Below are 56,887 nucleotides of genomic sequence, written 5' to 3'. Positions count from 1 at the left end.
GTGGCGTTCAGGCAGTTTTTCCCCGTCGCGCAGATCTTTACTGATGATTTTCATACGATTTACCTCGGTACCCGATTATGCAAAAAGTGTAATGCATAAACAGAGTACCGACGTTAACGCTCAGGGTTAAATCGCAAAATGTGCGGGAATGTTAACGGCGTCAACTACCGCAGCCGTTAACTGACGTAGCTGAGCCGGCGAGATAACATAAGGCGGCATCAGATAGATAAGCTTGCCGAAAGGACGCACCCACACTCCCCGTTCCACGAAGAAACGCTGCAGCGCCGCCATGTTAACCGGATGGGTGGTCTCAATCACGCCGATGGCACCCAGCACGCGCACATCCGCCACGAATTCAGCCGCTGACGCTGCGCTCAGCTCCTGGCGAAGCTGCGCTTCAATCGTCGCGACCTGCGTTTGCCACTCGCCGCTCTCGAGAATGGCCAGACTTTCGCTCGCCACCGCGCAGGCCAGCGGGTTGCCCATAAACGTTGGGCCGTGCATAAAGCAGCCCGCGTCGCCGTCGCTGATGGTGTCGGCAACGTGGCGCGTTGTCAGCGTGGCGGACAACGTCATGGTGCCGCCGGTCAGCGCTTTACCCAGACACAGAATATCCGGTGCGATCCCCGCATGCTCGCAGGCGAACAGCTTGCCGGTGCGGCCAAAGCCGGTGGCGATCTCATCGGCAATCAGCAGAATGCCCTCGCGATCGCACATCTTACGAATGCGCGTCAGCCATGCCGGGTGGTACATCCGCATCCCGCCTGCACCCTGCACAACCGGCTCAAGAATAACGGCGGCAATCTCATGGCGGTGGGCAGCCATCAGCCGCGCAAAACCGACCATGTCCATTTCATCCCACTCCCCGTCAAAACGGCTTTGCGGTGCCGGGGCAAAGAGGTTCTCTGGTAGATAGCCCTTCCACAGGCTGTGCATGGAGTTATCCGGATCGCACACCGACATCGCGCCGAACGTGTCGCCGTGATAGCCGTTGCGGAAGGTGAGGAACCGCTGGCGGGTCTCACCTCTGGCGTGCCAGTACTGTAGCGCCATTTTCATCGCCACTTCCACAGCAACAGAGCCGGAATCTGCAAGGAAAACGCACTCCAGCGGGGTCGGGGTCATCGCGACCAGACGCCGGCACAGGTCAACCGCAGGCTGATGGGTGATACCGCCAAACATCACGTGCGACATCTGGTCTATCTGCGCTTTCATCGCCGCATTCAGACGCGGGTGGTTATACCCGTGAATAGCCGCCCACCAGGATGACATGCCGTCCACAAGCGACTCACCGCTGCTCAGGGTCAGTTCGCACCCGTGAGCCGAGGCGACCGGGTAAACGGGGAGGGGGCGGGTAGTGGAAGTGTATGGGTGCCAGATATGCTGCTTGTCGAAGGCGAGATCGTCCTGGGTCATAATCGACTTGTAAACCATTTTGAAAAGTTTTAGGTTTACGAGTATAAACCGATCTGAAAATTAACAAAACCCTTTGGAGAAGCCCCATGGCTCACCACGCACGCTGGACGATGTCGCAAGTTACTGAATTATTTAATAAACCTTTCCTTGAGCTGATGTTTGAAGCCCAACAGGTGCATCGTCAGCACTTCGATCCACGCCATGTGCAGGTCAGTACGTTGCTGTCGATCAAGACCGGCGCATGCCCAGAAGATTGCAAATACTGCCCGCAGAGTGCGCGCTATAAAACCGGGCTTGAATCTGAACGTCTGATGGAAGTGGAGCAGGTGCTCGACTCTGCCCGTAAGGCGAAAAATGCAGGCTCAACCCGATTCTGTATGGGCGCGGCATGGAAAAACCCGCACGATCGCGACATGCCGTATCTGGAGCAGATGGTGAAAGGGGTGAAAGAGATGGGGCTGGAAGCCTGCATGACCCTTGGCACGCTGAACGAAGAGCAGGCGCAACGCCTTTCCGCGGCAGGGCTGGATTACTACAACCACAACCTCGACACCTCCCCTGAATTTTACGGCAATATCATCACCACGCGGACCTATCAGGAGCGTCTCGATACGCTGGATAAAGTGCGTGACGCCGGCATCAAAGTCTGTTCAGGCGGGATTGTGGGACTGGGCGAAACGGTGAAAGACCGTGCGGGTCTTCTGCTGCAGCTGGCGAACCTGCCCACGCCGCCGGAAAGCGTGCCGATCAACATGCTGGTGAAAGTTAAAGGTACGCCACTGGCGGATAACGAAGACGTGGATGCATTTGATTTTATCCGCACCATTGCGGTGGCGCGTATCATGATGCCGACCTCCTACGTGCGCCTCTCGGCGGGTCGTGAACAGATGAGCGAACAGACGCAGGCGATGTGCTTTATGGCCGGGGCCAATTCCATCTTCTACGGCTGCAAACTGCTGACCACCCCGAACCCGGAAGAGGACAAAGACGTCCAGTTGTTCCGCAAGCTGGGGCTGAACCCGCATCAGACAGACGTCCTGACGGGGGATAACGAGCAACAGCAGCAGCTGGAGCAGCAGATTTTCAACGCCGATACTGACCAGTTCTACAACGCGGCAACCGTATGACCTGGCAGGCACGTATCCATTCTGCGCTCGAAGAACGGCGGGCGGCAGATGCCTTTCGCGTTCGCAACGTGGTAGAAAACGGCGCAGGCCGTTTTCTCACCCGCGAGGGCCGGCAGTTTTGCAATTTCTCCAGCAATGATTATCTCGGGCTGAGCCAGCACCCGGCAATCGTCCGCGCCTGGCAGCAGGGGGCGGAGCGGTTTGGCGTCGGCAGCGGCGGCTCGGGGCATGTCAGCGGCTACACCACGGCGCATCAGGCGCTGGAGGAGGCCCTTGCCGACTGGCTGGGGTATCCGCGTGCGTTGCTGTTCATTTCAGGTTTTGCCGCCAACCAGGCGGTCATCACCGCGCTAATGGGCAAGGACGACCGCATTGTTGCCGACCGCTTAAGTCACGCCTCGCTGCTGGAAGCGGCAAGTTTAAGCCCTGCGCAGCTCCGCCGCTTTGCCCATAACGATGCGGCTCAGCTTGCTGGCCTGCTCGATAAGCCCTGCACCGGACAGCAGCTGGTGGTCACAGAAGGGGTGTTCAGCATGGACGGCGACAGTGCACCGCTGCGTCCGCTGCATGAGACGGCGCAGCGACAAAACGCCTGGCTGCTGGTTGATGATGCGCATGGTATTGGCGTGATGGGTGAGGAAGGGCGCGGTAGCATCCATCAGCAAAACGTGAAGCCGGAACTGCTGGTGGTGACTTTCGGGAAAGGTTTTGGCGTGAGCGGGGCGGCCATGTTGTGCAGCGAGTCTGTCGCCGACTATCTGCTGCAGTTCGCCCGTCATCTCATTTACAGCACCAGTATGCCGCCCGCACAGGCCGTGGCGCTGTCTGCATCACTGGCGGTGATCCGCAGCGCTGAAGGCGCGGAACGACGGGCGCGTCTGGCGGAACATATCCGGCGTTTTCGCCAGGGATTACGCCATCTCCCGTTCCAGAGCACCGATTCGCAGAGCGCAATCCAGCCGGTGATGGTGGGGGAAAACGGTCTGGCTCTCACGCTGGCGCAGACGCTTCGCGAGCGGGGGATATGGGTGACGGCTATTCGTCCACCAACCGTACCGCCCGGCACTGCCCGACTGCGTCTGACGCTCACGGCGGCGCACGAAGCAGAGGATATCGAAGCACTTCTGGAGGCGCTGCATGACACCCGTGAATAAACAGGCGATCGCGGCGGCATTTGGCCGGGCCGCGCGAAGCTATTCGCAGCACGATGAACTCCAGCGTCAGAGCGCGCAGGGGCTGCTTGCTTTACTCAACGAGACCCGGTTCCCTCTGGTGCTGGACGCCGGGTGTGGGCCGGGTGCCAATAGCCGACACTGGCGTGCGGCCGGCAGCGAGGTGACGGCTATCGACCTGTCGCCCGATATGCTTGAGGAGGCCCGTCAGCAGCAGGCCGCGCACCACTATCTGGTTGCCGATATTGAGTCCATTCCGCTGCCGGATGCGCGGTTTGATCTGGTCTGGAGCCATCTGGCGGTACAGTGGTGCAGTAGTCTCCCGCAGGCATTAAACGAGCTTTATCGCGTGGCGCGCCCGGGTGGATGCGTGGCCTTCACCACGCTGCTGGAAAGCTCTTTACCGGAGCTCAATCAGGCGTGGAAAGCGGTGGATGAACAACCTCACGCTAACCGTTTTTTGCCGCACGAGCAGGTCATCCACGCGCTGGCGGGATGGCGCTATCGCTGTGCTGAGCAGACCATTACGCTGAATTTCGACGATGCCTTCAGCGCCATGCGCTCCCTGAAGGGTATTGGCGCGACCCATCTGCATGCGGGGCGTGAAAAGAAACCTCTTACCCGCGGCCAGTTGCAGCGTCTGGAGCTGGCGTGGCCGCAGCAGCGGGGGCAGTTCCCGCTCTCATATCAACTTTTTCATGGGATTATTGAACGTGACTGAACGTTATTTTGTCACCGGAACAGATACCGAAGTGGGCAAGACGGTTGCCAGCTCAGCGCTGCTGCAGGCGGCGCGCATGCAGGGAAAAACCACCGCCGGATATAAGCCTGTCGCCTCCGGCAGCGAGATGACGGCGCACGGGTTACGCAATACCGACGCGCTGGCGCTCCAGCGTAACAGCACGCTTGAACTTGCCTATTCAGCGGTGAATCCATACACCTTTGCCGAGCCCACCTCGCCGCATATTATCAGCGCCGATGAAGGTCGCCCGATTGATTTTGCCGTGCTTTCTGCCGGGTTACGCGCCCTTGAACGCCAGGCTGACTGGGTGCTGGTGGAGGGCGCCGGTGGCTGGTTTACGCCACTTTCGGCGGACCAGACCTTTGCTGACTGGGTGCAAATCGAGCAGCTGCCGGTAATTCTGGTGGTAGGGGTCAAACTCGGCTGTATCAACCATGCGATGCTGACTGCCCAGGCCGTTCAGCAGGCCGGGCTGCGCCTGGCCGGCTGGATAGCCAACGACGTGGTTGCGCCGGGCAGGCGACATCAGGAGTATCTGGCAACGCTGAAGCGGGTGCTTCCTGCGCCGTTTCTTGGGGAGATCCCGTGGCTGGCTGACACAGCCGGGTGCGCTGAAACCGGGCATTACCTCGATCTCAGCGTCTTGCCTCCAGCGACATCCAGTGGGCGATAAGCTCGTCGTCCAGCTCGTTAACGTGGCCCTGGGCCACGTTACGCCCGCGATACAGCATGCAAAAGCGCTCCGCGACCCGGCGGATAAACGACAGCTGCTGCTCAGCTAACAACACCGTCATTCCCAGTTCCCGGTTTAACCGCACCAGCAGCTGGCTCAGCTTCTGGGCGAAGCTGTGGCCCGCGCCATGCATCGGTTCATCCAGAATCAGCATCCGCGGACGGATGACCAGCGCATTGGCCAGCGCCAGCTGATACTGGTCGTCTGGCGAAAGCGTGTTGGCCCGGGTTTGTCGCAGCGCATAGAGTTCCGGAAAGAGGTCGTAAACGTCACTTTTCGCTTCAGGGTCAGGTTTCCCTGTCGCCCGCATGGCGATATGCAGATTTTCATCAATGGTTAACTGGGAGAAAATCCGCCTGTCCTGCGGGACATAGCCTATTCCCGGGCCAGTGAAGGGTTCTGGCGTCTGGCTAAGCAAATCTCGCGGCGGTGCACCGGCTTCGTGCCAGATGATGGTGCCGCTGTCGACAGGCACTTTCCCGGCGATGCAATTCATCAGGGTCGTTTTGCCCATCCCCGGCAGGCCAACAACACCTGTACACATGCCTTTGGGAAAATCTAAATCCACGTTCCATAGCGTATGTTGGCTTCCGTAAAACTGGTTAACTGCACGCAGACTCAACATCTTTCTCTCCTTAAAAATCTGTGTGGATGAGGCTCATTGTGGGATGTGCAAAACTCCTGCCAGAAACCCTAAATTGATTAAAAAAGAGGCTTTTTTAGGAATTTATCCGGGATAAGCGGTGTGTGATTACCCCCTTTGCACATCCGCGGTGCCGGACGTGATGAGTTGTGGTGCAGGGTTAAAATGGTGGAAATGTGAGCAAGATCGCATCGGTTGGTTATGAATGACACAACTGTTTATCAGCAAAAAATAGCTATAAAAAATTTTTGCTGCCGTTTCGTGGGAAAAGTCGGGAATTTGCTGAGCGGCGGTCTGCACGGGCTGGAAGCAGTTATCCACTATTCCTGTGGATAACCATGTGCATTAGAGTTAGAAAACACGCGATAAGCGAGAGAAGACGCGGGTTACGACCAAATTGGTGCGAAACGCGGCTTAAGAAAATATCGCTTAATATTTAATTGGTTAGATAAAAGCAATTGCCGTAATGAAAGTGTCACCTGTTGCCATAAAACTATCATTACCTGGCTTGACAAATGTTAAAAAAGAAAAAGTTCTGGGGATAACCCGTCCTGACTGGTGTTTTATGTTGTCACGGTCCAAATTTTGACCGCTATCGCGCTAATCACCCTGCCGGTACTCTAAATATCCTGACATGCTACTGGTTTTTCATCCAGTGTTTTTTATTGGCATTCCTGGCAGCAACGAGTAAAATTACTCACCTGCCGCTTATTACGTCATCAGGTTGTCGCCCATGAGTAAACCGTTCAAATTGAATTCTGCATTCCGTCCTTCCGGCGATCAGCCTGAGGCGATCCGACGTCTCGAAGAGGGGCTGGAAGATGGGCTGGCGCACCAGACGCTGCTGGGGGTAACCGGTTCGGGCAAAACGTTTACCATTGCCAACGTTATCGCCGATCTGCAGCGCCCCACGATGGTGCTGGCCCCAAACAAAACCCTGGCCGCTCAGCTTTACGGCGAGATGAAAGAGTTCTTCCCGGATAACGCCGTGGAATATTTTGTCTCCTACTACGATTACTACCAGCCTGAAGCGTATGTCCCGAGCTCTGACACCTTCATCGAGAAAGATGCCTCGGTGAACGAACACATTGAGCAGATGCGTCTGTCGGCGACGAAGGCGCTTCTTGAGCGTCGCGATGTGGTGGTGGTGGCGTCAGTGTCGGCTATCTACGGTCTGGGCGATCCGGATCTCTATCTCAAGATGATGCTGCACCTGACCCAGGGGATGATCATCGATCAGCGCGCTATTTTACGCCGTCTGACAGAGCTGCAGTACACCCGTAACGATCAGGCGTTCCAGCGCGGTACCTTCCGCGTGCGCGGCGAGGTGATTGATATCTTCCCGGCAGAGTCGGACGATATCGCCCTGCGCGTTGAGCTGTTTGACGAAGAGGTTGAACGCCTGTCGCTGTTTGACCCGCTGACCGGCCACGTCGAGTCGGTCGTTCAGCGCTATACCATCTACCCGAAAACGCACTACGTGACGCCACGCGAGCGTATCGTGCAGGCGATGGAAGAGATCAAAGTTGAGCTGGCAGACCGCCGTAAGGTGCTTCTGGCGAATAATAAGCTGCTGGAAGAGCAACGCCTGAGCCAGCGCACCCAGTTTGACCTGGAGATGATGAACGAGCTGGGCTACTGCTCCGGTATCGAAAACTACTCACGTTTCCTCTCCGGGCGTGGTCCGGGCGAGCCACCGCCGACGCTGTTTGACTATCTGCCGGCAGACGGTCTGTTGGTGATCGACGAATCTCACGTGACTATCCCGCAAATTGGCGGGATGTATCGCGGTGACCGGGCGCGTAAAGAGACGCTGGTGGAGTATGGTTTCCGTCTGCCATCTGCGCTGGATAACCGTCCCATGAAGTTTGAAGAATTTGAGGCGCTGGCACCGCAAACCATCTACGTCTCGGCTACGCCGGGCAACTACGAGCTCGAAAAATCGGGCGATGAGGTGGTTGACCAGGTGGTGCGTCCGACCGGGCTGCTGGATCCGATTATCGAGGTGCGTCCGGTCGCCACTCAGGTTGACGATCTGCTGTCAGAAATCCGTATCCGCGCGGCCATCAACGAGCGTGTGCTGGTAACGACGTTGACCAAGCGTATGGCGGAAGATCTCACCGAGTATCTTGAGGAGCACGGTGAGCGGGTGCGTTACCTGCACTCGGATATCGATACCGTCGAGCGTATGGAGATCATCCGCGACCTGCGTCTGGGCGAGTTTGACGTGCTGGTGGGTATCAACCTGCTGCGAGAAGGCCTGGATATGCCGGAAGTCTCGCTGGTGGCGATTCTGGATGCCGACAAAGAGGGCTTCCTGCGCTCTGAACGCTCCCTGATCCAGACCATTGGCCGTGCCGCGCGTAACGTTAACGGTAAAGCGATCCTTTACGGTGACAAAATTACCCCGTCAATGGCGAAAGCAATTGGCGAAACGGAGCGTCGTCGTGAGAAACAGCAGCGTTACAACGAAGAGCACGGTATTACGCCGCAGGGCCTGAACAAGAAAGTGGTGGATATTCTGGCGCTGGGTCAGAACATTGCGAAGACCAAAGCGAAAGGGCGCGGGAAAGCGCGTTCAGTGGTTGAGCCGGATACCGTCGAGCTGACGCCAAAAGCGCTGCAGCAGAAAATCCACGAACTGGAAGGGCAGATGATGCAGCATGCGCAGAACCTCGAATTCGAAGAGGCCGCGCAAATCCGCGACCAGCTGCATCAGCTGCGCGATCTGTTTATCGCCGCCTCCTAGGTAAAAGCAAAATGACAGCCGCAGGCTGTCATTTTTTTAGTGTTTGCACTCTCCTGTGGGAGAGTGGTCGGGTGAAGGCATAATCTCTATCCCAGGTCCTGAATCGCCTTCTCCAGCGCTTCACGCAGCAGGTGACGGTCGTGGCGATATTTGATATCGCTCGCTTCCAGCGGCTCCTGCACCACCACGCGATCGCCAATTCCTGATACATCAACTTTCGGGCCGACCACCACGCCATCGATGATTTTCTTCCCGACGTACTGCTCCATCAGATTCAGTTTATCCGCCAGCGACAGGCTGGCCGCCGCCGGGCTCAGCTCACGGCCTAAATTGCCGATGTAAACCATGGGGGCTGGCGTTCTGCGCAGGGCCTGTGCCAGCTCTTTGACCAGTAAAATGGGCATCAGGCTGGTGTAAAAACTGCCCGGCCCAATCAAAATCAAATCCGCTTCGCCGATGGCCTCAATGGCTTCACGCGTGGCGGGCACGCTTGGGTAGGTCATCAGCTCTTTTGGCGGCACGGTAAGCTGGTCGATGTTCACTTCGCCATAAACCTCGTGCCCTTCCGCATCGATTGCCATTAAATCGACCGGTTGTTCGGACATCGGGATCAGGAACGCGTCAACCTTGAGCAGGTTTCGGATCAAATTGATGGCTTCCAGCGGGCGCACTGACAGGTGATCCAACGCTTTAAGCATCAAATTTCCAAGGTTATGCCCGGAAAGTTCGCCGTTACCGCCAAAACGGTACTCAAACATCGCCGAAGCGACGCTCGGCTCGGTAATTAACTGGTTCAGACAATTACGCATATCGCCCCAGGCGATACCCCCTTCCGCGCGTCGAATACGCCCGGTGGAGCCGCCATTATCCGTGGTTGTCACTATCCCTGTCAGCCTTGAGCCAAGTGAAGACAGAGAAGACATCACTCGCCCCAGACCATGGCCTCCGCCAAGAGCGACAACACGGTCAAGATCCGCAAAAGTGCGATTGCGCATACACATTCCTTATCACGTTCGATCTGCGTAACACTACCCTAACTACCCCTAAAAGACGATGCCTCACCCGGCGCAAAATGACGTATATCAATGTGAATATGCTGTTTTTAGGTATTCTGTAGCGAAAATACACGATTATGTCGTTATGTATATGGTTATATAGCGTTAAGTGATAATGGCGAAGGGAAGATTTCCGCGCTACTATCGCCATAACCACGTTTTCAAATTTGAAAACATACACTCGAGCCCTGGCGCCTGTGTCGAAAGATATGGCGTCCTGGCCGTGGCGAATATGCCACCAGGGTACAGAAAGAAATGACTGTGCCTCCCGTCTCTGGAAAGGTGTACATGGCTTCACAACTTACTGATGCATTCGCGCGTAAGTTTTTTTACTTACGTCTGTCGATTACCGATGTGTGCAACTTCCGTTGCACCTACTGCCTGCCCGATGGCTACAAACCGGGCAGCGTCACCAATAACGGCTTTCTCTCCGTGGACGAAGTGCGCCGCGTCACGCGTGCATTCTCTGAACTCGGCACGGAAAAGGTCCGCCTGACCGGAGGGGAACCCTCTCTGCGTCGTGACTTCCCCGATATCATTGCTGCGGTGCGTGAGAACGATCGTATCCGTCAGATTGCGGTCACCACCAACGGGTACCGCATGGCCCGTGACGTTGCAACCTGGCGCGACGCGGGCTTAACCGCCATCAACGTCAGCGTGGACAGCCTCGATGCCCGCCAGTTTCATGCCATTACCGGCCAGGATAAATTCCGCCAGGTGATGGACGGAATTGACGCGGCGTTCAGTGCCGGGTTCCAGAAGGTCAAAGTCAATACGGTGCTGATGCGTGACGTCAACCATCACCAGCTTGATACCTTCCTGGCGTGGATCAAATCCCGCCCCATCCAGTTGCGTTTTATCGAGCTGATGGAAACCGGCGAGGGCAGTGAGCTGTTCCGTCGGCATCACATCTCCGGGATGGTGTTGCGAGATGAGCTGCTGAAACGCGGCTGGATCCACCAGATCCGTCAGCGCAGCGACGGCCCGGCGCAGGTTTTTTGTCACCCGGATTACGAAGGGGAAATCGGGCTTATCATGCCGTATGAGAAAGACTTCTGTGCCAGCTGTAACCGTCTTCGCGTCTCCTCCGTTGGTAAGCTGCATCTGTGCCTGTTCGGGGATGGCGGTGTCGACCTTCGCGATCTGCTGGCGGAAGACGCCCAACAGGCCGCGCTTGAAGCGCGGATTTCTGAAGCTCTGACGCACAAAAAACAGACCCACTTCCTGCATCAGGGCAACACCGGCATTACTCAGAACCTGTCCTACATTGGCGGGTAATCAGGCTTAAGAAGGAACCAGAAGATGAGTCAGGTTAGCGCGGAATTTATCCCGACACGCATTGCTATTCTTACCGTTTCCGACCGCCGCGGTGAAGAGGATGACACCTCCGGCCACTGGCTGCGCGATGCGGCACATGATGCCGGGCACAGTATTGTTGATAAGGCGATCGTGAAAGAGAACCGTTATGCCATTCGTGCACGGGTCTCTCAGTGGATTGCCAGCGATGAGGTGCAGGTGGTGCTGATCACCGGTGGCACCGGTTTTACCACAGGCGACCAGGCTCCCGAGGCGCTCGTCCCGCTGTTTGACCGGGAAGTGGAAGGCTTTGGTGAAGTGTTCCGCATGCTCTCGTTTGAAGAGATTGGCACCTCCACGCTGCAGTCGCGTGCGGTGGCCGGTGTGGCGAACGGGACGTTGATTTTTGCCATGCCCGGCTCGACAAAAGCGTGTCGCACCGCGTGGGAAAATATTATTGCGCCGCAGCTGGATGCCCGTACTCGTCCGTGTAATTTCCATCCCCATTTAAAGAAATAAGTTATGTCGCAACTGACCCACATTAACGCCGCTGGCGAAGCACATATGGTGGATGTCTCCGCCAAAGCCGAAACGGTGCGTGAAGCGCGTGCTGAAGCCTTCGTGACCATGTTGCCAGAGACCCTGGCGATGATTATTGACGGCAGCCATCACAAAGGCGACGTCTTTGCCACCGCCCGCATCGCCGGGATCCAGGCTGCGAAACGCACCTGGGACTTAATTCCGCTCTGCCACCCGCTGATGCTGAGCAAGGTGGAAGTCAACCTGCAGGCGCAGCCGGAGCACAACCGCGTGCGCATCGAGTCGCTCTGCCGCTTAACCGGGAAAACCGGGGTTGAGATGGAAGCCCTGACGGCGGCCTCTGTCGCCGCGTTAACTATCTATGACATGTGCAAAGCGGTGCAGAAAGATATGGTGATTGGCCCGGTTCGTTTGCTGGCGAAAAGCGGTGGTAAATCCGGTGATTTTAAGGTGGACAGCCATGATTAAGGTGCTCTTTTTTGCTCAGGTCCGCGAGCTGGTGGGCACCGACAGCCTGACGCTTGATGCCCCGTTTGACACCGTTGGCGACCTGCGTGCGCATCTTGCCGCGCAAAGCGACCGCTGGGCGCTGGCGCTGGATGAAGGTAAGCTGCTGGCCGCGGTTAACCAGACGCTGGTGGAGCTGACCCATCCGCTGACGGCCGGGGATGAAGTGGCCTTCTTCCCGCCAGTGACAGGGGGCTAAGATGGCTGAAACCCGAATTCTGGTAGGTCATGATCGTTTCAGCGTTGGTACAGAATATGACTGGCTGGCAGAGCGTGACGAAGACGGTGCGGTTGTCACCTTCACCGGTAAAGTGCGTAACCATAATCTCGGCGACAGCGTAAAGGCGCTGACGCTGGAGCACTATCCGGGCATGACGGAGAAATCCCTCGCGGAGATCGTTGAACAGGCGCGTGGCCGCTGGCCGCTCGGGCGAGTGACGGTTATCCACCGTATTGGTGAAATGTGGCCTGGCGAGGAAATCGTTTTTGTCGGCGTGACCAGTGCCCACCGTAGTAGCGCGTTTGCAGCCGGGGAGTTCATTATGGATTACCTCAAAACCAAAGCGCCATTCTGGAAACGTGAAGCGACGCCGGAAGGCGACAGGTGGGTTGAGTCGCGTGACAGCGACAAAGAAGCCGCCAGTCGTTGGTAGTCGGTTTGCGTGGATGTGTTAGTCTTAACGTGTGTGTCTACTTAATCAGGAGTGAATCATGGACCGATTTCCGCGTTCCGATTCAATAGTACAGCAGACCCGTACCGGGCTGCAGACGTATATGGCTCAGGTTTATGGCTGGATGACGGTCGGTTTACTGCTGACCGCCTTTATCGCATGGTATGCAGCCAACACGCCTGAGCTGATGATGTTTATCTTCTCAAGCAAAATCACCTTCTTTGGGCTGATCATCGCGCAACTGGCGCTGGTCTTTGTTCTCTCCGGCCTGGTGCAGAAGCTGAGCGCCGGAATGGCGACCACGCTGTTTATGCTCTACTCGGCACTGACGGGGCTAACGCTCTCCAGCATCTTCATCGTGTATACCTATTCCTCCATCGCCAGCACGTTTGTGGTCGCTGGCGGGATGTTTGGTGCGATGAGCCTCTACGGCTACACCACGAAGCGTGACCTGAGCGGTTTCGGCAGCATGCTGTTTATGGGGCTGATTGGGATTGTGCTGGCGTCGCTGGTGAACCTGTGGCTGAAGAGTGAAGCGCTGATGTGGGCGGTGACCTATATCGGGGTGGTGATCTTCGTCGGTTTGACGGCCTACGACACTCAGAAGCTGAAAAATATTGGCGAACAGATTGACGTACGCGACAGCTCAAACCTGCGCAAATACGCGATTCTGGGCGCCCTGACGCTGTATCTGGACTTCATCAACCTGTTCCTGATGTTGCTGCGTATTTTAGGCAACCGTCGTTAAGGGTGTTTCCCTTACCCGACCTGCGTTGCGCAGGCCGGGTAAGTTCCCCTGCCAGACCTCACTTCGCTAACGCTTTCTCATTCTTCGCCCGCAGTTTCTTCGCCCGACTCTCCAGCACCAGATAACACACCGTTGCCAGCGCCAGCGGCAGGAAGTAATAGAGCATACGGTAGGCCAGCAGGGCGGCAATAATCGTACCCTGTGAAACATGCTCTCCGGCGAGCAGGGCGATAAATACCGCCTCCAGCACACCAATCCCCGCCGGGATATGCACGATCACGCCGGCAATGCTGCTGACCAGCAGCACGCCCAGCACAAAGAAGTAATTCACATCTTCACCAATGAGCATCCAGATAATCGCCCCCATCGCCATCCAGTTGGCGCTGGACACGGCCATCTGCAGGACCGCGAATTTCCACGAAGGCAGCACCAGTTTTTGCCCCTTGATGGTCATGTGTCGGCGTTTGGCAAAGGCGCAGGCCCAAAGATAGAGCGCAATGATGAGCAGTAATGCAAAGCCTAAAATCCGCAGCGTGGTTTCATCGATGTACCAGTGCGCAGGCAATTGCACCACGCCGATGGTGAAAATCACTCCGCCGAGCAGAATGTAACCCAGCCAGTTGGTGGTGATGCTGAGGGAAAAAATGCGCGTAATGGTCCCGCCCGGCAGGCCGAGGCGCGAGTATAGGCGATAGCGCATGCCGATCCCGCCCACCCAGGTACTCAATGTCAGGTTAAAGGCGTAGCAGATAAACGACACCAGCATGACCTGGCGCTTCGCAAGCTTATGGCCGCAGTAGGCGCGGCCCAGCAGGTCATAGCAGCCGTACATGAGGTAGCTTACAATCACCAGCCCCACCGCGCCCAGCAGCACCAGCCGGTTGTAGTTGCGGATAACTTTCCACACCTCTTCCCAGTCAACTTTCTGGGCGTAAACCACCAGCAGAACCGCGACGGCGATGAAAAACAGCCAGGTGAGGATCTTTTTAGCCAGCCGCCAGCGTGGATGTGATTTTGACATCAGGTTTTCCCTCCATCTTCCGCTTCAACGCGGTCCTGGGTTTCCATTTCGGGCTGGACAGGCGGATCCACCAGCGCAAGTTTTGGCGTGTGCGCCGGCAGCCAGCCCACCATCGCCGGGAAATGACGCAGGAAGTGGAACACCACCACGCTAATGCCCAGATTCCACCAGGTGCGTTTGGGCACCATGGATTCGTCCACGCGCACGCAGTCGTTCACGATCAACGCCTGCAGGTTATCCCTGAGAGTCTGGTTGAACTGGCGATCGTGGATGATCAGGTTAGCTTCAAGATTCAGTGACAAACTCAGCGGGTCGAGATTGCTGGAGCCCACGGTGGCCCAGTGATCGTCCATCAGGGCTACTTTGCCGTGCAGCGGCCGGCGGCGATATTCGTAAATTTGTACGCCACCCTTCACCAGATAGTTGTACAGCAACCGGGCACCGATTTTGACAATCTGCATGTCCGGCTCGCCCTGAACGATGAGCTTCACGCGCACGCCGCGTCGGGCCGCATTGCGCATGGCATGCAGCAGGCGATAGCCCGGGAAAAAGTAAGCGTTGGCGATAATCACTTCGCGCTTCGCATTCGCCAGCATCTTCAGGTAATGCCGCTCAATGTCGTCCCGGTGCTCACCATTATCCCGCCAGACAAACAGCGCCTGCGCTTCACCGGGGTGACGGTTCTCTTCCGGACGATGATGGCGGCGCTGCCACCAGCGGCGGGCAGCCTCTTTACCGGGCAGGTTTTCCAGCTCAAAGAGCAGGATATCCTGCACCACCGGTCCTTCAATGCGAATCGCGTAATCCTGCTTGGCTTCCGGGCCGTAATCGGACATATGTTCAGCGGAGTAGTTAATGCCGCCAACAAACGCTACCGTCTCATCCACCACCACAATTTTGCGGTGCATCCGGCGGAAAAGATTGGTACGCATGCCGAAAAGGCGAGGGCCAGGATCGTAGTAGCGGAACACGACGCCTGCTGAGGTGAGCTCATTGACGAACGCATCACTGAGGTCCGGTGAGCCATAGCCATCCAGCAGCACTTCGATTTTGACGCCACGCAGGGCAGCACGCAGCAGCACGCTGTGCAACTGCTTACCGACGTCGTCTTCGAACCAGATAAACGTTTCAAGGATCACTTTCTGCTTTGCGTGGTCAATCGCGTCAAACACCGCGGGGTAATATTCATCCCCGTTGACCAGCAGCGTGATCCGGTTGCCTTCCTGCCATGAACATTTCATAAGTGGATCTCCGCGCTGAGCGGCGCATGGTCGGAAAGATGTCGCCAGTTAAGTAACGCCAGTGCGGTCGGGCTGCTGGCATGGGCGTTTTTCACGTAGATTCTGTCGAGTCGCAAAAACGGGAACCGTACCGGAAAGGTGCGTGCAGGCCTGCCGTTTGCACGGGTGAAAATCTCCTCAAGTCCGGCATCAACCTTCAACGGATGGTTAGCCCGCTGCCGCCAGTCGTTGAAATCACCGGCCACGACCACGGGTTCACCTTCGGGCAGGGCATTGGTCCATTCGGCCAGCATTTTTAGCTGTGCCTGGCGATGGGCTTCGCGCAGGCCCAGATGAACACAGCCCACGTGCACCGGGAACGCCAGGTCCGGCGGGGCGATACGGCAGTAAAGCAGCCCGCGTTTTTCACTTTCACCCACAGAGACGTCGCGGTTCTCGTAATGTTCGATGGGAAAACGTGACAGCACCGCATTACCGTGATGCCCCTCCGGGTACACCGCGTTGCGCCCGTAGGCGTAATCACTCCACATGGTGTCGGCCAGGAATTCGTAGTGCGGGGTGTCCGGCCAGTTTTCAAAGTGAAGCGGATGCACTTCGTGCGCGCCCATGACTTCCTGAAGGCAGACAATGTCCGCGCTGACGGTGCGTACCGCGTCGCGCAGCTCCGGTAAAATGAAGCGGCGGTTAAATGCTGTGAAGCCTTTATGAATGTTTATCGTCAGCACTTTAAGCGAGAAATGCTGCATTTTTTTGGTCATACGTTCCTTCCAGGGTGACTATCCCGATGAAAATAAAGTGTAGTAGGCGTCACAAAAAGATGCGGTGTTACGGAATTTTCCGTAAAGTGCGGTAGTCTGATTAAGCAGAGAAAAATCCTTCAGGAGAGAAGCCATGAAGTGGCAACAACGCGTTCGTGTCGCAACTGGCCTGAGTTGCTGGCAGATAATGTTGCATTTACTGGTCGTGGCCGTACTGGTGATGGGCTGGATGAGCGGCACGCTGGTGCGGGTCGGCTTAGGGCTATGCGTCCTCTATGGCGTCACCGTACTGTCGATGCTGTTTTTACAGCGCCACCACGAAGCACGCTGGCGTGAGGTGGGTGATGTGCTCGAAGAGCTCACCACCACCTGGTACTTTGGTGCGGCGATGATTGTGCTTTGGTTGCTGTCGCGTGTGCTGCAAAACAACCTGCTGCTGGCCCTGGCCGGTCTGGCAATCCTCGCAGGGCCTGCCGTGGTCTCGTTACTGACCAAAGAGAAAAAGCTACGCGATGTTTCGTCTAAACATCACGTACGCCACTGAACCCGTCGTGGCCGCTATGATCAGTAGCGGCCACAAACTTCCCCAGACAATGTCCAGACTCGCATCCTTCAGATAGATCTGCTTGGTGATATCCGTGAAGTGCCGAATTGGGTTTATCCACGTCAAATCCTGTAACCATACCGGCATGTTCTCGACGGGTGAGACGTAGCCCGAAAGCAAAATCGCCGGCATCATAAAGACGAACACGCCAATAAATGCCTGCTGCTGGGTAGAGCAGAGCGCGGAAATCAGCAGTCCAAACCCGACCAGCGACAGCCCGTAAATCACCATGGTGAAGTAGAACAGCGCCAGCGAACCGGCGAACGGGATCTGGTAGGCCCATATTCCCACGCCCAGCACGATGGTGGCCTGGAAGGTCGCGACAATCAGCGCCGGAACCGCTTTGCCGACGAAAATTTGCCATGTTGCGAGCGGGGAAACCAGCAGCTGATCGAGCGTCCCCTGTTCGCGCTCACGGGCGACGGAGAGCGACGTTACGATCATCACTCCGATGGTGGTGATCATGGCGATCAGCGATGGCACCACGAACCATTTGTAATCCAGATTCGGGTTATACCAGTTGCGCACCACCAGCTCGCTGTTGTTAGGTTTCGGTTTCCCGTCCATCAATTCCTGTTGGTAATCCTTCACCACCTGCTGAAGATAGTTGGCTGCAATCTGGGCGCTGTTGGAGTTGCGCCCGTCGAGGATTAACTGCATTGGTGCCGTCTGGAAGGTATCCAGGTTGCGGGAAAAATCGGCCGGGAAACGCACCAGCAATAACGCTTTTTGCGTATCGATGGTGGGCTGGATCTCCTGTGGGCTTTTCAGCAGCAGGATGTGGGTAAAAGCCTTCGCCCGGGCGAAACGCTGCGTCAATTCGACGGAATGTTTGCCGTTATCTTCGTTGTAGATAGCAATGGTGGCGTTAGTCACCTCCAGCGTGGCGGCAAACGGGAAGAGCAACACCTGAAGCAACACCGGTAATACCAGAATGGCGCGCGTCTGCGGCTCGCGCAGCAGCGACTGCAGCTCTTTGCGTATCAATGTCCATAAACGGTGAAACATGTTCGCTCCTTAATCCAGACGCCGTTTGGTCTTTATCCACGTCAGCCCAATAAACATCGTTGCCGATGCCAGCAAAAACAGCGTGTTGATGATCAGCACCACCGGAATATTCCCCGCCAGGAACAGGCTTTGCAGCGTACTCACGAAGTAGCGCGCCGGAATAATGTAGGTCACGGCACGGATCACGGCGGGCATGCTGTCTATCTGGAAAATAAACCCGGACAGCATAATCGACGGTAAAAAGGCGGCGTTCAGGGCCACCTGCGCGGCGTTGAACTGGTTACGGGTGATGGTAGAGATAAGCAGCCCCATCCCGAGGGTGCTCAGTAAAAACAGACTGGTGATAAAGAACAGCACCACCAGCGATCCGCGGTACGGCACGCCGAGGATAAACACCGAGACCAGCATGCAGAGCAGCATCGCCAGCATGCCGAGGAAGTAGTAGGGGATAAGCTTACAGAGCAGCAGTTCAACCCGTGTGACCTCGGTAGACAGCAGCGCTTCCATGGTGCCGCGTTCCCACTCGCGGGCAATCACCAGCGAGGTCAAAATGGCGCCAATAACCGTCATGATGATGGTCACCGCACCCGGGATAATAAAATGCTGGCTAATGGCCGCAGGGTTAAACCAGTAGCGCGTCTGCACGTCGATCAGCGGTTCGAAGGTTTCCCCGCGATCTTCGGCGCGCTGCATTTGCCACAGCTGCCAGATACCCTCCACATAGCCTTGTACAAAGTTCGCGGTGTTTGGCTCGCTGCCGTCGGTGATCACCTGCACCGGCGCACTGGCATCGGTGCGCGCCATGTTGGCGGCAAAATCCACCGGGATCACCACCAGCCCGCGTATCTTCCCGGCCTGCATCATCTGGATTAACGCCTGCCGGTTGTCGCTGATGGTGGCGTCGATGTAAGGGGAGCCGGTCATGGTGTGGGTGAAATCAAGCGCCTCTTCGCTCTGCTGCTCCAGCAAAATCCCGACCCGCAGTTTGCTGGAGTCGAGGTTGATCCCGTAGCCAAAGATAAAGAGCAGCAGCAGGGGGATCACCACAGCGATCAGCCAGCTGCTGGGGTCACGCACGATCTGGCGCGTCTCTTTGATACACAACGCACGCACCCTGCGCCATGAAATGGCGTTATTGCGCATGGGCATTCTCCTTATCCCAGTCGTGGATGAGGGTAATAAACGCCTGTTCCATGGTCGGGTCCGGGACCTCGTCATCGGCGGCCTGTTCTTTCAGGTCGTCCGGCGTACCGTGGGCAATCAGCTTGCCGCGATACACCAGCCCGATGCGGTCGCAGTATTCCGCCTCATCCATAAAGTGGGTGGTTACCATGACCGTGACCCCTTTCTCCACCATGCTGTTAATATGCAGCCAGAACTCGCGGCGGGTGAGGGGGTCAACGCCGGAGGTCGGCTCATCGAGAAACAGGATATCGGGCTCATGCATTAATGAGCAGGCCAGCGCCAGCCGCTGCTTGAAACCGAGCGGCAGTTCGTCGGTGGCATGGGAAGCAATGCCCGTCAGGCCAAAGGCCTCGCTCATGCGGTGGATTTTCTCGTTCTGCGCGCGGCCCTGCAGGCCGTACACGCCGGAGAAAAAGCGCAGGTTCTGCTCGACCGTCAGGTTGCCATACAGCGAGAATTTCTGCGCCATATAGCCCAGATGCTGACGTGCCTTGCCGGAGCTGACCTTCAGGTCCATGTCGAGCACCAGCGCTTTCCCCGAGGTAGGTACCAGCAGGCCGCACATCATCTTAAAAGTGGTCGATTTCCCGGCGCCGTTTGGCCCGAGCAGGCCAAAAATCTCACCGCGTTTCACCGCGAAATTGACGTTATCGGTGGCGGCAAAATCCCCAAATTTTTTGGTGAGGGATTTGGCCTCAATCACCGTTTCACCCGGCGTGCCTTCAACCGTGTGCAGGATCGCGGCGAGGGGGGATTCTGATGTCCCTGCGCCGCCGAGCAGATCGATAAACGCATCTTCAAAGCGTGGCGCGGTCTCCTCCATCTCAATTTCAGGCATTCCCGGTGCACGGCGTATATCGTCCGCGGTCGCCTCTTTCGTGAGGATCACGCGCACCGAACGGCCCTGAATCATTCCGTCGCTGACCTGAGGTAGCTTCAGCACCCGCTGCAGCAGCTGACGGTTGGAGGCCTGGGCGCTGTGCAACAGGAAGCTGCGTCCAGCCATGCTCTGCGTCAGCGTGGTCGGCTCCCCCTGATAAAGCAGCTCACCTTCGTTCATCAGCAGAACGTCACGGCACTGTTCCGCTTCATCAAGGTACGAGGTGCTCCAGAGGATCAGCATCCCATCGCCGGCTAACTCATGCACCATCTGCCACAGCTCGCGGCGCGAAATCGGGTCGACGCCCACGCCGGGTTCATCGAGCAAGAGAACCTTCGGCTCGCCCACCAGCGTACAGGCCAGCCCCAGCTTCTGTTTCATCCCGCCGGAGAGCTTGCCCGCCAGCCGGTCGGTGAAGGGGCCAAGTGAGGTAAATTCCAGCAAACGGGCAAAGGTCTTCTGACGGGTTTCGCCAGTGACGCTGCGCAGGTCAGCATACAGATTGAGGTTTTCCATCACCGTCAGGTCTTCATACAGACCAAACTTCTGCGGCATATAGCCCAGCATGGCATGGAGCGCGCCATCGTCTTTAATCGGGTCGAGTCCGAGCACGCTGGCGGTTCCTTCATCAGGCTTTAACAAACCCGCCAGCATCCGCATCAGCGTCGTTTTGCCTGCGCCGTCCGGGCCAACCAGCCCGGTCACATAGCCTTTCTGAATGGTACAGTTCAGCGGGGCGACGGCAGGTTTTTCCATCCCCGCGAAGCGTTTGACCAGATTGTTGAGCTGAATAACCGCGTCATTCATGTCGTTCCCCGTCGCTGACTTTTACGGTGACAGGCATGCCCTGACGCAGCGCGTCGTCGGCATCGGTCACGATGATGCGCAGGCGATAAACCAGGTCGGTACGCAGATCCGGCGTTTCAACCGTTTTGGGTGTGAATTCAGCCGTCGGTGACACAAAGCCAACTTTGCCACGATACGGTTTATCCGGCCGACCGTCGGTGTAGAGCAGCAGCTCGCGGCCCGGCTGCATCTGGCCGAGATTAGGCTCATCAATGTAGGCGCGCACCCATACCGGACGCGTCAGCGAAAGCGTCAGGACGGTGCTTCCCGCGCTTAACATGCTGCCCGGCTCCACGGCGCGGGTCATTAGCGTGCCGTCAGACGGGGCAATGAGCGTGGTGTCGTGCAGATCCAGTTCCGCCTGCGCCAGCTGCGCCTGCGCCTGTTCCAGGCTGGCTTTTGCCTGCGCGATGTCCTGCGGGCGATTACCGGTGTGGTACTGGCTTAATTTATCCTGGGCGGATTTCAGCGTCGCCTGGGCCTGGTCGCGGGAGGAGCGGGCGTTTTCCAGGTCGTTGGCAGAAATGGTGCGGCTTTTCCACAGCCCCTGCTGACGGGCATAGAAGTTTTGTGCGTAGTCATAGGCGGCCTGCGCCTGTTTGACCGCGGCGGCGGCCTGAGCAATCTCTTCGTCACGGTAGCCGGCCAGCATCAGGTCATATTGCGCCTGCGCCACGGAAACGCCTGCTTTCGCCTGCATCAGCGCGTTCTCGTACGGGGCCTTGTCGAGCATCCCCAGCATCTGACCGGTTTTGATGGTATCGCCTTCATCAACGGTGAGGGAGGCCAGGCGCCCCCCGACGCGGAAACTCATATTCACGGTGCGAATATCGACGTTACCGTACAGCGTCAGGCCTCTGTCCTGGTGACTTTGATACCACAGCCAGCCGCCGATACCTGCGGCAAGCAGAACAACGACCACCAGAAAGATGGCGACAGGTTTTTTCATGACTTCAGGCTCCTTTGCGTTAAGCCTTGCAGGATCAGATCGAGATGACAGGTGATGACCTGGCTAATCTGCGCGGCTTTATCCTCATCAAATTGTGTCCAGCCGGTGCGTAACAGGATCGTTTCGCGCCCAAGACGGAAGGCGAGAATTTCACCCAGCAGGGCGTGGGTATGCAAAATAGTCTCGGTATCGTCGGCGTCTCGTCCGGTATAGGCCGCGATCAGCCGGGTCAGGTGCGTATGCATCGGAGCAATCACCTGATCGTGCACTCGCTGGTAAGCCGCCGTAGGGGAGAGCTGCTCGCGGGAGATGAACTTACTCAGGCTCAGCGTCTCGTCGTGGGTCAGCAGGCGAATCATATTGTCGCAGGCGCTGATAATCAGCTGCCTGATGGCGGCGCGATCCGGCGACGGCTGGCTCAATAGCCCGCTGGCCTCTTCAACGTGTGGCCGAAAATGGTTACCGATAAAGTCGGCGATCCACTGGGCACAGGCGAGGTACAAATCCTCTTTTGAGCCAAAATAGTAGGTAATGGCCGCAATGTTTTGCCCGGCCTGCGCCGCGATGTCCCGCGTGGTGGCATGCAGACCATATTCGCCAAACTGCGCCAGCGCGGCGGCAATAAGCTGGTTTTTGGCCTGTTCACCTTTCGATGTCGTTGGGGTCGTATTCATGGCGGTTTTAAAAATTAATCAATCGATTGATTAACATTATGCCCGGTTGCCCTTTTTGTCCAGTGACCACACGGCGGGAAATCTTTCGTCAACGCAGCGCCGCGGGATATTTTATGCGCCACGTCACAAAACCTGCTACACTCCGCTGCTTCACGACATTGTGGTTTTTGTCCTTCCCTATTCGTTATATCTCCCTGAAAACTACACCTGTGATGGTCGGGGCGGTTCGGAGTTTTTATGTCTTTTGATTCCCTTGGCCTGAACCCTGAAATTTTGCGCGCTATCGCAGAGCAGGGCTACGTCGAGCCAACCCCAATCCAGCAGCAGGCTATTCCGGCCGTTCTGCAGGGCCGCGACCTGATGGCCAGCGCCCAGACCGGTACCGGTAAGACCGCGGGTTTTACCCTGCCGCTGTTAGAGCTGCTGGTAAAAAATCAGCCGCACGCCAAAGGACGTCGTCCGGTGCGTGCCCTGATCCTCACCCCAACGCGTGAGCTGGCGGCCCAGATTGGTGAGAACGTGCGTGAGTACAGCCGCTATCTCAACATTCGCTCGCTGGTGGTTTTCGGTGGAGTAAGCATTAACCCGCAGATGATGAAGCTGCGTGGTGGCGTGGACGTGCTGGTGGCAACGCCGGGTCGTCTGTTGGATCTTGAGCACCAGAATGCCCTGAAGCTTGATAGCATCGAAATCCTGGTGCTGGACGAAGCTGACCGCATGCTGGATATGGGCTTTATCCACGACATTCGTCGCGTGCTGGCTAAGCTGCCACCGCGTCGTCAGAACCTGCTGTTCTCTGCCACCTTCTCTGATGAGATCAAGGCGCTGGCGGAAAAACTGCTGCATAACCCGCTGGAAGTGGAAGTGGCGCGCCGCAACACCGCCTCTGAGCAAATTACCCAGCACGTACACTTCGTTGATAAAAAGCGTAAGCGGGAACTGCTCTCCCATATGATTGGTCAGGGCAACTGGCAGCAGGTGCTGGTCTTTACCCGTACCAAGCACGGCGCTAACCATCTGGCGGAACAGCTGAATAAAGACGGTATCCGCAGCGCGGCGATCCACGGCAACAAAAGCCAGGGGGCACGTACCCGCGCGCTGGCTGAATTTAAATCCGGTGACATTCGCGTCCTGGTTGCCACCGACATTGCTGCCCGTGGCCTGGATATTGAAGAGCTGCCGCACGTCGTCAACTACGAGCTGCCAAACGTACCGGAAGACTATGTTCACCGTATCGGTCGTACCGGTCGTGCGGCGGCAACCGGTGAAGCGCTTTCGCTGGTGTGTGTGGATGAACACAAACTGCTGCGTGATATCGAACGTCTGCTGAGAAAAGAGATCCCGCGTATCGAAACCCCAGGCTATGACGTGGACCCGTCCATCAAGGCGGAGCCTATTCAGAATGGCCGTCAGGGCGGCGGCGGTGGTCGTGGTCAGGGTGGGGGGGGGCGCAGTCAGCAGCCGCGTCGTTCTGAAGGCGGTGCACCGAAAGCCGCGGGCAAACCTCCGCGTCGTAATACAGAGGCTAAGCCAGGCGGTGAAAGCCCATGGCGTAGCGGCGAGGGGAAACCGGCAGGGGAAGGGCAGCGCCGACGCCGCCCGCGTAAACCTGCTAACCCGCAGTAGTCTGGAAGCCCGGTCGTAAAGCCGGGCTTTTCTTTTGCGGCAGCGGAAAGAAAGTGCCACAATAGTGGCTGTTTATACAGTATTTCAGGTCCTCCGATGGCTTTAACCGCGGCGCTCAAAGCGCAAATTGGCGCCTGGTATAAGGCGCTACAACAGCAGATCCCCGATTTTATCCCCCGAGCGCCTCAGCGGCAGATGATTGCTGATGTGGCAAAAACGCTCTCCGGGGACGACGGACGACATCTGGCGATTGAAGCCCCGACGGGTGTCGGGAAAACCCTTTCGTATTTAATCCCGGGCATTGCCATAGCGCGGGAAGAGCAAAAAACGCTGGTGGTCAGCACCGCTAACGTGGCCCTGCAGGATCAAATCTTCAGCAAAGACCTGCCGTTGCTGCGCAAAATTATCCCTGAACTGCGATTTACAGCCGCCTTTGGCCGCGGGCGTTATGTGTGTCCGCGCAATCTCGCGGCTCTCGCCAGCAGTGAGCCCTCTCAGCAGGATCTGCTGGCCTTCCTGGATGATGAACTGACGCCGAACAACAAAGCGGAACAGGAGCAGTGCGCGAAGCTAAAAACCGAGCTCGACAGCTACAAGTGGGACGGCCTTCGCGATCACACCAGCCATGCCATCAGCGATGATTTGTGGCGCAGGCTCAGCACCGATAAAGCCAGTTGCCTTAACCGCAACTGCCACTACTACCGCGAGTGCCCGTTCTTTGTCGCACGGCGGGAGATTCAGGAAGCGGAGGTGGTTGTCGCTAACCACGCGCTGGTCATGGCCGCGCTGGAGAGTGAGGCCGTCCTGCCGGAGCCCAAAAACCTGCTGCTGGTGCTCGATGAAGGCCACCATTTGCCCGATGTGGCGCGGGATGCGCTGGAAATGAGCGCCGAAATCACCGCGCCATGGTTCCGCCTGCAGCTGGATCTGTTCTGCAAGCTGGTGGCGACCTGCATGGAGCAGTTCCGCCCGAAAACCACGCCGCCGCTGGCGGTGCCCGAGCGGCTGAGCGAACATTGCGAAGCGGTCTACAGCCTTATTGCTTCCCTGAATAACATACTCAATCTTTATCTCCCGGCGACCCAGGAAGCAGAGCACCGCTTTGCGATGGGAGAGCTGCCCGACGAGGTGATGGAGATCTGCCAGCAACTGGCGAAGCACCTTGAAAAGCTGCGCGGGCTGGCGGAGATGTTCTTAAACGATCTCAGTGAGAAAACCGGTACCCACGACGTGGTACGTTTGCACCGCATTCTGCTGCAGATGAACCGTGCGTTGGGCATGTTCGAAGCCCAGAGCAAGCTCTGGCGTCTGGCCTCGATGGCGCAGGCGTCCGGTGCGCCGGTCACCAAATGGGCAACCCGTGACGTGAAAGACGGACAGGCGCACCTGTTTTTCCACTGCGTGGGGATTCGTGTTGCCGATCAGCTGGAAAAGCTTATCTGGCGCAGCGTGCCGCACGTTGTAGTGACTTCCGCGACGTTGCGTTCCCTGAACAGTTTCTCCCGTTTACAGGAAATGAGCGGGCTGAAAGAGAAAGCCGGCGACCGTTTTGTGGCGCTGGATTCGCCGTTTAACCACTGTGAACAGGGCAAGCTGGTCATTCCGCGCATGAAGTATGAGCCGCTTATCGACAACGAAGAACAGCACATTGCCGAAATGGCAGCGTATTTCCGCGAGCAGCTGGAGAGTGAAAAATATCCCGGCATGCTGGTCCTGTTTGCCAGTGGAAGGGCGATGCAGCGTTTTCTGGAGCACGTTACCGACCTGCGATTACTGTTGCTGGTGCAGGGCGATCAGCCTCGCTACCGGCTGGTAGAGCTGCACCGCAAACGCATTGATAACGGGGAACGTAGCGTGCTGATCGGGCTGCAGTCATTCGCGGAGGGGCTGGATCTGAAGGGGGATTACCTGACGCAGGTGCATATCCATAAAATCGCCTTCCCGCCCATCGACAGCCCGGTCGTCATCACCGAAGGTGAATGGCTCAAAAGCCTCAATCGCTATCCGTTCGAGGTCCAAAGCTTACCCGCGGCGTCGTTTAATCTGATTCAGCAGGTGGGGCGTCTGATCCGTAGCCACAGCTGCTGGGGAGAGGTGGTGATTTATGACAAACGTCTGCTCACCAAAAATTACGGCCAGCGGTTACTCAACGCTCTGCCTGTTTTCCCGATTGAACAGCCAGACGTGCCCGACGTTAAAAAACGTCCGGCAAAACCTGCCGCCGGACGGCGTAAAAGCATCCGTACGAAGGGGCGCGGTTCTACTGGTAAGTAAAGGTCACCTGGACCACACTGTTAAACGTTCCGGCGGTGACGGGCAATGCGCTGGCATAATAGCGGGCAGCCAGAGGAAACGATGCCGTGTGGTCCGCTGAGTTAACCGGAACGTTAAAGGCTGCCTGCGGGGCAATGAGTATATTGTCCTGGCGGTCTGCCAGTTCCAGAGCCAACCCTTTCGCACTGCCGATATTGGCGAATTTTGTCGGGTGCGTACTGTCGGCCTGACCATAGAAAAAGGCGGTCGCCAGCGCAAGTGTGGGAGGGCAATGCGAGACCGAGAGCGTAAAGTCTTTCCACGCGCCGGTATCGCCCACATTTTTAAAATCCCCTGATACCGCCTGGCCTAAATCCACCGTCAGGTTGCGGCTGGCGCTGTCAATAATGCAGGTGTTGGCGTAAATATTGCCTGTCATCTGGATCTGAATATCGTCCGCCTGTGCCCGGGCAATCAAGCCGAGAATCAGGATCGCAAGTGTCTTTTTCATGTTGGTCACTTATAAGCCAGAGTGATCGTCGCCACGGTATTGGCCGGCCCCGGTGTCACCACGTTGCTGACCTGTTCGTAACGAACCTCGAACGGTATTCGCAGGGTTTCGTTGGCGATGGCCTGGCTTCGGGTGCTGACATAGGTGTCAAAGGTGGCGAGATGGTCATCAAAGAGCATTCTCACGCCCACGCCGGTTGCCATGCCGTTCTGCTGAGTCAATTTGATCACCCCTTCGAATGCCGTTTCGTAGCCGTTTGCGCTGGTCACCTTTAGCTCAGGCTGGACAGTGCTGTCGCAATTAATCGTGACGTCAAAGTTTTGTGCAGGGCTGGATAGCAACCCGATACTGATAAAATCACTGACGGGAAAATCGCCCAGGTTCACGGTGAGGTTTTTAGGCAGGACAGAGCAGGTAACCGTTTCGAGATTCACATTGCCCGCATAGGAAATCGTATTAGGATCGCTGATGCCTTCATGCTGATAAACCCCGACACCAAATTTAGACTCCGCCTGAGAAAGCGAACCTGATTTGACCGTATTGCTCGTTTTCACCAGTTCCAGCGTGACATTAAAGTTAAAGGACTCAGAAATGTCGTTGGAGACATAGCCCAGCGGCGTGCCGCTTGAATTACAGTAAATTCCCCCGGCACCGGTAATTCGCTGGCCTTTGTCATTCATCAGCGCTACGCCAATTCCTTCCAGCCCTGATTCATACACCCCAGAAAGACCGGGGATCTCCAGACCTGCGCCGTAATAGCACGCAACAATCGGAAGCCCGAAGTCAGAAGGGTTATAGCAGTTGCCCGCTACGTGAACGGTCTGCTCGGTGCCCGGAATGGTGGCACCTACCGGCAACGTGCTCGAGACGGATACGGAGGCCACATTAATCTGTTTTGGCAGATCGGAGGAGGTACAGAGCGCGTTAGCATGTGGCATAAATAACGCGGCGGTTCCCAGAACCAGGAAGAAAAAGCACTGTTTAATCATTTGCATAATGGTTTGCCTGAACGGTGAATCAGTGGCACTGCGCAGCAGCGTTAAGGATGTTGGTTTTCTCTGTCTCATCCGTAAGGGCGTAATCGGCCTCGCAATGCTCGCTCGCATCCTGTCCCCAGGTGACGGCGAGATGCCCTTGCTTTGGCAGGCCGGAGAGATAGGTCTGGCCGTCATTGCCGACAATAAATTCGCTGTCCTTATCCTCCGTTGTTACCGTCGCACCGAAGGGCAGCGGTTTACCGTTGTGCGTCAGCGTCATCAGGACGCGGCTGCCCACGCGGGTATTAAAGCTGGCGCGCACCACGGCCCCGCGTGTCGGGGTCACAACGTACGCCGCGTGCGTCACGTCGGCCTCGTCGGGCAGGGTTTCGGTATCCAGCGCAATGGTATTGTGGCGATAAGGGGTAACAAACGGCACGACGGTATAGCCGCGGAAGTCGGTCTCAACGCCCGTCTGATTGGCGATATGCGTACCGTGTGTTCCCGGTGCTTTCACCAGGGCGATGGTCTCTCCGAGCGGCTGGCTCAGGGTTATGCCGTTGGCGTGCACGATCGCGCCACCCTGCAGCCCGACGTTTACGGTTTGCTGATATTTATCCTGGCTTACCCCGCCGCTCACTTCGCCATAGGTCGCTTTATAATCGGCGTTCATGCTGGTGGAGTTTCCGCTACCGGTGCTGCTCAGCCCCTCCTGAATATTCCAGTTCAGGTTGTCTCCCTTCAGCGCGGTACCGTTAAGGCCGATGTTCTGCGTCGTACCGTCTTTGGTGTTGTTGAGGTTGTAGGTGGCCCAGGTGTTATGCATCCAGCGATCCAGTGGAACGGAGACGTTTAACGAGAACTGGTTGTCGTTCATCACATCGTCACCGTTCGCATCGCTGTCCTGGGTGTTTTTGTTCATGCTGTAGCTCAGGCTGTAGCTGACGCCGTGCCAGCTGTTGTTGTAGCTGACGCTCATGGAGGTCATATCCTGGCTCTGGCTCCAGTAGGTCTCTTTGACCAGGCTCAGGGTGACAGAGCCCCAGCCCGCGGGCAGCGTCTGGTCGACGGTGGCTTCTGTTCGGGCACGTCGCTGTTGCGGCGCAGACCCGTCGTCTGAACGGGTGTAAGACTCCATCGTGTCTTCCAGGGTGTAAAAGCCTTTGCTGTTGTAGCGATAGCCCGCCAGGGAGAAGTGAGTGCCCGAGGCGACAAAATCTTTGCTGTAGCGAACGCGCCAGGATCGGCCTTTGCTGGCCTGCTGCTTTTTCAGCAGCGCTTTGGCGCGGGTGACATCAAGGGAGAAGGCACCCAAATCGCCCAGGTTTTTCCCGACGCCCAGCGCCCGGGACTGATAATGGCGACTCTGCTGCGCACCACCGTAGGCGGTGAAACCCAATGGCATGCCGTAGATGGCGCTGCCCTCGGCAAACGGAGTTTGTTCGACGTCCTTGTCGTAAGACCGGTAACGCCCGGCGGTCACGCTGTAGCGGAGATTCTTTTCACGCTGCAGTACCGGGACCGAGGCGTAAGGCACGACAAAGTGACTTTCGCTGCCGTCGGTCTCTTTCACGGTGACCTGCAGATCGCCGCTGCTGCCGGTGGGATAGAGATCGTTAATTTCAAACGCACCGGGTGCAACCGTGTTCTGATAAATGACGTAACCGTTCTGACGAACCATCACCAGCGCATTACTGTGGGCAGTGCCGCGAATAATCGGCGCATAGCCTTTTTCACTGTCCGGGAGCATGTCGGTATCGGATTTCAGCTCAACCCCGGTATAGGGCACGCTGTCGAAAACGTCCGACGGGGAGGTGCTTTGCCCGACGGTCATATCGCTTTTCATCGCCACGATATCGCGTTGAGCATAGGTGTAGACGGAGGAGAACCTGTGCTCTTCCTCGTTGCCCGTTGTACTGCGATTCCACGTGGAATAATTGCGTATGCGCCAGGCCCCCACATTGAGGCCCGGGCGCAGGTTAACGTACTGGCTGCTGTTATCCTGCTCTCCCTGCACACGGGCATGGCTCTGGCTGGCGGTGGCGCTGTAGTTCAGCAGACCTGCGGTGATCCCTTCGTCGAACGTTTTCGGGTCGATATACCCGCGCGGGACCTGGCCCAGCGCCGTTTGTGGAATACTGAGCAACAGTTGCTGATGACGAACCTGAAACGTTGCAGATGCCGCGGGAATAGCGTTTATATCGGCGCACTGGCCTTTAGCCATCAGCGGGGGATACTGCCGGGTTTTGATCCCAAGGTTTTTTAGCTCATCCAGGCTAAAGCAGGGTTGAAGAGAATGATTGCCCTGAGCGTCTTTTATTAATTTGAACGTGACATCACGGGTATCAATTTTATTATTGTTGATGAAAATATTGACCTGATATTTCCCGGGGGCTTGTCCCGGTCCTTTTTCATAAACAGACAGGTCGGTTTTCCCCTGTTGAGGATTATCAATATCCAGTAATGCCGGGTTGAAATAATCATCAGCCATAACCTGCTGCGCAAAGATCGCCAGTGCCAGGCCACATAAAATGACCAGCATTGAAGAAAGGCGATGGATGAACGGCTTTTTATGGCTGTACATGATGATATTAATAGCCTGAGTGGGTGTTAATGAACGGATGCCGACCAGGTCTGACTGATGCTGCCGTAATCAGTAATAATGGAGTAAGTGACGGTCGACCCGCTGGCATTATCGGGTAAGGCAAAGTGCGTTTCCGTTTTGGGGACTGCCCAGGTGGCTTTATCCACTTTATGGCCGTTAAGCATCACCGTCTGGAAATTCATATAGAAAGGTGTCGGGTTATTCACAACCAGGTCGTGACCTTCACGATGCCACTGAAGCTTGTCCGCCACAGCGTCGGGTTTGCCTGTTATTGCTGACGGGCGATACAACAATTTAATGCGTGTATTAATGGCAATCTGCAGGGTATTTACCCCCTCGACGTGCTTTGACGAGGGGATGGCTTTGATATTAAGCCAGTAAAGAGATTCACGATCCTCGGGCAAATTCCCGCCGGTGCGCACGACACGCAGGACGTTATCCTCTTTCGCATCGAGACGAAACAGCGGTGGGGTGATCAGGAAGGGGGCTTTAGCCGGGTTTTTACCGCCAGAATCAACCCAGGACTGTACCAGATAATCCGTGGCATCTGGGTTTGAAAGACCCAGAGACGACTCCTTTTTGTCGCCCTGATAGACCAGGCGTGTGCCATTAATAACGACACCGGCATGGGAAGTGGCGGCTACCAGTAAAAGAGCACTCAGTAAATAACCGTGGCGCATAAAGGTATCTCAATAAAAGAAGAGATATTAACTCTCAGAACAGAGCTAATATCTCAGGATGGATAATATCAGTTATAAATAACGGTGAAGGTCGACACGGCGTTTGCCAGTCCTGCGGTGATTGCGGCCTGGGTCTGAATATAACGGGCTCCAAACTCCAGGTTATTGACCGCCGTACCGGAGGCTAACGGATATTGCTGAGAGGGCGTATACAAACTCACCGGTTGCTCAGACGCGTCCACCAGCTGAATAGCGACACCTGTTGCAGCATCAACATCCGGCGTTAATGCAAGCGTAGTGTTGTTATCCGGATCCGGCGTGCCACCGAAGTTAATGGCGGCGGAAGTCACGGTCTCCGGGCAATTCTTTAATTGAATATCAAACTTCGTTAATGTGCTGGTAGATCCAGCCCCGGTAAATACCGTTTTAGAGACTTTACCTAACTGAACATTTAATGGATTACTTAACCCGTTCACTACCTGACAAGCAGAATCAATAATTTCACCGGTGAAGTTAATCTGACCTTCACCGTTTGTTGCCGCAAATGCGGATGCAGAACATCCTGCCGTCGCGGCGATAAATAAACCTATAGCAACCTTGTTCATAACAAATCCTGGTATGTTTCTGGTGAGAACGTTGCCTGGACGTTTTCACCGTTGACCTTAAATGATTTTCCGTTGGTTATTTAATCAGAAACGGGTGGGGTAAGAATCTTCAACGGCAATCACAAATAATTGAAATAGTGCTTGAATTTCTTTTTTCATCATAAAAACAGAAGGATGATCCGGTTCAAAAACACTAACGGCCAGACGTTCTTCAGGGCTATATTGTTAACAAGATGAAGCTGTCAGGAGAGATGTCGTGGATTATCGCAAAATTATCAAAGAGGTAGGACGAGGGAAAAATCATGCCCGCGATCTGGACCATGAAACCGCTCGTGCGCTCTATACGCATATGCTCAACGGTGACGTACCCGACCTTGAAATGGGCGGTATCCTGATAGCGCTGCGTATCAAAGGAGAAGGCGAAGCGGAAATGCGCGGCTTCTACGAAGCAATGCAGGCGCAGACCCTGCGCTTAAACGCGCCAGTGGCAAAACCGATGCCGATTGTGATCCCGAGCTATAACGGGGCACGCAAGCAGGCCAACCTGACGCCGCTGCTCGCTATTTTATTGCACAAGCTGGGCTTCCCGGTGGTGGTGCATGGTGTAAGCGAAGATCCAACCCGCGTGCTGACCGAAACGATTTTCGGCATGCTGGGTATCGAACCCACACGGCATGCCGGCCAGGCACAGGCGAAGCTTGATGGCCATCAGCCGGTTTATATCCCTGTCGGAGCCCTTTGCCCCCCGCTGGAGAAGCAGCTGGATATGCGCTGGCGCATGGGCGTGCGTAACAGCGCGCATACGCTGGCGAAACTGGCTACGCCGTTTGGCGAAGACGCGGCTCTGCGTCTTTCCAGCGTCTCTCACCCGGAGTACGTGACGCGCGTGGGGAAATTCTTTGAAGACATAGGCGGCAGGGCCTTGTTGATGCACGGCACGGAAGGCGAGGTGTATGCTAACCCGCAGCGCTGCCCACAGATGATGCTGATTGATTCCGCTGGCACGCGCGCCATTCTCGAGCGAGGGGAAGAGCGTTCCGACGCGATCCTGCCTGACGCAAAAGATCCGCATACCACCGCCCACTGGATTGAGCAGTGCCTGGCCGGAAAGGTTCCGGTACCGCACGCGATCAAGTTGCAGATGGCCTGTTGCCTGCTGGCGACCGGTGAAGTTGAATCCGTAGAGGCAGGGATGGAACGCGTCGGGGAGATGTTTTAAGCCCAAAAAAAAGCCCGTCCAGTGGCGGACGGGCAAGCAAGGGTAACAACAACAGGGTCAATGAGGGTTGGAGCAGCTCACCAGAGGGTATGGCGAGGGTGGAGCATTCAGTCAATTACTTATAGATAACCGCAGTACCGCTCAGTTTGTTATTGGTGTTCGCGGAGGTGATGGTGTATCCGCTTGCACCGGCAGCAGCAGCTTTCTCAGCCAGTTTCGCTTCCAGACCGTCCAGAGTGGTCGCGCCTTCAGCACTTACCACACCGAGTTTGTTCATGCTCTGCGCCTGAGATGGAGACACAGGTTCTGCAGCAAAAGCGCCGAAAGACAGAGCGGACAGGGCAACAGCAGCAACAGCATATTTGATGGTTTTCATAATTAATCTCTCGCAGGTGATTCTGTTAAGGGGACGATGTTCCGTCGATGTGATAAGTATCACGTTTTTTTATGCGAGAGAAAATCGAAGAGAATTGACGTGGTTGCTCAAAAAAATTGAATGACAAATAACTTATTGAATATTAATAAATTCAGAGGACGACTTTACACTTCTTGTAGCTGCGCTTTACAGAAGCGACGAGAAGGGCACATTTTGCTACGCGGTTCGCAAAAAACCGTGAGCGTAAAGGTAACCGCCTGCGCCGTTAACTTCGGTAAAGGAAAGTCAACGTAGCTGGCTGTCTTTCGATCCCCTGCGATTATATCCTGAGTGCGCGCTATTTTTCGAATCTTTCTCCTGCTGGCAGGCGATACATAACCGTACGCCCGGTATGGCTTTGCGCCGCGCTTCCGGGATCACTTCTCCGCACTCTTCACATTCATAGAGACTTTCACCGCGCGGAATTTCACCGCGAGCGCGTGCAACCGCATCTTCAATTGTACTGTTGATTTGTTCGTTAACGGCGTCATCATTCGCCCAACCGGAAGCCATGGTTTACTCCTGGAATCTGTTAAACCCTGTTTTTAATATGGGGTGAAAAAACGTGCAGTCAAGGCAGAGAGGAACTGCATCTGTCAGGCAGATGCAGTTTGTTTATAGAAAGAGACGTTATTTATAAATGGTCGCCGTGCCATACATATGGTTATCCCCGCCCGCGGCGTTAACCACGAAACCTTTAGCCCCTTCCTGGCGGGCTTTTTCGGCGAGTTTATTCTGGAGATCGTCAAGGTTACTTGCGCGGCTTACCGAGACGGTGCCCGCAGGCTTAAGCTGGCTGGTGTCTGTATTGTCGGTCAATGACTGTACCGCCATGGCAGAGAATGACGCGGTAGCCAGTGCACCCGCGAGAACAACAAGGGTCAGGTATTTTTTCATAATCACATCCTCATGAGGAAACAACAGGTGATTCCCTTTAAGTTTAGAAGCCTGGCGAGTGTGATTTAGCGCAAAAATTTGATGATGATCTGCTTATTTTTTGAACGATAAAAACTGACGTTTTACTGACAGATCATAGACATAAAGGTGTTTGATTTATGACGGGTTTTTGAGCGTCGCAGAGAAATATTTACCGTTGAGCCTGCAAAGGGTATCTTACGCCGCTGTTTAAAGGAGAAAGCCATGACTTCCCAAAAGCCGGGATTGCACCCACGAAATCGCCATCGTAACCGCTATGACATGAATGCGTTGTGTCAGAGCTGTCCTTCGCTGCAGGACTACATTGTGCAGACACCTGCCGGTGAACCTTCGGTCAACTTTGCCGATCCGCAGGCGGTTAAAATGCTCAATAAAGCCCTGCTGGCATACTATTACGGTGTGGCGCACTGGGATATTCCGGAAGGCTTTCTCTGCCCACCCGTGCCGGGGCGGGCCGATTATCTCCACCATCTTGCCGATCTTCTCGCAGACGATCGCAACGGTGTCATCCCTGAGCAAGCATCCGTGCTTGATATCGGTACCGGGGCGAACCTGATTTATCCGTTGATTGGCGTTCATGAATATCACTGGCGCTTTACCGGCAGTGAAATCGGTAATGAGGCGTTTTCCAGCGCACAGGCGATTATCAACGCCAACCCTGGGTTAAGCCGGTCTGTCCGCTTGCGTCGGCAGAAAGATGCCGCATCGATCTTCAACGGGATTATCCACAAGAACGAAAGCTACGATGCCACCCTGTGTAACCCACCGTTCCATGACTCCGCGGCCACCGCCCGTGCGGGCAGCGAGCGCAAACGCCGCAATCTCGGTCAGGCGGAAGATGCCGCGCTGAACTTTGGGGGGCAGCAACAGGAACTGTGGTGCGAGGGGGGAGAAGTGGCATTCATCCTGCGAATGATTGAGGAAAGTAAAGTATTTGGCCGTCAGGTTAAATGGTTCACGACGCTGGTATCCCGTGGGGATAACCTGCCCCCCCTCTACCGTGCACTGACCGATGTGGGTGCCGTTAACGTGGTGAAAAAAGAGATGGCGCAAGGCCAGAAGCAGAGCCGCTTTATCGCCTGGTCTTTTATGGACGCTAACAAGCGCAGTAAATAACCCACAGGCAGGCCGGGTAAGGCGACGCCGTTACCCGGTCCCCACGCTATAAGGTGGGCTCCTGTGGCGGTGTGGGGGACGCCGGTGAGGGTAATACCTGATAGGTCTGCACCGGCATCCGCACCGCGGCCAGGTCAAAGTGTTTTTTCACCATACTGTCGAGCGCAAAGCGCACCGTCCACTGCTTCAGTGGCTGCGTGGTGAACGACACGCGCAGGGTAAATGCCGTGTTCGTCAGGCCGACAATACCGGCAAACGACGGCTCTCCAATCACCAGCCCGCGAATATCCTCCATCGCCATCATCTCTTCCACGGCGTCCCGTAGCGCCTGTTTCGCTTTATCTGCATCTTCATGACGGTCAACGTCGTAGTTGGCCACTACCGAGCCAATGCCTCGGACAAAGTTAGCGAAGGTGGTTATCGATGACCATGGAATTATGTGGTACGCCCCGGTGTCCTGGCGCACGCCGACAGAGCGAATGGACATGCGCTCTACCGTGCCGGTTAACGGCCCAATCGTGACCAGATCCCCGGTGTTCATCCCGTTCTCAAATTGGATAAAGACGCCGGTGATTATATCCTTCACCAGGGTTTGCGAACCAAAGGAGATAGCCAACCCCAGCGCGCCGGCACCTGCCAGCAGCGGCGCGATGTTCACGCCGATTTCCGAGAGCACAATCATGATGGTAATGGTGCTGATAATAACCGCCAGCGCATTGCGAAACAGCGTCAGCAGGGTGCGGGCACGGGCGCTGGGCAGGGGGCGACCGTGAATATCGGAGACCAGACGGTTCTCGATAAGGCTCGCCAGCAACGTCCAGCCAACCGCAGAGAAGAAGAGGATCAGCGCGATGCGAATTAAAATATCGACGGTCTTTTCGCCCGCGCCGTTGTGCAGCCAGTTCCAGAAGTCAAACAATCCCCATGCGTTAAGCAACAGCATAATCGCCACGCAGACGGTGAGAATGCGCGCCACTTTCAGTGATACCGAGATCCAGCCGTTGACCCTTTTTTGCAGTTCCGGATAACTGCGCTGCACCTGTGGCGAGAGGGTGAAGGTTTTCGATAGCCAGCGAGACAGCAGGCCAGAGAAAAATGCCGCAATGCCAATGATGGCCAGGCTCTTGAACGTCGCCCCCATCATAAATTTCAGGCTGTTGCCCGGGTCGAACAGCGAGAAGAAGCACAACACGATAAAATAGGCGCTCGCCAGCCAGTGCCACACCAGCGCGAAGGCGCGGATAAAGAGACTGAAAAACGACAGGGAACGATCGGCCAGATGCAGCAAGCTTTGGGTAATGGTCTTTTTGTTATGGAAGATAAGGTACAACGCCCAGACGGTAATGCAGATCATAATCAGCACATTCGCCAGGGCGCCAAACTGCACGTTGACCTGGTTGGAGATGATCGGCACGGCAACCAGCAGACCGTAACCAATCAATCCACTGAGCACGCTGAGGCGCAGCGCCCAGTATCTGGCGCTCTCATCCCGAATCGAGAAGGGACGAAGATCCGGTACGTGCGGGCAAAATATCAAACGCAGCAGCGCCTTAAAGAACTCGATCAGCGCAAAGGCGTTGAGGAAGAGCGCCTGCTGGAAAGCGATGGTTTTATTGCCGGCGTTAAGCCTGTCGGCCAGGACCTGGCCTGTAAACAGCGTCAGCGCCAGCAGCAGTAAATCGATGATAAACGCCGACGCTATCATCAGCGGCAGGTGTAACCAGCTGCTTTTCTGCTGGTTCTTCTTGCGCCCCCATTGCCCCATCTTACGGTAGAGCGGCCATGCGCACAGGCGTACCAGCCAGTAAAACAGAAATACAGCGCCCGCCAGCATCAAAAACTGCGTGGCGGCTGTCGTAAACGTATGGGGATTAAACGGTTTATGGGGCGAACCAATCAGGTTGCGATAGAGCTGGGCAAAGCGCGAGGAGAGCTCGCTTCCATAGTGACGGCTCACGTCGGTGACATTTTCCAGCACCGTTTTTTGTTCTTCCACTTGCGGAGGGGTAATTGTCGGCACCGGCTCCTGCGGCGACGTGGCGGCGACTTTTCGCAACTGTCCGATTAACTCCTGCCGGGAGGTATCGTTTTCAAGCACATCGGCAAGGGCACTGTAGGCGGCTTTTTTCTGTTCAACATTCGGCTCTGGGGGCGGTGTCGTTTGCTGTGTGGCGGTCGTGCCGGTGGTGACGCCGGGGATGGAAACGGCGAACGATGGCGCACAAAACAGGCTAAGCAACAGCAAGATCCACGGCACGGCATCCTCCGGTGAAAATAATGAACAAAAAGATAAGTATAGAGGGCGAGGCGCGCGGGAGGATTTTTGGGAACAATCTGGCGTAAAAAAGCCGGGCATGCCCGGCTCAGAATGGCGTAACTGAAGCGCTATCAGGAGACGTGCTGCAGGAACTCCTGCAGGCGCTGGCTCGGTGGATTGGCGATCAGCGCTTGTGGGTTACCGTCTTCAGCGATACGGCCCTTATCAATAAAGATCAGGCGGGAAGCCACTTTCTCAGCAAAGCCGATTTCGTGGGTCACGATAACCATCGTCATCCCTTCTTCAGCCAGATCTTGCATGACTTTCAGCACTTCGTGACGCAGTTCCGGGTCAAGCGCCGAGGTTGGCTCATCAAACAGCATCATCTTCGGTTTTACCGCCAGTGCGCGGGCGATAGCCACACGCTGCTGCTGTCCGCCGGACAACTCAGATGGGTAGTGATGAGCACGTTCCGCGAGGCCGACTTTAGCCAGCAGATCTTTAGCCAGCGTTTCCGCCGCCGCTTTGCTGGCGCCACGTACGCGCAGTGGACCAAACATTACGTTTTCCAGCGCCGTCAGGTGCGGGAACAGGTAGAACTGCTGGAACACCATGCCAGCTTCCTGACGAATCAGACGGTCGTCGACTTTCGGGTCATTCACCTTCAGGCCATCGACAATCAGATCGCCGCTGGTGATCTCTTCCAGCTTGTTGATGCAGCGCAGCAGGGTCGATTTACCGGAACCGGATGGCCCGATAATGACCACCACTTCACCCTGTTTGATATTCAGATCGATATTGTGCAGCACCTGGGTTGGGCCAAAGTGCTTGGAAACGTTTTTAAATTCAATCACAGGATTTTCATCCTTCTTTCAAGACGACGCAGAACGAAACTCAGAACCAGAGTGATGATCAGGTAGACAACGGCTACCGCACTCCAGATTTCCAGCGCACGGAAGTTGCCCGCAATGATCTCCTGGCCCTGACGGGTCAGCTCAGCAACGCCGATAACGATGAACAGCGACGTATCCTTAATACTGATGATCCACTGGTTCCCCAGCGGTGGCAGCATGCGGCGCAGGGCCAACGGCAGAATGACGTGGCGGATCGTTTCGCGACGAGAAAGGCCTAACGCCAGACCCGCTTCACTGAAACCTTTATGAATCGACAGGACCGCACCACGGGTAATTTCCGCGATATAGGCACCTGAGTTGATCATAATGGTCACGACAGCGGCGCTGAACGGGTCAATGCGCAGGTCGGTGAAAGCCATTGGCAGGGCGAAGTAGATGAACATGACCTGAACGACAATTGGGGTGCCGCGGATCACTTCGATGAAAACCAGTGCGATGTGGTTTGCAATCCAGCCGCCGTAGGTGCGGGCGAAACCGGCGACAAGACCGATAATCAACCCACCAACCAGACCGAGGACCGAAATCCACAGGGTCATTTTAGCGCCTTCAAGCAAGATAGGAATGGCAGGCCAGATGGCGCTCCAGTCAAACTGCATGATAGTTTCCTGTTACTGTTACCGTGTTTCTAAAATAGCAGGGGCGAAAGGTCGCCCCCGAGTGAACGTCATTTTTAAGAATTATTATTTAGGCTCGGTACCGAACCATTTTTTATAGATTTCGTTGTAGGTGCCGTTCTCTTTCAGGGTTTTCAGCGCGCCGTTAACTTTCGTACGCAGGTCGTCGCTGCCTTTCGGGAACGCAATACCGTACTGCTGGGCTTCCAGAGAATCACCGACGGCTTTGAACTTGCCGTTGCCCGCCGTTTTGATGAAGTACAGGATGTTAGGGGTATCGTGCAGCACCGCGTCAGCACGGTTGGTACCCAGCTCCATGTAGGCGTTATCGATGTTCGGGAACTGACGCAGATCTTTGGTTTTGATGTTTGCCTTCGCGTAATCAACAGAACCGGTACCGCCTTTCACCGCGACGACTTTACCGTCGAGGTCTTTCACGCTTTTTACATCGTTATTATCGGCTTTCACCATCACCAGCAGGCCGCTTTTGTAGTAGCCGTCAGAGAAGTCGATCGCTTTTTTACGTTCTTCAGTAATGGTGATACCGGCCAGGGCCAGATCAACGTTTTTCGTTTGCAGTGCCGGGATGATGCCGCTGAAGTCCATTGGCTTCAGGGTGTAATCCAGTTTGAGTTCTTTTGCGATAGCAGCCCACAGATCAACATCAAAGCCAACGTACTTATCACCCTGTTTGAATTCAAACGGAACGAACGCCGTGTCGGTCGCCACAACCAGTTTGTCGGCAGCCTGGGAAGAGACCGCAAAAGCCAGGGTAAGTGCAGCCAGTGAAACTTTTAATACAGACTTCATAGCATTTCCTTTTATATCCACGGGGCGATCCCCTGCGAGAACGAGTGGCACAATGAAAAAATCGTGCCAACTTTACAAGCTGTTGTTTTACAAAGGGGATGATGTTATGCATTGCACAGAAAACGGGGCAATGAACTTTTATTGCACCAAAGTGGAGCACCGTTTTGGTGCGCGTCATTTGGCTCAACAGACGAAGCGTTATTTAGCGTAAATTCTGACGAAAAAACAATCTTCCGTTAACGGTTGTGTGAGGTGATTATTACAATTTTTTCACTTTTGCAGCGTCTCAGGCCAAAAACGTGCACCATAGATGTGCAAAACCCTCACCGGAGGGCGAGGGTTGTATAGGAAATTCTTATGAATTATTCGATGTTGGACTCAATGAACCATAGGAACTGGTCCAGGTCGCGGGAAGCGGCGGTGAAGATATCGGCTGTATCTTCGTCTTTCGCTTCGCCGATAGCTTTACGCACATCATTAGCCACTATCGCGTAGCGGTCTGCCAGCTCTTTCAGGTGATCCTGAACGGTATGGATATCCAGCGGATAACTTTTCAGTGGCGTCTTGCTGTTAATCACCTGCGTGGTACCCAGTGCCACACCGCCTAACTGTACGGCACGTTCGGCCATGGTATCGAGGTGGGTAACCAGTGCTGTGCGGAAGCCATCCAGCATTTCATGAACGGCAATAAAGTTTGCACCGCGCATATTCCAGTGGGCCTGTTTGGTGATCAGCGAAAGATCGATGAACTGGATCACCTGGCGATTCAGCAACTCAATGGTCGCTTTTTTGTCGCTATCCGATACATCGTTACGGGTATAAAGCAGATTAGACGCTTTCGTTTTCACCAGTTTAGCGGTACTCATAATCTCATATCCTCTTGATGTTTGTTTCCCAGGTAATTGCGGGATTAAGTATAGCACCGGATTTTTTCCCTGCGGGGAGGCTCTGCCTATCAGTTTAATAGTGAGAAGGACATTGTGTTTACAATGGTATGAAATTAAAGGGATTGTTTAAAATTGATGCAGATCAATCCTAATTCAGGAAAACGTTATCGACAGCGGGGGAAATATTTCACGAAGAGTGCAAAGTATGTAAAAAAATATTTTAAACGGGAAACTGGCCTTTATTCTGCATGGCTATAAAGCCACGCAGAATATAGGGCGCTAATTGAGGTCAATTTTCTCAACTTTAGGTTCCGGGCGCATCGTTAGCGTTGAGCCCATTGAGGCGGCGATAATCGAACACAGGGCCAGCGTCTGGGTGAAGGTCAGGGTTTCCCCGAGGAAGACCATCCCTGACAGGGCGGCGAGCGCGGGCTCCATGCTCATCAGCGTGCCGAAAATGCGCGTCGGCAGGCGCGTAAGGGCTATCATCTCTAAAGAGTAGGGGAGTGCTGTGGAAAGAATGGCGACCGCCAGCCCGATGGGCATGACTGACCATTGCCAGATGGACTCGGTGGCCTGAGCCATACCCACCGGCACAAAGATGATAGCGGCAATTAATGAACCGATTGCCACCGTCGCCGGGCCATGCTCTTCCCCGGCGCGCTGTCCGGTCACTATATAGATAGCCCAGCAGGCACCCGCCCCCAGGGCCAGCGCCGCGCCCGTGAGATCGATCTCTGAGACGCTCTGACCCAGCGGCAGCAGGAACCACAGGCCAAGAACGGCTAAAATTACCCAGATAAAGTCAACGGGACGACGGGACGAGAAAAGCGCTACCGCCAGCGGGCCAGTAAACTCCAGTGCCACGGCAATCCCCAGCGGAATTGTCTGGATGGAGAGATAGAACATGTAGTTCATCGCTCCCAGGGACAGCCCGTAAAAAAGCAGCGGTAAGCGTTGTTCTTTTTTAAAGCGTAAACGCCAGGGTTTGAAAATCACCACCAGGATCGCGGTTCCGAGGGCAATACGCAGGGCCGTGACCCCAGGCGCACCGACCAGCGGAAAGAGGGATTTGGCCAGCGAGGCACCGCTTTGAATGGACAACATGGCGATGAGTATGACGACAACCGGCAACCAGACCGACGACGAGCGGGATAACCCAGGCATCCTTTCTCCTGTCAACTTATGTCAAATGAAGTAAAGGTTGCAGTGTAAAGGAAATAAGCTGCAACGGTTGAGAGACCGTTGAAAAAAAAACGTGTAAATTCCGTAAAATGGTTAAGCGCTGGTGGATTTATCGCCTGTCAGATTAGGAATAATCTGGATGAATGTAACGGCGCAGGCGCGCAGTATGAGCGTTTTATAGCGAAAATTGTATGTGATTTGAATGAGATAGCTGACGCTGGAAACGTTCTGTTACAGGAAAGGTTCAGTTAGACATCACGAATCACAAAGAGTTTCGCAAATTTTTTTGATATATTTAAAACTTACGGACTTACTTGAAGCACATTTGAGGTGGTTATGAAAAAAATTGCATGTCTTTCAGCACTGGCCGCTGTACTGGCTGTTTCCGCAGGTACCGCTGTAGCTGCTACTTCTACTGTAACCGGTGGTTACGCTCAGAGCGATATGCAGGGCGTGATGAATAAAGCTAACGGTTTCAACCTGAAGTATCGTTACGAGCAGGATAACAACCCACTGGGCGTGATCGGTTCTTTCACCTACACCGAGAAAGATCGTTCTGAAAACGGCGCATACAACAAAGGCCAGTACTACGGCATCACCGCTGGTCCAGCTTACCGTCTGAACGACTGGGCAAGCATCTACGGTGTTGTAGGTGTTGGCTACGGTAAATTCCAGCAGACCGAAAACCAGGGTCTGAACCGCACTGCAAGCAACAGCGACTACGGCTTCTCCTATGGCGCGGGTCTGCAGTTCAACCCAATCCAGGACGTCGCTCTGGACTTCTCTTATGAGCAGAGCCGTATCCGCAACGTTGACGTTGGCACCTGGATCGCGGGCGTAGGTTACCGCTTCTAATCACTTCGGTGAGCCAGTAAAAAATCCGCCCAATGTGGCGGATTTTTTTTACGTTAATCCCTCGCCTTGCAGGAGAGGGTAGCAGATTGCCCGGATTATTTACTCTTAATATCGAAGATATCGGTTCCCAGATGGTTATAGTCAACTTTCTGTAACTTGAAGTTGGTAATGTACACTGGGGGAGCCTTCTTGTTAGAGACAAACGGGTACGCATTTTTTATCTGCTGTGCCGAAATCCCCGTCCACTGCGAGAAGAAGGTCAGGAAATCATTGGCCGAACGCCGCGCTTTAATAATGCGATGCGTTTTATCATCACTCGACACAACCATAAACGGTACCTGGAAGTTCTGCTGGAACTTATCGTCGTGCGCCAGATACTGCACCTCTTTACCGCGCTCTTTAAACGCCAGCCCGTGATCCGAGAAGTAGACCATCGAGAAACTGTCACCCGTATTGTGTAACTGATCGTACAGTTTGCTCAGCAGGTCGTCGGTTTGCGTCATGGTGTAGAGATAGCATGAGGTCTCTTTGGACTGCACAAACTCTGCGTATTTACCGCCGGTCCGATCGCAGGCCTGCGGGTGAGACCCCATCAGGTGCAGAACAATCAGCTGCGGCTGGGTACGCGGAGAGGCAAAGACCTGCGCCGTCATTTTCAGCAACGCTTCATCTTTCGTGTTCTTGTCCGCTTCAAAATCACCGTTCTTCAGGAACTGCACTTCGTCGGCGCGTCTGGCGATACTGGCAATGGCCGTATCGTATTCGCCAATTTGTCCCTGATTGGAGAACCACCAGGTCTGGAAACCTGCGCGGTTCGCCAGGGTAACAAAGTTATCCTGAAACTGGGGTTTGTCATCGACCACCCGGTTCAGCGTCAGGCCGAGAGATTTCTGCGTTGAGCCGCTGGCCGCAACATAATCGGTAAACAGGGTGCCTTTGACCGAACTGGCGAACGGCGTGTTGTCCCAGTGTCCGCCAAAGGCTCCCATGGCGTCGCGACGTGCACTTTCACCAATCACCACCACATAGGTGTGATATTTGGGCTTCACGGCCAGCACGTTCCAGGTGTCTTTCATATTTGAAAGCTCAGCCATACGTGCCTGTTCGTCGAGCACCTCTTTATTGTTAACGACGACGTCTTTCACAAATCGGAACACCGGATAGCCGGTATCCTTCAGCTTGAAAACCCCACCCCAGGCCAGGTTTTGTACTGGTGCGACAAAGAACGCCACCACGCTGAACGCCAGGCACAGGTGCTCAATTTTTCCCCACGTTTTTTTCTCTTCCGCTTTACGGCGAACGGCTATCACGCCAAGGGCAAAGATAAAGAGGCCGACCACGTAGCTGTACCAGGGGAAGATCGTCAGGATCTCTGTCGACTCTTCCATATTGGTCGAGTGCAGCGCCAGCAGGGTATTAAAGTTCGGCGAGCCGTAAGCCTGACCAAACGGGAAATAGAGTGCAGCGACCAGAGAACAGATTCCGACTAACGTTTTTTGCGCGCGCGGAGCCGTTCGCCACAGCACATGCAATATGCAGGTAAAGGCCACGGCATAGAGCAGGCTAAAGGGATAGCCAAGCGCAAAGTTAATCAGTAATGACTGCAAAAAGTAAAATCCCGTCCACGGGCTTAAGGCCCGGCTACGGGTAACAACGGTGTCTATCAGGGTTAAATTCATAGGTCACTATCATGGATAAAAACGCCATGTGCTCACCCTGGCGTCAAGGGTCATAACCTGCCTGACAGTGCGTGGAGAGGGAATGAGGGTCCGCTTCAGCGAGCCGCAAATTGTGCAGGGCTGCAAGAAGATAGTGCGAGCGCTAAATAATAGCAACAGTTGCTAAGCAGATGTTTTGCGAAGGGGATTGCAAATCCGTAAAAAAGATCGGGAATAGGGCGGCTGAAAGCCAGTGTACAGAGGGTTTGTGACGGAAAAATGAAGCGGCGTACCGCAACGCCGCTTAGTGGGAAGGTTTGTCGTCCTGATGCGGGGGTTTGTTGTTAAACATATCGCACAGCATGTTCAACAGCATCAGGCGTACTTTAAAGGGAGAGTGGGTAAACACGTTCATACACCTCTTGAATTCGTTCATGAGACCTCCTGATTTTTGATCCCTTCGATCCGTGAAGGGTGACTGCATTACATACAGATATAGCACAGGCTATATTGTATAGCTATGGCTATTTCGTTAATTTTTTGTGCTTGTAGAGGGATGGTTTACAATGTGCGCTCTCGATACCGGGCGCTGGAAGCGTCACCCCACTGAGGAAGTACAATGAACCGTCGCGCAGGTAAGCCAACAATCAGAAAAACGACGCAACTGGTGAATGTTGAAGAACATGTCGAAGGTTTTCGCCAGGTACGTGAAGCGCACCGTCGTGAGTTGATTGATGACTATGTTGAACTGATTTCCGATTTGATTCGCGAGGTCGGGGAGGCGCGCCAGGTGGATATGGCTGCACGGCTGGGCGTTTCCCAACCGACAGTGGCAAAAATGTTAAAACGTCTGGCCTCCGTGGGCCTGATTGAAATGATCCCCTGGCGCGGCGTCTTTCTGACGCCGGAAGGGGAGAAACTCGCCCAGGAGAGTCGCGAGCGCCACCAGCTCGTCGAAAACTTCTTACTGGTGCTGGGCGTAAGCCCGGAAATTGCCCGCCGGGACGCGGAAGGAATGGAACACCACGTCAGCGAAGAGACGCTGGTTAAGTTTCGCGAATTTACCCTTAAATATGGTCCCTCCGCTGAATGAACATCCCCGGACTGCAGGCCCTGGCACGCGATCGTTTCTTCCATCTCTTATTCATCATTGGCGCAGTACTGAGCATCTTTGTGCCGTTTGCGCCACACACCTGGCCTGCGGTGATTGACTGGCGCACCATCATTACCCTCAGTGGACTGATGATGCTCACCAAAGGGGTAGAGTTGAGCGGCTATTTTGACGTCCTGGGACGTAAAATGGTGCGTCGCTTTGCCACTGAACGCCGCCTGGCGCTGTTTATGGTGTTCTCTGCTGCGGTGCTGTCGACGTTTCTGACCAACGACGTGGCGCTGTTTATCATCGTGCCACTCACGCTCACGTTGCGTAAGCTCTGCGAGATCCCGGTTAGCCGGCTGATCATTTTCGAGGCGCTGGCCGTTAACGCCGGTTCGCTTCTGACCCCTATCGGCAACCCACAAAATATTCTCCTGTGGGGACGTTCCGGGCTGTCGTTTGCCGCTTTTACCTGGCAGATGGCTCCGCTGGCGCTGGTGATGATGGTGTCGCTGCTGGCGGTCTGCTGGTTCGCATTCCCGGTCAAAAAACTGCAGTACCACAGCGGTACCACGGGCCCGCAGTGGCAGCCGCGTCTGGTGTGGAGTTGTCTGGCGCTGTACATCGTTTTCCTGTTCGCGCTGGAACTGAAGTATGAACTGGCGGGCGTACTGCTCGTCGCCGCCGGTTTTTTATTCCTGGCGCGGCGCGTGCTGGTCAGCGTGGACTGGACGTTATTGCTGGTCTTTATGGTGATGTTTATTGATGTGCATCTGCTTATCCAGCTTCCGGTACTGCAACACGTTCTGCACAGCGTCAGTGGCCTGTCGCAGCCGGGATTGTGGCTCACGGCGATTGGTCTGTCACAGTTCATCAGCAACGTGCCTTCCACCATTTTACTCCTCAACTACGTTCCCCCTGATACGCTGCTGGCGTGGGCGGTGAATATCGGCGGGTTTGGGCTGCTGCCCGGTTCGCTTGCTAACCTGATTGCCCTGCGTATGGCTAACGATCGTCGTATCTGGTGGCGTTTCCATGTCTGGTCGATCCCGATGCTGATTTGGGCCGCGGCGATCGGTTTCGGAATTTTCCTTCTCATATAGTGCGCAATTTGTCAGTTTTTCCTGGCAAACGTATAGCAACGTCCTAGCTTTAGTGAACGGCATAGTGTGATGCCGCTCACTGACAGGACTGTTGCTGACCTATGGCTGAAGATCAAAACCTGCCTGCTGACGAGCAGGAAAACAACACTAAACAGCGTAAGCGCCCGGGCAAAAAACCGTTAATCATCCTTGGCATTGTCGTGGTGGTGATGGTTATCGTGGCGCTGGTCTGGTGGTTTTTAACCCGTAACGAAGAGACCACTGACGACGCCTTTACCGACGGTGATGTGGTGACGATTGCCCCGAAAACGGCAGGCTATGTCACCGAGCTGCGCGTGCGCGATAACCAGCGGGTGAAAAAGGGTGACCTGCTGGTGGTTATCGATCCGCGTGATACCACCGCCCAGCGCGATCAGGCGCAGGCCCAGCTTGGGCTGGCGATCGCCCAGCTGCATCAGGCTCAGGCGCAGCTGGCGCTGTCAAAAGTCCAGTATCCCGCTCAGCGTGATGAAGCTAAAGCGCAGGTGATTAAAGCGCAGGCCGATCTGGCCAATGCGCAGGCGGAGTATCGCCGCCAGCGAGGCGTTGACCCGCGAGCGACCACCCAGCAAAGTATTGATACCTCCAATGCCCAGCTGCGCAGTGCCCAGGCGGGCCTGGCAAGTGCGCAGGCGCAGCTTGAAGTGGCGGAGCAGGTACAGCTGCAGATCCGCCAGCAGGAAACCAATGTGGAAGCGCGTCAGCGCCAGGTCGATCAGGCCAAAGCGCAGCTGGAAACCGCGACGCTGAACCTCTCTTACACCGAAGTCCGCGCCCCGTTTGACGGTTTTGTCACTAAACGCAACGTCCAGCCCGGCACCCTGGTGCAGGCGGGTACCGCGCTGTTTTCACTGGTCTCTCCGAATGTGTGGGTGGTGGCGAACTTTAAAGAGTCGCAGCTCGAACGCATGAAGCCGGGCGATAAGGTCGAGGTGTCCGTAGATGCCTGGCCGGATATGGCGCTCGAAGGCCATGTTGACAGTATTCAACAGGGCAGCGGCTCGCGCTTCTCCGCCTTCCCGTCGGAAAACGCTACCGGTAACTTTGTCAAAATCGTTCAGCGCGTGCCGGTGAAGATCGTGATTGATAAAGGGCTGGATCCCAACAAACCGCTGCCGCTTGGGCTGTCGGTGGCACCGAAGGTGACAGTGGAATGACGGATCACAGCCACGACAACTGGCGACCCGCCAGTAATCCGTGGGCGGTGGCGATTGTGGTCACGCTGGCGGTGTTTATGGAGATCCTCGACACCACTATCGTTAACGTGGCGCTCCCGCATGTGGCCGGGTCGCTCTCGTCCAGCTACGACGAATCCACCTGGGTATTGACCAGCTACCTGGTGGCAAACGGCATAGTGCTGCCGATATCGGCTTTCCTGAGTCGGGTTTTTGGCCGCAAGCAGTTCTTCCTGATCTGCATCGTGATGTTCACCGTCTGTTCGTTCCTGTGCGGGATCGCCACCGAGCTGTGGCAAATCATTCTCTTTCGCGTAATGCAGGGCTTTTTCGGCGGGGGGCTGCAGCCCACGCAGCAGTCGGTGCTGCTCGACTACTTTAAACCCGAGGACCGGGGTAAAGCGTTTGGTCTGTCGTCAATCGCCATTATCGTTGCGCCGGTACTTGGCCCGACGCTGGGCGGCTGGATCACCGATAACTACTCCTGGCGCTGGGTTTTCTTCATCAACATTCCGGTGGGGATTGTAACGGTGCTGGCGATCTACCAGCTGCTGGAAGACCCGCCATGGGAAAGCAAATCGAAAGAGAAGCTGTCTATCGACTGGACGGGGATCGGCCTGATCGCGCTGGGGCTGGGCTGCCTGCAGGTGATGCTCGACCGGGGAGAAGATGAGGACTGGTTTTATTCGAACTTTATTCGCACCTTCGCCGTACTGACGCTCATCGGCATTATTGGAGCGATTTACTGGCTGGTGTATGCCAAAAAACCGGTGGTAGATCTGCACTGCATGAAAGATCGCAACTTCGCCATCTCCAGCCTGCTGATGGCGGGCATGGCGATGATTCTGTACGGCAGTTCGGTGGTGATTCCGCAGCTTGCACAGCAGGACCTGGGCTATACCGCCACCTGGTCCGGGCTGGTGCTTTCGCCGGGCGCCGTGTTGATCGTATTGACTATCCCGCTGGTGCTGAAGCTGATGCCGGTGGTGCAGACGCGCTGGATTATCGCTTTTGGTTTTACCTGCCTGGCGGTGTCGTTCTTCTGGTCACGTACGCTGACCCCGGATATCGATTTCGAAACGCTGGTGCTGTTCCGCAGCGCCCAGTCGATAGGGCTTGGGTTCCTGTTTGTTCCTCTCACCACCATTGCTTTTATTTCGATACCGAGGCGGCTGAACGCCGATGCGGCGGCGCTGTTTACCATGTTCCGCAACGTGGCGGGCTCAATTGGCATCTCGCTTTCTACGGCGGCCATTACCGAACGTTCCCAGGCGCACAGCGCGCATCTGGCCTATCACGCGTCACCGTTTAATGAACAGTTCCAGCTGGCGATACGCGAAAGCGCGCAGGCGATCCAGAACTTCACCACTCAGGTCGGGGACCCTACCGGTATCGCCACCGGGCGCATGTACCAGACCATGATCGAGCAGTCGCGCTTCCTGGCGTATATCGACGTGTTCACCATTCTGAGCGTGGTAGCCATGTTACTGATTCCGTTTTGTTTGTTGCTCTCGCCGGTTAAGAGCGAGGGGAGTGCAGGAGCACATTGATGATACACAGACGTTTAACCCCCCTGATGATCATGCTGCTGGCAGGCTGTGCCGTGGGGCCGGATTACCAGCCGCCGGCGTCGCAGACCCCGACATACTGGAACGATCCGGGTGACAGCGGCGTGAAGTCAAAAACGGCCTCGACGGCAACCAACCCACGCTGGTGGAAAACCTTCGGTTCACCGCAGCTGGACAGCCTGATTGAACGCGCGATCGCGGGAAATTTATCCCTGCAGCAGACGGTGTTGCGTATTGCCGGGGCGCGCGAACAGATTAACCAGGCGGGTGGGGCGTTTTACCCTTCCGTAAACGGTAATCTGCAGGCCACGCGCCAGCAGCTTGGGCTGGAGGGAGAGCTGAAATCCCACGGCGTGTACGACCAGCTTGATAACGTGGATCCTGAACTCAGGGGCGCGCTAGGACCGCTGACGCAGCCAATCAATCTTTACCAGGGGAGCTTCGATGCGCAGTGGGAAATCGACCTGTGGGGCAAGGTGCGCCGACAGGTAGAGGCTGCCGAAGCGCAGCAGAAAGCGGCGATAGAGCAGCGTAACGACGCGCTGGTGTCGCTGGAGGCGGAAGTGGCGCGCGCATGGCTGCAGCTGCGGGGTGCGCAGAGCATCATTGCCACGCTGAACACCCAGATTAAGAGCGCGCAACAAACCCTGGAACTTACCGAAAGCCGCCAGCGGGGCGGGCTGTCACCGCAGATGGACGTTGAAAATGCGCGTGCCCAGTTGGGGAACCTCGAAGCGCAGCTTCCTCAGTATCAGGCCCAGGCACGGCAGGCAATGAATGGCCTCGCGATTTTACTCGGCAAGCCGCCGGGGGCGCTGGATGCGGAGCTGCAGTCGGCGCAGCCGATGCCCGCCCTGCCGGATATCGTACAAACGGGTATCCCCTCTACGCTGGCCCGTCGTCGTCCTGACGTACGCGAGGCGGAAGCCAACCTCCACGCCGCCACGGCGCAAATTGGCGTTTCCGTGGCGCAGCTGTTCCCAAGCTTTACTCTCTCCGGGCAGTTCGGTCTGCGAAACAGCGAAACCAACTGGCTGACGGACTGGAGCAGCCACTTCTACAGCTTCGGCCCGCAGGTCTCGATACCGATTTTCCAGGGCGGAAGACTGGTCTCGAGCGTGAAGGTGGCGCGTGCGCAGCAGGGCGCGGCAGTGCTCGACTACCGCCAGACGGTGCTCACCGCGCTCGGGGACGTAGAGAATGCGCTGGTGAGTTACCGCACCGATCAGCAGCGTGAAGCCGGCCTTGCCAAAACCATCGATGCGTTGCAAAACGCGTTCGATTTGGCAAGCGACAGCTACCGGCAGGGGATCGCCAGCTTTATTGACGTGCTGGATGCCCAGCGGCAGCTGGCGCAGGCGCAGCAGCAACGCGCGCAGGCGCAGGTACAAAGCGCTCTCGATCTGGTGGCGCTCTACAAAGCGCTGGGCGGCGGCTGGGAGCCGTATCAGCAGGTGCAATTACCGGATTACAAGGTCTTTGGTGAGGCTCCGCGCGGATAAGATTCAGAGGATTGGGCAAGAAACGGACAGGAACACCACATTCGCGATGGCTATGGGGCGGGTATAACTATCGGGTACCCATCGAACGACATGCGAGGATTATCTTATGCGTTATCAAAAACTGGGCAATACCGGTCTGTTTGTGTCTGAACTGTGCCTTGGCACCATGACCTTCGGCGGAGAAGGCGGCATGTGGGGCAAGATTGGTCAGCTGCAGCAAAGTGAAGCCGAGCAGCTGGTGGGCCGTGCACTGGATGCCGGAATTAATTTCATCGATACCGCGGATGTGTATTCGGAAGGGCGCTCGGAGGAGATCACCGGCCAGGCGCTGAAGAACCTGAAAATTCCGCGCGAAAACGTGGTGGTTGCCACCAAAGTGTTTGGCGAAACGGGCACGGCCGGGGTGAACTCCCGCGGCAGTTCGCGCTATCACATCATCAGTAGCGTCAAAGAGAGCCTGCGCCGTCTGCAGCTCGATCATATCGATCTGTATCAACTCCACGGTTTTGACCCGGCAACCCCGGTCGAAGAGATGCTCTACGCGCTGGATAACCTGGTGCAGCATGGGCACGTGCGTTATATCGGCGTCTCTAACTGGGCGGCGTGGCAGATTGCCAAAGCGCTGGGCATTTCCGAACGCCTTGGACTGGCGCGTTTTGCTTCGCTGCAGGCGTATTACACCATCGCCGGGCGCGATCTGGAGCGTGAACTGATACCGATGATGCAGAGTGAAGGCGTCGGGTTGATGGTCTGGAGCCCACTGGCAGGTGGTCTGCTTAGCGGAAAATATGGCCGTGACGGGCAGAGTGAATCCGGCGGTCGCCGCCTGGAATTTGACTTCCCGCCGGTGAATAAAGAGCGTGCTTTCGATTGCGTGGATGTGATGCGCACCCTGGCCGAGCGCAAGGGTGTCTCTGTGGCGCAAATTGCGCTGGCGTGGTTGCTGCATCAGAAGGCCGTAACCAGCGTCATTATTGGTGCCAAACGTGTCGACCAGCTGGACGACAACATTGCCGCCACCGGGATCCGTTTAAGCGAAGACGAGCTTAAACAGCTTGATGCCGTCAGCGCGCTGCCGCGCGAATACCCGGGCTGGATGCTGGAGCGGCAGGGTGAATATCGTCGTCATCAGCTCGCACAACAATAACCGTCCTTCCCCCCGGTCTCGCTTCGCTGACCGGGTTTTTTTCCCGCCTTGCTCACAAAAAACGATCCTCCTCTTTGATTGATTTTTCGTCTTCGCCTATATGACTAGTCATGAAATTTTAAATGACTAGTCATATAGGGAGCGATCATGAATCAATTTCTGCCAGCCAATTTTTTATGGGGCAATTCCGTATCCAGTATGCAGACGGAAGGGGCCTGGAATGAGGGAGGAAAGGGAATGTCGGTATATGACATTCGCGAAGCCGGGGAGAACGTTTCTGACTGGAAAGTCGCGACCGATTCCTACCACCGCTATCGGGAAGATTTCGACCTGATGCAGGATCTGGGCATGAACTGCTACCGCTTTCAGATCGCCTGGAGCCGCGTATGTCCACAGGGCGACGGTGACTTCAACGACGAAGGTATCGCCTTTTATGACCGCTTTATTAACGATTTAATTGCCCGCGGCATTGAGCCGATGATCTGCCTCTACCACTTCGATATGCCGCTGGCGCTGGCGCAGGAGTACAACGGCTTTAACGATCGCCGTGTGATGGACGCGTTTATCCGCTACGGCAAAAAGATGATCGACTGTTACGGCGACCGGGTGAAGTACTGGCTGACGTTTAACGAGCAGAACATCTTCCACATGCCGGAAGCCTTCCGGATCTCGGGCTATATGAAAGGCGAGAAAACCCTGCGCGAGCTGTATGAACTGCAGCACCACACCATGGTCGCGCATATGACCCTGACCGAATACCTGCACCAGACCCGTCCGGGCCAGCTGATGGGCGGTATGCTGGCGCACCAACTGGTCTATCCGGCGACCTGTAAACCGCGTGATATCTTCTGCGCCCAGCAGTATGACGAATTCCTCAACCAGAACCTGCTGCGCGTCTTTGCCGGCCAGGGTTACAGCCCGGCGGTGATGGCGGTCGTTGAACAGCAAGGTTTTGCGGATATCTACCGCGCTGAGGATCTTGCGCTGCTGGCGCGTACCAAGAACGACTATATGGCCTTCAGCTACTACGCCAGTAAAACCCTCGACAGCGATGCGATCCCCGAAGGAACGCCGGTCAACGATTACCTTCTGCACGGTGATAAAAATAACCCGTACCTGAAAGCGACCGAATGGAACTGGCAGATTGATCCGCTGGGCTTTCGCACCATCATCACCCGCTATTACAACGACTGGCGTATGCCGGTATTCCCGATTGAAAACGGTATTGGGGTGATCGAGTCCTGGGACGGTGTGAATCCGATTGAAGATACCTACCGTATTGACTACCACCGGGCGCATATCGAGGCGATGAAACAAGCCATATTTGAGGATGGCGCAGAGGTGATCGGTTACCTCGGCTGGGGCTTAATCGACATTCTGAGTTCACAGGGAGACATGCGTAAGCGTTACGGCGTGGTCTATGTGAACCGTGAAAACCACGACCTGAAAGACTTAAAGCGCGTACCGAAGAAGAGCTACGCATGGTTGAAACAGGTTATCCATACCAACGGACGCGAGATGTAAGCCGTACGCTGCCGGGCCGTTTTTGTGACTGATTGAAGGGAAATATCCGCTATGTCTGAAACAAAAATAACACCGCATATGCAGTCTTTTGTCGACAGATTTGTTGAGTTCTCGGCGCGCCTGGCAAACCAGGTGCACCTGCGTTCCCTGCGCGATGCCTTCGCCACGGTCATGCCCATTTTCATCCTTGCCGGTCTGGCGGTGCTGGTGAATAACGTGGTATTTCCATGGATTTTTGAAGGCGACACGCTGGCGCATTTTAAGGTGTGGGGCGAGGCGATTATTAACGGTACGCTGAATATCGCCGCGCTGTTGCTGGCACCGATGATTGCCTGGTCGCTGGCACGCAACAAAGACTTCGACAACCCGGTCTCGGCAGTGGTTATCGCCATCAGCAGTTTTATCATTATGATGCCGATGCGCTTACAGCTCACGCCCGTCGGCAGCGACGCCACGGTGAACGTCACGCAGGTGCTGACGTTCTCCAATATTGGCTCAACCGGCATTTTTGCCGGGGTGCTGATTGGTCTGCTCTCAACGGAACTGTTTATCGCCATTTCTCGTCTGAAAGCGCTGCACATTTCTTTAGGTGAAAATGTACCGCCGGCGGTCAGCAAATCGTTTACCGCGCTGATCCCGACGATCCTGACGCTTTCCCTGTTTGCCATACTGGCCGCGCTTCTGGCGAACGTGTTGCACACGGATCTCATCCATCTGATCACCACTTTTATTCAACAGCCGCTGCGCCTGATCAATACCAGCCTGCCGGGCACGATTTTTATCTATAGCTTTGGTAACTTCCTGTTCACGCTTGGGATCCATCAGTCGGTGGTTAACAGCGTGGTGCTGGAGCCGTTTCTGCTGATCAACACCAACGAGAATATGCTGGCCTTTGCCAACGGTCAGCCTGTCCCACATATCATCAATAATATCTTTGTACCGACCTTTGGTATGGTGGGGGGCACCGGCAGCACGATTTCCCTGTTGATTGCCATTTTCGTCTTCTCACGGCAAAAATCGGCGAAACAGGTGGCCCGTTTGTCGCTGGCGCCGGGTCTGTTTAACATCAACGAGCCGGTCATTTTTGGCCTGCCGATTGTGTTCAACCTGCCGCTGATGATCCCCTTTGTGCTGCTACCTGCCATAGGTATCTGGTTTGCGTGGCTCTGTACTACCCTGGGGTTAATGTCACGCTGTGTGGTTATGATCCCGTGGACAACCCCGCCCATTCTGAGCGCCTGGCTGGCAACGGCAGGGGACTGGCGCGCCGTGGTCGTGCAGTTGGCAATCATTGTATTTGGTGTATTCTTCTACCTGCCTTTCCTCAAAATTGCCGAGAGAGTGGCATTAAAAAACAGCGGGACAGAAAACTAACAGAAAGGAAGGACGATGGCGGCGAAGTACATCACCATAGCGCGGGAAATTAAGAAACGCATTATTAGCCAGCAATACGCCGCCAACGAACCGCTCCCGGACCAGTTTGCCCTGGCGGCGGAGTTCAGCACCAGCCGGATGACCATACAGCAGGCCATACGCCAGTTAATTGTGGAAGGGCTGATCTATACCCGTCAGGGGCAGGGGACGTTTATCCGCAAAAATTTCCTGCAACTCTCGCAGTGGGATCTTTCCGGCAGCGACTACTTCGGCGCAACAAAAACCTGGGAGCATCTGGGCACCGTTTCCAGCGTCGTGGTCCATTTCGAGTTGCGCTTTCCGAACGAGACGGAGCAGGCCTCGCTGATGATTAACGCCGATGCGCCTGTCTATGACTTTGTTCGTCTGCGTCTGCTCAACGGTGAGCCGATGTCGCTGGACTCCACCGTAATGCCGCTTAATCTGGTGCCCGGTCTGAATAAAAGCCATCTTGAAGGCTCCGTGTTCCGCTACGTGCAGGAGACGCTGGGGCTGAAAATTATGGGGTCGTACCGGGTGGTGCGGGCGCTAAAACCGAACGCGCTGGATATGCAACACCTTATCTGCGAGCAGACCGATCCGGTGCTGGAGGTGGAGCAGGTTATCTATCTGGAGGATGGCACACCGCTTGAGTATGCCCACTGTCACTACCGTTACGACCATGGTGGGATAGTTATCGTCAATAACGGATAAAAAAAAGCGGGCATCAGAGCCCGCTTTTTTATTCTCAGACCCGGTCAGCAAAGCGCCACCGGGCAGAGGGTCAGTTCAGACGCACTGGCATACCAGAACGGTTCTGAACGGCCTGGTCAACAATCGCTGTCTCTACATCCGGCTGAGAGGTCACGGACTGCACCGCGCTGTTCAGCGTAACCGGAACGATTTCGTTGTTGTTGATCTGGTCTTCGCTGGTGGACAGCGGGTTATGTACTTCAATGTAACGGCTGCCATCCGGCTCAGACGTCGCTTTAACCGGTTCGTTGATGAACTGGACGCGGGTACCGACCGGCACGTTTTCGAACAGGAATTTGATGTCTTCGTTACGCAGACGTACGCAGCCGTGGCTTACGCGCAGGCCGATACCGAAGTTGGCGTTGGTCCCGTGAATCGCGTACAGACGGCCAATGTACAGCGCGTACAGACCCATTGGGTTATCCGGGCCTGCCGGTACAACAGCTGGCAGGGGTTCACCCGCAGCGATGTACTCTGCGTGCATTTTGGCGGTTGGCGTCCAGGTTGGGCCTGCTTTCTTACGCTCAACTTTGGTCGTCCAGTTCATTGGGGTGTCTTTACCCAACTGGCCGATACCGATTGGCAGCACGATAACCGTGTTGGTGCCTTTCGGGTAGTAATACAGACGCATTTCCGCGCTGTTGATGACGATACCTTCATGGACGGTATCCGGCAGGATCAGCTGCTGAGGAATGTTCAGCACGGTACCGGCTTTAGGCAGATACGGGTCAACACCCGGATTCGCTTCCAGCATGTTAGACAGGCCCAACTGGTACTGCGCCGCGAAATATTCCAGTGGCTGAGCGTTACCTTCAGGCACCGTGACCACCTGGTTTTGACCAACCAGACGGCTACCGTCTGTCGGCAGCGGATAAGTCACCGCAGAAGCGGTTTTGCAAA

55 protein-coding genes and 1 riboswitch (2 of these 56 running past the window's edge) are annotated in these 56,887 nt (G+C 55.6%); of the genes, 26 read left to right on the top strand and 29 right to left on the bottom strand.

What is annotated here, in order from left to right; genetic code table 11:
• Both AM410_RS23765 and bioA read right to left on the bottom strand, forming a co-directional pair.
• Positions 1-54, bottom strand: partial view of a kinase inhibitor gene (locus AM410_RS23765; protein WP_014169213.1) — the start only. The gene continues 423 nt to the left of window position 1, outside the view; the window shows 54 of its 477 coding nt (coding positions 1-54); its start codon is at positions 52-54; its stop codon lies beyond the left edge, outside the window.
• Between the two features lie 72 nt (positions 55-126).
• Positions 127-1,416, bottom strand: a complete 1,290-nt coding sequence (gene bioA, locus AM410_RS23760) for an adenosylmethionine--8-amino-7-oxononanoate transaminase (RefSeq protein WP_032681394.1) — start codon at positions 1,414-1,416, stop codon at positions 127-129.
• Between the two features lie 86 nt (positions 1,417-1,502).
• Between bioA and bioB the strand changes: the two genes are divergently transcribed.
• The 4 genes from bioB to bioD are packed head-to-tail and all read left to right on the top strand — an operon-like array spanning position 1,503 to position 5,130.
• The gene (gene bioB, locus AM410_RS23755) at positions 1,503-2,543 is read left to right on the top strand and encodes a biotin synthase BioB (protein ID WP_014169215.1); all 1,041 of its coding nucleotides are present in this window, start codon (positions 1,503-1,505) and stop codon (positions 2,541-2,543) included.
• Positions 2,540-3,697 carry an 8-amino-7-oxononanoate synthase gene (gene bioF / locus AM410_RS23750; RefSeq protein ID WP_040016969.1) on the top strand — a complete coding sequence of 386 codons (1,158 nt, stop codon included), beginning with the start codon at positions 2,540-2,542 and terminating at the stop codon, positions 3,695-3,697. Before bioB ends, bioF begins: the two co-directional genes overlap by 4 nt.
• Complete coding sequence (gene bioC / locus AM410_RS23745; RefSeq protein ID WP_073395783.1) at positions 3,681-4,436, top strand: malonyl-ACP O-methyltransferase BioC; 756 nt, start codon at positions 3,681-3,683, stop codon at positions 4,434-4,436. The genes bioF and bioC overlap by 17 nt, the downstream gene beginning before the upstream one ends.
• Complete coding sequence (gene bioD / locus AM410_RS23740) at positions 4,429-5,130, top strand: dethiobiotin synthase (RefSeq protein WP_032670604.1); 702 nt, start codon at positions 4,429-4,431, stop codon at positions 5,128-5,130. Before bioC ends, bioD begins: the two co-directional genes overlap by 8 nt.
• Here bioD and AM410_RS23735 read toward each other — a convergent pair.
• On the bottom strand, positions 5,093-5,815 hold the full coding sequence (locus AM410_RS23735) for an ABC transporter ATP-binding protein (protein ID WP_073395785.1): 723 nt from the start codon (positions 5,813-5,815) through the stop codon (positions 5,093-5,095). The genes bioD and AM410_RS23735 overlap by 38 nt on opposite strands.
• Positions 5,816-6,566: 751 nt before the next feature.
• On the opposite strand from AM410_RS23735, the gene uvrB reads away from it, so the two are divergent.
• Positions 6,567-8,582: an excinuclease ABC subunit UvrB gene (gene uvrB, locus AM410_RS23725; RefSeq protein ID WP_020884934.1), complete on the top strand. Its 2,016-nt coding sequence runs from the start codon at positions 6,567-6,569 to the stop codon at positions 8,580-8,582.
• Positions 8,583-8,668: 86 nt separating this feature from the next.
• Here the strand turns inward: uvrB and yvcK are convergent, their stop codons facing one another.
• Complete coding sequence (gene yvcK, locus AM410_RS23720; RefSeq protein WP_020884933.1) at positions 8,669-9,577, bottom strand: uridine diphosphate-N-acetylglucosamine-binding protein YvcK; 909 nt, start codon at positions 9,575-9,577, stop codon at positions 8,669-8,671.
• Between the two features lie 226 nt (positions 9,578-9,803).
• Positions 9,804-9,938, top strand: a riboswitch (molybdenum cofactor riboswitch).
• Here yvcK and moaA point away from each other — a divergent pair.
• The 6 genes from moaA (at position 9,926) to AM410_RS23685 (ending at position 13,399) form a co-directional block, all read left to right on the top strand.
• Complete coding sequence (gene moaA, locus AM410_RS23710) at positions 9,926-10,915, top strand: GTP 3',8-cyclase MoaA (protein WP_032681391.1); 990 nt, start codon at positions 9,926-9,928, stop codon at positions 10,913-10,915. It overlaps the preceding riboswitch by 13 nt.
• A gap of 24 nt (positions 10,916-10,939) precedes the next feature.
• Positions 10,940-11,452, top strand: coding sequence for a molybdenum cofactor biosynthesis protein B (moaB, locus tag AM410_RS23705; RefSeq protein ID WP_020884931.1), 513 nt, complete (start codon positions 10,940-10,942; stop codon positions 11,450-11,452).
• A gap of 3 nt (positions 11,453-11,455) precedes the next feature.
• On the top strand, positions 11,456-11,941 hold the full coding sequence (gene moaC, locus AM410_RS23700) for a cyclic pyranopterin monophosphate synthase MoaC (protein ID WP_008501142.1): 486 nt from the start codon (positions 11,456-11,458) through the stop codon (positions 11,939-11,941).
• Positions 11,934-12,179: a molybdopterin synthase sulfur carrier subunit gene (moaD, locus tag AM410_RS23695; protein ID WP_041162503.1), complete on the top strand. Its 246-nt coding sequence runs from the start codon at positions 11,934-11,936 to the stop codon at positions 12,177-12,179. The genes moaC and moaD overlap by 8 nt, the downstream gene beginning before the upstream one ends.
• A gap of 1 nt (position 12,180) precedes the next feature.
• Entirely contained in the window at positions 12,181-12,633 is a 453-nt protein-coding gene (gene moaE / locus AM410_RS23690) for a molybdopterin synthase catalytic subunit MoaE (RefSeq protein WP_014169225.1), read from the top strand.
• A 58-nt stretch (positions 12,634-12,691) separates the two neighbouring features.
• On the top strand, positions 12,692-13,399 hold the full coding sequence (locus AM410_RS23685; protein WP_014169226.1) for a Bax inhibitor-1/YccA family protein: 708 nt from the start codon (positions 12,692-12,694) through the stop codon (positions 13,397-13,399).
• Between the two features lie 58 nt (positions 13,400-13,457).
• Here AM410_RS23685 and AM410_RS23680 read toward each other — a convergent pair whose 3' ends face one another.
• The 3 genes from AM410_RS23680 to AM410_RS23670 are packed head-to-tail and all read right to left on the bottom strand — an operon-like array spanning position 13,458 to position 16,419.
• Positions 13,458-14,420, bottom strand: coding sequence for a lysylphosphatidylglycerol synthase domain-containing protein (locus AM410_RS23680; RefSeq protein WP_014169227.1), 963 nt, complete (start codon positions 14,418-14,420; stop codon positions 13,458-13,460).
• Entirely contained in the window at positions 14,420-15,661 is a 1,242-nt protein-coding gene (gene clsB, locus AM410_RS23675; protein WP_014169228.1) for a cardiolipin synthase ClsB, read from the bottom strand. Before clsB ends, AM410_RS23680 begins: the two co-directional genes overlap by 1 nt.
• On the bottom strand, positions 15,658-16,419 hold the full coding sequence (locus tag AM410_RS23670; RefSeq protein WP_014169229.1) for an endonuclease/exonuclease/phosphatase family protein: 762 nt from the start codon (positions 16,417-16,419) through the stop codon (positions 15,658-15,660). Before AM410_RS23670 ends, clsB begins: the two co-directional genes overlap by 4 nt.
• Before the next feature lie 133 nt (positions 16,420-16,552).
• Between AM410_RS23670 and AM410_RS23665 the strand changes: the two genes are divergently transcribed.
• Positions 16,553-16,963, top strand: a complete 411-nt coding sequence (locus AM410_RS23665; RefSeq protein ID WP_014169230.1) for a YbhQ family protein — start codon at positions 16,553-16,555, stop codon at positions 16,961-16,963.
• Here AM410_RS23665 and AM410_RS23660 read toward each other — a convergent pair.
• The 5 genes from AM410_RS23660 to cecR are packed head-to-tail and all read right to left on the bottom strand — an operon-like array spanning position 16,925 to position 22,565.
• Positions 16,925-18,031, bottom strand: coding sequence for an ABC transporter permease (locus tag AM410_RS23660; RefSeq protein WP_014169231.1), 1,107 nt, complete (start codon positions 18,029-18,031; stop codon positions 16,925-16,927). The two genes, AM410_RS23665 and AM410_RS23660, sit on opposite strands and share 39 nt — an antisense overlap.
• 9 nt (positions 18,032-18,040) lie before the next feature.
• Positions 18,041-19,174 carry an ABC transporter permease gene (locus AM410_RS23655; RefSeq protein ID WP_020884927.1) on the bottom strand — a complete coding sequence of 378 codons (1,134 nt, stop codon included), beginning with the start codon at positions 19,172-19,174 and terminating at the stop codon, positions 18,041-18,043.
• The gene (locus AM410_RS23650) at positions 19,164-20,903 is read right to left on the bottom strand and encodes an ATP-binding cassette domain-containing protein (protein WP_059305589.1); all 1,740 of its coding nucleotides are present in this window, start codon (positions 20,901-20,903) and stop codon (positions 19,164-19,166) included. Before AM410_RS23650 ends, AM410_RS23655 begins: the two co-directional genes overlap by 11 nt.
• Positions 20,896-21,891 (bottom strand): secretion protein HlyD, encoded by a 996-nt coding sequence (hlyD, locus tag AM410_RS23645; protein ID WP_050737363.1) that lies wholly within the window; start codon positions 21,889-21,891, stop codon positions 20,896-20,898. Before hlyD ends, AM410_RS23650 begins: the two co-directional genes overlap by 8 nt.
• Positions 21,888-22,565 carry a transcriptional regulator CecR gene (gene cecR, locus AM410_RS23640; RefSeq protein WP_014169235.1) on the bottom strand — a complete coding sequence of 226 codons (678 nt, stop codon included), beginning with the start codon at positions 22,563-22,565 and terminating at the stop codon, positions 21,888-21,890. The genes hlyD and cecR overlap by 4 nt, the downstream gene beginning before the upstream one ends.
• 237 nt (positions 22,566-22,802) lie before the next feature.
• Between cecR and rhlE the strand changes: the two genes are divergently transcribed.
• Both rhlE and dinG read left to right on the top strand, forming a co-directional pair.
• Positions 22,803-24,191, top strand: a complete 1,389-nt coding sequence (rhlE, locus tag AM410_RS23635; protein ID WP_020884924.1) for an ATP-dependent RNA helicase RhlE — start codon at positions 22,803-22,805, stop codon at positions 24,189-24,191.
• Between the two features lie 96 nt (positions 24,192-24,287).
• On the top strand, positions 24,288-26,465 hold the full coding sequence (gene dinG / locus AM410_RS23630; RefSeq protein WP_050737362.1) for an ATP-dependent DNA helicase DinG: 2,178 nt from the start codon (positions 24,288-24,290) through the stop codon (positions 26,463-26,465).
• Here dinG and AM410_RS23625 read toward each other — a convergent pair.
• The 5 genes from AM410_RS23625 to AM410_RS23605 all read right to left on the bottom strand — a co-directional run bounded on the left by AM410_RS23625 (position 26,452) and on the right by AM410_RS23605 (position 31,822).
• Positions 26,452-26,955 carry a fimbrial protein gene (locus tag AM410_RS23625; RefSeq protein WP_050737476.1) on the bottom strand — a complete coding sequence of 168 codons (504 nt, stop codon included), beginning with the start codon at positions 26,953-26,955 and terminating at the stop codon, positions 26,452-26,454. The two genes, dinG and AM410_RS23625, sit on opposite strands and share 14 nt — an antisense overlap.
• A gap of 5 nt (positions 26,956-26,960) precedes the next feature.
• Positions 26,961-27,950: a fimbrial protein gene (locus AM410_RS23620; RefSeq protein ID WP_020884921.1), complete on the bottom strand. Its 990-nt coding sequence runs from the start codon at positions 27,948-27,950 to the stop codon at positions 26,961-26,963.
• 22 nt (positions 27,951-27,972) lie between these two features.
• On the bottom strand, positions 27,973-30,516 hold the full coding sequence (locus tag AM410_RS23615) for a fimbria/pilus outer membrane usher protein (protein ID WP_159082275.1): 2,544 nt from the start codon (positions 30,514-30,516) through the stop codon (positions 27,973-27,975).
• A gap of 26 nt (positions 30,517-30,542) precedes the next feature.
• Positions 30,543-31,217: a fimbrial biogenesis chaperone gene (locus AM410_RS23610; RefSeq protein WP_050737361.1), complete on the bottom strand. Its 675-nt coding sequence runs from the start codon at positions 31,215-31,217 to the stop codon at positions 30,543-30,545.
• A gap of 68 nt (positions 31,218-31,285) precedes the next feature.
• Positions 31,286-31,822: a fimbrial protein gene (locus tag AM410_RS23605; RefSeq protein WP_014169244.1), complete on the bottom strand. Its 537-nt coding sequence runs from the start codon at positions 31,820-31,822 to the stop codon at positions 31,286-31,288.
• Positions 31,823-32,078: 256 nt separating this feature from the next.
• On the opposite strand from AM410_RS23605, the gene ybiB reads away from it, so the two are divergent.
• Entirely contained in the window at positions 32,079-33,041 is a 963-nt protein-coding gene (gene ybiB / locus AM410_RS23600) for a DNA-binding protein YbiB (RefSeq protein WP_073395792.1), read from the top strand.
• Positions 33,042-33,156: 115 nt separating this feature from the next.
• On the opposite strand, the gene ybiJ is transcribed toward ybiB, so the two are convergent.
• The 3 genes from ybiJ to mcbA all read right to left on the bottom strand — a co-directional run bounded on the left by ybiJ (position 33,157) and on the right by mcbA (position 34,353).
• The gene (gene ybiJ, locus AM410_RS23595; protein ID WP_020884917.1) at positions 33,157-33,417 is read right to left on the bottom strand and encodes a DUF1471 family protein YbiJ; all 261 of its coding nucleotides are present in this window, start codon (positions 33,415-33,417) and stop codon (positions 33,157-33,159) included.
• A gap of 285 nt (positions 33,418-33,702) precedes the next feature.
• Positions 33,703-33,969: a DksA/TraR family C4-type zinc finger protein gene (locus AM410_RS23590; RefSeq protein ID WP_014169247.1), complete on the bottom strand. Its 267-nt coding sequence runs from the start codon at positions 33,967-33,969 to the stop codon at positions 33,703-33,705.
• A 117-nt stretch (positions 33,970-34,086) separates the two neighbouring features.
• Complete coding sequence (gene mcbA / locus AM410_RS23585; protein ID WP_032677729.1) at positions 34,087-34,353, bottom strand: DUF1471 family periplasmic protein McbA; 267 nt, start codon at positions 34,351-34,353, stop codon at positions 34,087-34,089.
• Between the two features lie 243 nt (positions 34,354-34,596).
• Between mcbA and rlmF the strand changes: the two genes are divergently transcribed.
• On the top strand, positions 34,597-35,508 hold the full coding sequence (gene rlmF, locus AM410_RS23580; RefSeq protein WP_159082274.1) for a 23S rRNA (adenine(1618)-N(6))-methyltransferase RlmF: 912 nt from the start codon (positions 34,597-34,599) through the stop codon (positions 35,506-35,508).
• A gap of 46 nt (positions 35,509-35,554) precedes the next feature.
• Here rlmF and ybiO read toward each other — a convergent pair whose 3' ends face one another.
• The 6 genes from ybiO to rhtA all read right to left on the bottom strand — a co-directional run bounded on the left by ybiO (position 35,555) and on the right by rhtA (position 42,157).
• Positions 35,555-37,765 (bottom strand): mechanosensitive channel protein, encoded by a 2,211-nt coding sequence (gene ybiO / locus AM410_RS23575; RefSeq protein ID WP_108648547.1) that lies wholly within the window; start codon positions 37,763-37,765, stop codon positions 35,555-35,557.
• A gap of 131 nt (positions 37,766-37,896) precedes the next feature.
• Positions 37,897-38,619: a glutamine ABC transporter ATP-binding protein GlnQ gene (gene glnQ, locus AM410_RS23570; RefSeq protein WP_014169252.1), complete on the bottom strand. Its 723-nt coding sequence runs from the start codon at positions 38,617-38,619 to the stop codon at positions 37,897-37,899.
• Positions 38,616-39,275, bottom strand: coding sequence for a glutamine ABC transporter permease GlnP (gene glnP, locus AM410_RS23565; RefSeq protein ID WP_014169254.1), 660 nt, complete (start codon positions 39,273-39,275; stop codon positions 38,616-38,618). The genes glnQ and glnP overlap by 4 nt, the downstream gene beginning before the upstream one ends.
• Before the next feature lie 84 nt (positions 39,276-39,359).
• Positions 39,360-40,103: a glutamine ABC transporter substrate-binding protein GlnH gene (gene glnH / locus AM410_RS23560; protein ID WP_014883108.1), complete on the bottom strand. Its 744-nt coding sequence runs from the start codon at positions 40,101-40,103 to the stop codon at positions 39,360-39,362.
• Positions 40,104-40,465: 362 nt separating this feature from the next.
• Positions 40,466-40,969 carry a DNA starvation/stationary phase protection protein Dps gene (gene dps, locus AM410_RS23555; protein ID WP_010428924.1) on the bottom strand — a complete coding sequence of 168 codons (504 nt, stop codon included), beginning with the start codon at positions 40,967-40,969 and terminating at the stop codon, positions 40,466-40,468.
• Positions 40,970-41,269: 300 nt separating this feature from the next.
• Positions 41,270-42,157, bottom strand: a complete 888-nt coding sequence (rhtA, locus tag AM410_RS23550; RefSeq protein ID WP_020884911.1) for a threonine/homoserine exporter RhtA — start codon at positions 42,155-42,157, stop codon at positions 41,270-41,272.
• 354 nt (positions 42,158-42,511) lie between these two features.
• Between rhtA and ompX the strand changes: the two genes are divergently transcribed.
• Complete coding sequence (ompX, locus tag AM410_RS23545) at positions 42,512-43,030, top strand: outer membrane protein OmpX (protein ID WP_020884910.1); 519 nt, start codon at positions 42,512-42,514, stop codon at positions 43,028-43,030.
• Between the two features lie 95 nt (positions 43,031-43,125).
• Here ompX and AM410_RS23540 read toward each other — a convergent pair whose 3' ends face one another.
• Both AM410_RS23540 and mntS read right to left on the bottom strand, forming a co-directional pair.
• Positions 43,126-44,709 (bottom strand): phosphoethanolamine transferase, encoded by a 1,584-nt coding sequence (locus AM410_RS23540; protein WP_108648545.1) that lies wholly within the window; start codon positions 44,707-44,709, stop codon positions 43,126-43,128.
• 283 nt (positions 44,710-44,992) lie between these two features.
• Positions 44,993-45,124 carry a manganase accumulation protein MntS gene (mntS, locus tag AM410_RS23535; protein ID WP_020884908.1) on the bottom strand — a complete coding sequence of 44 codons (132 nt, stop codon included), beginning with the start codon at positions 45,122-45,124 and terminating at the stop codon, positions 44,993-44,995.
• A 183-nt stretch (positions 45,125-45,307) separates the two neighbouring features.
• Between mntS and mntR the strand changes: the two genes are divergently transcribed.
• The 9 genes from mntR to AM410_RS23490 all read left to right on the top strand — a co-directional run bounded on the left by mntR (position 45,308) and on the right by AM410_RS23490 (position 55,948).
• Positions 45,308-45,781 carry a manganese-binding transcriptional regulator MntR gene (gene mntR, locus AM410_RS23530; protein WP_014169260.1) on the top strand — a complete coding sequence of 158 codons (474 nt, stop codon included), beginning with the start codon at positions 45,308-45,310 and terminating at the stop codon, positions 45,779-45,781.
• Complete coding sequence (locus AM410_RS23525; RefSeq protein ID WP_040016987.1) at positions 45,778-46,887, top strand: anion transporter; 1,110 nt, start codon at positions 45,778-45,780, stop codon at positions 46,885-46,887. Before mntR ends, AM410_RS23525 begins: the two co-directional genes overlap by 4 nt.
• 101 nt (positions 46,888-46,988) lie before the next feature.
• Positions 46,989-48,083, top strand: a complete 1,095-nt coding sequence (locus AM410_RS23520) for an HlyD family secretion protein (protein WP_108648543.1) — start codon at positions 46,989-46,991, stop codon at positions 48,081-48,083.
• Positions 48,080-49,651 carry a DHA2 family efflux MFS transporter permease subunit gene (locus AM410_RS23515; RefSeq protein WP_014169264.1) on the top strand — a complete coding sequence of 524 codons (1,572 nt, stop codon included), beginning with the start codon at positions 48,080-48,082 and terminating at the stop codon, positions 49,649-49,651. The genes AM410_RS23520 and AM410_RS23515 overlap by 4 nt, the downstream gene beginning before the upstream one ends.
• The gene (locus AM410_RS23510; protein WP_068795077.1) at positions 49,651-51,171 is read left to right on the top strand and encodes an efflux transporter outer membrane subunit; all 1,521 of its coding nucleotides are present in this window, start codon (positions 49,651-49,653) and stop codon (positions 51,169-51,171) included. Before AM410_RS23515 ends, AM410_RS23510 begins: the two co-directional genes overlap by 1 nt.
• A 106-nt stretch (positions 51,172-51,277) precedes the next feature.
• The gene (locus AM410_RS23505; protein WP_014169266.1) at positions 51,278-52,318 is read left to right on the top strand and encodes an aldo/keto reductase; all 1,041 of its coding nucleotides are present in this window, start codon (positions 51,278-51,280) and stop codon (positions 52,316-52,318) included.
• Between the two features lie 147 nt (positions 52,319-52,465).
• On the top strand, positions 52,466-53,842 hold the full coding sequence (locus AM410_RS23500; RefSeq protein WP_073395798.1) for a glycoside hydrolase family 1 protein: 1,377 nt from the start codon (positions 52,466-52,468) through the stop codon (positions 53,840-53,842).
• A 51-nt stretch (positions 53,843-53,893) separates the two neighbouring features.
• Positions 53,894-55,216, top strand: coding sequence for a PTS sugar transporter subunit IIC (locus AM410_RS23495; RefSeq protein WP_108648541.1), 1,323 nt, complete (start codon positions 53,894-53,896; stop codon positions 55,214-55,216).
• 15 nt (positions 55,217-55,231) lie between these two features.
• Positions 55,232-55,948, top strand: a complete 717-nt coding sequence (locus AM410_RS23490) for a GntR family transcriptional regulator (RefSeq protein ID WP_108648539.1) — start codon at positions 55,232-55,234, stop codon at positions 55,946-55,948.
• Between the two features lie 70 nt (positions 55,949-56,018).
• Here the strand turns inward: AM410_RS23490 and ldtB are convergent, their stop codons facing one another.
• Positions 56,019-56,887, bottom strand: the 3' portion of a protein-coding gene (ldtB, locus tag AM410_RS23485) for a L,D-transpeptidase (protein WP_025204618.1). 52 nt of this gene lie beyond the right edge of the window; the window shows 869 of its 921 coding nt (coding positions 53-921); the start codon falls outside the window, past its right edge — the gene reads right to left on this strand; its stop codon occupies positions 56,019-56,021.

The organism is Enterobacter cloacae complex sp. FDA-CDC-AR_0164, from assembly GCF_003071645.1.
Taxonomy (GTDB): domain Bacteria; phylum Pseudomonadota; class Gammaproteobacteria; order Enterobacterales; family Enterobacteriaceae; genus Enterobacter; species Enterobacter ludwigii.
The sequence above is the reverse complement of the archived record's forward strand: the minus strand, read 5'-3'. Positions and strand labels throughout refer to the sequence as shown.

Coding starts and splice junctions, on each gene's coding strand:
- bioA (WP_032681394.1), bottom strand. CDS start 1,416: ATGACCCAGGACGATCTCGCCTTCGACAAGCAGCATATCTGGCACCCA.
- bioB (WP_014169215.1), top strand. CDS start 1,503: ATGGCTCACCACGCACGCTGGACGATGTCGCAAGTTACTGAATTATTT.
- bioF (WP_040016969.1), top strand. CDS start 2,540: ATGACCTGGCAGGCACGTATCCATTCTGCGCTCGAAGAACGGCGGGCG.
- bioC (WP_073395783.1), top strand. CDS start 3,681: ATGACACCCGTGAATAAACAGGCGATCGCGGCGGCATTTGGCCGGGCC.
- AM410_RS23735 (WP_073395785.1), bottom strand. CDS start 5,815: ATGTTGAGTCTGCGTGCAGTTAACCAGTTTTACGGAAGCCAACATACG.
- uvrB (WP_020884934.1), top strand. CDS start 6,567: ATGAGTAAACCGTTCAAATTGAATTCTGCATTCCGTCCTTCCGGCGAT.
- yvcK (WP_020884933.1), bottom strand. CDS start 9,577: ATGCGCAATCGCACTTTTGCGGATCTTGACCGTGTTGTCGCTCTTGGC.
- moaA (WP_032681391.1), top strand. CDS start 9,926: ATGGCTTCACAACTTACTGATGCATTCGCGCGTAAGTTTTTTTACTTA.
- moaB (WP_020884931.1), top strand. CDS start 10,940: ATGAGTCAGGTTAGCGCGGAATTTATCCCGACACGCATTGCTATTCTT.
- moaC (WP_008501142.1), top strand. CDS start 11,456: ATGTCGCAACTGACCCACATTAACGCCGCTGGCGAAGCACATATGGTG.
- moaD (WP_041162503.1), top strand. CDS start 11,934: ATGATTAAGGTGCTCTTTTTTGCTCAGGTCCGCGAGCTGGTGGGCACC.
- moaE (WP_014169225.1), top strand. CDS start 12,181: ATGGCTGAAACCCGAATTCTGGTAGGTCATGATCGTTTCAGCGTTGGT.
- AM410_RS23685 (WP_014169226.1), top strand. CDS start 12,692: ATGGACCGATTTCCGCGTTCCGATTCAATAGTACAGCAGACCCGTACC.
- AM410_RS23680 (WP_014169227.1), bottom strand. CDS start 14,420: ATGTCAAAATCACATCCACGCTGGCGGCTGGCTAAAAAGATCCTCACC.
- clsB (WP_014169228.1), bottom strand. CDS start 15,661: ATGAAATGTTCATGGCAGGAAGGCAACCGGATCACGCTGCTGGTCAAC.
- AM410_RS23670 (WP_014169229.1), bottom strand. CDS start 16,419: ATGACCAAAAAAATGCAGCATTTCTCGCTTAAAGTGCTGACGATAAAC.
- AM410_RS23665 (WP_014169230.1), top strand. CDS start 16,553: ATGAAGTGGCAACAACGCGTTCGTGTCGCAACTGGCCTGAGTTGCTGG.
- AM410_RS23660 (WP_014169231.1), bottom strand. CDS start 18,031: ATGTTTCACCGTTTATGGACATTGATACGCAAAGAGCTGCAGTCGCTG.
- AM410_RS23655 (WP_020884927.1), bottom strand. CDS start 19,174: ATGCGCAATAACGCCATTTCATGGCGCAGGGTGCGTGCGTTGTGTATC.
- AM410_RS23650 (WP_059305589.1), bottom strand. CDS start 20,903: ATGAATGACGCGGTTATTCAGCTCAACAATCTGGTCAAACGCTTCGCG.
- hlyD (WP_050737363.1), bottom strand. CDS start 21,891: ATGAAAAAACCTGTCGCCATCTTTCTGGTGGTCGTTGTTCTGCTTGCC.
- cecR (WP_014169235.1), bottom strand. CDS start 22,565: ATGAATACGACCCCAACGACATCGAAAGGTGAACAGGCCAAAAACCAG.
- rhlE (WP_020884924.1), top strand. CDS start 22,803: ATGTCTTTTGATTCCCTTGGCCTGAACCCTGAAATTTTGCGCGCTATC.
- dinG (WP_050737362.1), top strand. CDS start 24,288: ATGGCTTTAACCGCGGCGCTCAAAGCGCAAATTGGCGCCTGGTATAAG.
- AM410_RS23625 (WP_050737476.1), bottom strand. CDS start 26,955: ATGAAAAAGACACTTGCGATCCTGATTCTCGGCTTGATTGCCCGGGCA.
- AM410_RS23620 (WP_020884921.1), bottom strand. CDS start 27,950: ATGCAAATGATTAAACAGTGCTTTTTCTTCCTGGTTCTGGGAACCGCC.
- AM410_RS23615 (WP_159082275.1), bottom strand. CDS start 30,516: ATGTACAGCCATAAAAAGCCGTTCATCCATCGCCTTTCTTCAATGCTG.
- AM410_RS23610 (WP_050737361.1), bottom strand. CDS start 31,217: ATGCGCCACGGTTATTTACTGAGTGCTCTTTTACTGGTAGCCGCCACT.
- AM410_RS23605 (WP_014169244.1), bottom strand. CDS start 31,822: ATGAACAAGGTTGCTATAGGTTTATTTATCGCCGCGACGGCAGGATGT.
- ybiJ (WP_020884917.1), bottom strand. CDS start 33,417: ATGAAAACCATCAAATATGCTGTTGCTGCTGTTGCCCTGTCCGCTCTG.
- AM410_RS23590 (WP_014169247.1), bottom strand. CDS start 33,969: ATGGCTTCCGGTTGGGCGAATGATGACGCCGTTAACGAACAAATCAAC.
- mcbA (WP_032677729.1), bottom strand. CDS start 34,353: ATGAAAAAATACCTGACCCTTGTTGTTCTCGCGGGTGCACTGGCTACC.
- rlmF (WP_159082274.1), top strand. CDS start 34,597: ATGACTTCCCAAAAGCCGGGATTGCACCCACGAAATCGCCATCGTAAC.
- glnP (WP_014169254.1), bottom strand. CDS start 39,275: ATGCAGTTTGACTGGAGCGCCATCTGGCCTGCCATTCCTATCTTGCTT.
- glnH (WP_014883108.1), bottom strand. CDS start 40,103: ATGAAGTCTGTATTAAAAGTTTCACTGGCTGCACTTACCCTGGCTTTT.
- dps (WP_010428924.1), bottom strand. CDS start 40,969: ATGAGTACCGCTAAACTGGTGAAAACGAAAGCGTCTAATCTGCTTTAT.
- rhtA (WP_020884911.1), bottom strand. CDS start 42,157: ATGCCTGGGTTATCCCGCTCGTCGTCGGTCTGGTTGCCGGTTGTCGTC.
- ompX (WP_020884910.1), top strand. CDS start 42,512: ATGAAAAAAATTGCATGTCTTTCAGCACTGGCCGCTGTACTGGCTGTT.
- AM410_RS23540 (WP_108648545.1), bottom strand. CDS start 44,709: ATGAATTTAACCCTGATAGACACCGTTGTTACCCGTAGCCGGGCCTTA.
- mntS (WP_020884908.1), bottom strand. CDS start 45,124: ATGAACGAATTCAAGAGGTGTATGAACGTGTTTACCCACTCTCCCTTT.
- mntR (WP_014169260.1), top strand. CDS start 45,308: ATGAACCGTCGCGCAGGTAAGCCAACAATCAGAAAAACGACGCAACTG.
- AM410_RS23525 (WP_040016987.1), top strand. CDS start 45,778: ATGAACATCCCCGGACTGCAGGCCCTGGCACGCGATCGTTTCTTCCAT.
- AM410_RS23520 (WP_108648543.1), top strand. CDS start 46,989: ATGGCTGAAGATCAAAACCTGCCTGCTGACGAGCAGGAAAACAACACT.
- AM410_RS23515 (WP_014169264.1), top strand. CDS start 48,080: ATGACGGATCACAGCCACGACAACTGGCGACCCGCCAGTAATCCGTGG.
- AM410_RS23510 (WP_068795077.1), top strand. CDS start 49,651: ATGATACACAGACGTTTAACCCCCCTGATGATCATGCTGCTGGCAGGC.
- AM410_RS23505 (WP_014169266.1), top strand. CDS start 51,278: ATGCGTTATCAAAAACTGGGCAATACCGGTCTGTTTGTGTCTGAACTG.
- AM410_RS23500 (WP_073395798.1), top strand. CDS start 52,466: ATGAATCAATTTCTGCCAGCCAATTTTTTATGGGGCAATTCCGTATCC.
- AM410_RS23495 (WP_108648541.1), top strand. CDS start 53,894: ATGTCTGAAACAAAAATAACACCGCATATGCAGTCTTTTGTCGACAGA.
- AM410_RS23490 (WP_108648539.1), top strand. CDS start 55,232: ATGGCGGCGAAGTACATCACCATAGCGCGGGAAATTAAGAAACGCATT.